We start from the raw sequence: 55,763 nt of genomic DNA, 5'->3' as shown, positions 1-55,763 counted from the left end.
CATAGCCGTCGAGCAAGGCCGACAGCACCACCAGCGCCCATGCATCGCTCTCGCCATCGAGGCTTTCGAGCTTGGGCGAGCGGAAAGCCAGCGACACGTACGACTGCTCGGCCGGCGCCTTGAACTCGATGCGGCGGATGCCGCGCTGCTCGGGCTCGGTGCGCGGCTTGCGCACCGGCACCGCGCGAGCCGGAATGCTGCCGTAATATTTCTCGGCCAGCTTGCGCACCTGCTGCACATCGACATCGCCGGCCACCACGAGCGCCGCATTGGCCGGCACATACCAGCGCTGATGGAAGTCGCGCACGTCCTGCGGCGTCATCGCATCGAGGTCGCTCATCCAGCCCACCACCGGCCGGTGATAGGGCGACGCGATGAACACGGCGGCGTTCTGCTGCTCGCCAAGCAAGGATCGCGGCTGGTCCTCGGTGCGCAGGCGGCGCTCTTCCTTGACTACCTCGATCTCTCGCTTGAACTCGTCGTCCCCCCATTGGTTGCGGGCGAAGCGGTCGGATTCCAGCTTCATCACATCTTCCAGCTTGCCCATCGGGATCTGCTGGTAGTAGCCGGTGTAATCACGCGTGGTGAATGCGTTTTCGCGCCCGCCCAGCGCGGCCACGCGACGCGAGAATTCACCGGGCTTGAGATCCTTCGTGCCCTTGAACATCATGTGTTCGAGCGCATGGGCCACGCCCGAGGTGCCGTCGACCTCGTCCATGGCGCCGACGCGCACCCACACCATCTGCACGGCGGTGGGCGCGCGACGGTCGGGCTTGACGATCAGCGTCATGCCATTGGCCAGCGTGAACTGCTGCGCTTGCGTGGACTGCGCGGCAGGGTTGGCGGAGGGTGGATTTTGCGCAGCAGCGGGTGCGGCCCAGAGCGCAACGAGCGCCGAGGCCAGCACCGCACCGAACGCAGCGCGGCGTGGCGAAGGGCGTTTCATAGAATGGGTCGATTGTAAAAACGCTGCGATGTTCAGTTTCTTCAAGAAAAAAAAATCCGAGGATGAGTCGCCCCAGGCGCCCGCTCCTTCTTTACCCCCTGCGTCGACGATAGCGCCGGGCACGGTGGAGCAGGAGGTGCCTGCGTTCCTGCGCGACCTGCCGCCTCCAGTCGATGTGGCTTTGCCTTCTCAGCTTGATCGCCCTGGTGGGGCGGGCTCATCAGTATCGACGCCTGCCCCGGCGCAGCCCGATGCAGCCATTGCACCCGCACCCCCAGCGCCCACGCCAGTACCAGCCGCAGCCCCCTTCCTGCCGCCGCGCTGGACCAAGCCGCCCCCTGCCGCGCCGCTCGCATTCAAGCCACCGCCGCCAGTGCCACCATCGGTCGCCGTGCCAACGGGCGCACCTGGCGAAGTCCCCGCGTTCCTGCGCGACCTTGCACCCGCACCGACCCCGATCGCAACACCCGCGGAGCAACGCAAGCCCTCGCCCTATCGCGCCGCGCCGCCGCCCCAGGCACCGACCGGACAAGAGCGCGCTGGCTGGCTCGCCAAGCTCAAGACGGGCCTCAAGAAGACCGGCACCGGTATCCAGGCCGTGTTCGTCAATGCGCAAATCGACGAAGACCTCTACGAGGAACTCGAAACCGCGCTGCTGATGGCCGACACCGGCGTGAAGGCCACCGAGTCACTGCTCGAGGAACTCCGCGGCCGCGTCAAGAGCACCATCGCCACCGATGCCGCCCAAGTGCGGGTTCTGCTGGCCGACGTGCTCACGGATCTGCTCAAGCCACTGGAGAAGCAACTCGTCATCGGCGAGCACACGCCCACCGTGATCATGGTGGCCGGCGTCAACGGCGCGGGCAAGACCACTTCCATCGGCAAGCTCACCAAGCACCTCGCAGACGAAGGCTGCGCCGTGCTTCTGGCCGCGGCCGACACCTTCCGCGCCGCAGCGCGCGAGCAATTGCTGGTCTGGGCCGACCGCAACACGGTCGAGATCGTGAGCAACGAAGGCGGCGACCCGTCATCCGTCAGCTTCGACGCGGTCAAGGCCGGCAAGGCGCGCGGCAAGGACGTGGTGCTGGTCGACACCGCCGGTCGCCTGCCAACGCAGATCCACCTGATGGACGAGCTGAAGAAGATCAAGCGCGTGGTGACCAAGGCCGACGCATCCGCGCCGCACGAGGTGTTGCTGGTCATCGACGGCAACACCGGCCAGAACGCAGTGGCACAGGTCAAGGCCTTCGACGATGCGCTGGGCCTGACCGGCCTGATCGTCACCAAGCTCGACGGCACGGCCCGTGGCGGCGTGCTGGCCGCGATTGCGCGCGAGCGGCCGATCCCAGTGTATTTCGTCGGCGTCGGCGAGAAACTGGAAGACCTGGAGACCTTCAGCGCGCGCGAGTTTGCGCAGGCGCTGCTCGGCTGAGTTCAGCGGCGCGACGCAGCCGGCTCGGATACCAACCCGTGAACCATGCGGCGCCGGCAAGGGCGCCGACAGTGATGGCAATGCCCACGGCCAGCGGCACTTGCGGCAGGCGCGCCATGATGAGATCCGCGCCGGTCATCAGTGCGAAGGCCAAGGCCCAGACTGCGGTCAGGACCTGGTTGACCGCCAGGAACTTCGGTGAGTCATGGAATTCCTTGGGCGCCTGCTCCCGCGCGTATTGCAATGTGAAGGGCTGGCGGATCAGCATCGTGAACAGCACGATCAGCAGCAGGCCGCCGTCCACCGCCAGCCGCACCTCCGGGATGCTCCAGGCGCCACCGGTCAGCAACACGTAGAGGCCGAGTCCGCCGAACAGCAGCACCGTGCCGATCTCAAGCAGCTTCGGCGCGCGGTGGCGGATGAGACGGTCGCGCAGCAGCAGCGCCAGGGCCACGGCGGCGGCCGAGAACAGCGAGACGGTGAGCGGCGCCGAACGGGACATCAGCGCGTAAAGGACGAAGGGCGCAAAGCTCAGAAGAATGCCCATGTTTGGTCTCCAGTGAGAGTTGTGATGCGCTCAGCGCACGAATTGTCCGGCCACCCAGTTGCCGTGGAAGCCTGCGGGCACCCGGTGCGGCAACTGCACCGTCGCGACCGGGCCGTCGGCGATGGCGCCAGCATTGAAGACGGCCAGCTCGCTGCGGTTCTGCCCGGCGCGCCACGCGACCGCGAGCAGCCAGCCGTCGCCTTCCGCCGCATCGTCGGCGCGAGGCACGAACACCGGTTCGGAGATGCGGTCGCCCGCGGGCAGCCAATAGAGATTCCGCTTTCCGCTCGCCAAGTCGTAATGCACCAACCCCTCGTAGCCCGCGCCGCGCACGGCCTCGCGTTGGCAGGCGGCCCAGCCATGGCGGTACTGAAGGCCCGAGTAGCGCTCGTCGAAGCGGGGGAATTCGGTAGCCAGATCGTCCATCGGCGTCTGCGTGAAGCGATCGCTTTCGCCGGCCAGGTCAAAGGTCCAGCGGCACAGGCGCGCCACGCTGCGCGAGGGGTCGGTCGGGCGGCCGTCGGGATGGGGGAACAGCGGCGGCTCGTCATAGCGCATCACATCGGCCACGATGCGCTCGCCCTCTTCCCAGGCGTTCATCACGTGGAAGACATAGCCGCTGTCGCCCTCGAACCATCGCATCTGCTCGACCGGCGCACCGCGCTTCAAGACGCCGACGCGGGCGCCGAGTTCAGGCTCCCAGGCATAGGGCGGCCGGCCTTGCTGCATGCGCGTCATGCTGCCCGTGAGGGGCAGGATCGGGAACAGCAGGTGTCGCCCGGTGACGGCAAAGTCATGGACCATGCTGGCATACGGCGCATCGAAGCGCTCAAAGCGGCTCACGCGGCCCGCCGTATCGATGCTGCCGTGGCTCATGCCGGCGGACAACGGGCCGGTGGCGTTGTAGCCGAAGAACAGGAGTTCGCCGGTGGCCGGGTCCATCTTTGGATGAGCGGTGAAGGGGCCGACCAGCGCGCCGCCGAAGTTCGTCTGGCCGCGCGACAACAGCGTGACAGGGTCGATCTCCACCGGCAGGTGCGCCTCTTCCAGTGCGAGCAGGCGGCCGGCGTACCAGACCACGTTGGTGTTGGCTGCGCCTTCGTCGGCCACGGATTCATTGCTGCTGCCATCGAGATTCCGACCATAGGCATCGAAGAGCCGATGGCCGGCCGCACGCTCCGCTTGCCAATGCGCGGTGCGCACCCATCGATTCCGGTAGCTCGCCTTGCCGCCGTCCAGCGTGAAGGCGTGCAGCATGCCGTCGCCGCCGAACAAATGGGCATTGGCGTCGGGGAATTGCGGATTCGGACCGTTGCGATAGAGCGTGCCGTCGAGACCCTCCGGCAACTCTCCCTGGACGGGCAGGAATGCAGCATCGCATTCGATGGCGAGGGCGCTGCCGTAGAGGGACGGCGCGGCGGTCGTTGGCGGCGTGTTCATCGAGGCTCCTCGAAGGTTATGTTTACGCTGTAAATATGCAGATTGAACCCGCCCTCGAAGTTCCCGTCAAGTAAAATTTACAACGTCAATATCAATCGAAATTCATGCCACCCCGCGCCGCTGCCACGCCTTATCACCACGGCGACCTCCGCGCCGCCATGCTCGAAGCCGCGCAGCACATCCTGGAGGCCGAGGGCATCGAAGGGCTGACCCTGCGTGCCGCCGCGCGCGCCGCCGGTGTGTCGCATGCCGCGCCCAAGAATCACTTCGGCGACCTGAGCGGATTGCTGAGCGAACTGGCGGCCGTGGGCTTCCGCCAGTTCACGAGCGACCTGAAGGCCGCAATGGACACGGTCACTTCCGGCTCCGCCGAGGAACGGCTCGACGAAATGGGCAGCGCCTACGTTGGCTTCGCAAAGGCGCATCCCGGCATGTTCGTGCTGATGTTCCGTAGCGAACGGCTCGACCTCCAGCGCCCCGCCCTGCGCCAGGCCATCGACGACGCGCAGGCCGCGCTCGCCGGGTCGATGGCCGCAAGGCTGGGTATTGGCGATGCCGCGGCCGCCCGCGCACCTATCACGCCCGAGCAGGGCGCGGCCATGGTTCGCGCCTGGTCGCTGGTGCACGGCTTTTCCATGCTGCTGATCGACCATCGCCTCGACCGGGTGCTGGCGAACATGCCGCCAGGCAGCGATTGGCGGACCCTGCTCGCACAGACCTTTTCCGTGGGTTCCCACCCTCGCTGAAGGCAGGCCGCGGTGGCATCATCGCCGCATTGCGCGACCATTGGAGACATTCATGAACACAGCCCACGCGCCCCTGTCGGGCACCGAGCGCAAGCTCGACCGACTGCTCGCCCACTATGGCGAAAGCCATCGCAACCCGCGCAACGAACTGATCCATTTCGTCGCGATCCCGGCCATCCTGCTGAGCATCGTCGGGCTGCTGTACGCGCTGCACCCGTGGGTGGCATACGCGTTCACGGCCGCAAGCCTGGTCTATTACGCGATGCTGCGCTCGACGGTGCTGTGGGTCACGATGGCCCTGGGGACGGTGGTCGTGCTGGCTGCGGTGCGCGGCCTCGGGGAGTCGGTCCTGCCGGTTTGCGCGGCGGTGTTCGTGGTCGCCTGGATCTTCCAGTTCATCGGCCACAAGATCGAAGGCCGGAAGCCATCGTTCTTCGAGGACATCCAGTACCTCTGGGTCGGCCCGCTGTTCGTGGTGACGCGGATTTATGACCGGCTGGGTGTGCGCTGGTAAGTTTGCGAGGCTTGGCCGCGGTCACTCGGCCAAGGTCAGTTCCCTGGGAAGCGTGTAGGAGCCCGGGCGGTTGAGGTAGCGCAGTTCGATATCCCCGATGCGCATCACGTCGCTTGCTGCACCTTGTGGCCGTTGACGAAAGTGCTGTTGCTGCTGGCGAGGTCAATCACCCAGGTGGTGGCCCCTTCGGTGCGCAACTCGGCATGATGGCGGCTGACGCGCTGACGATCGATCTGGAGATCGCTGGTCATGTCGCGCCCGATCAGGATGCGCTCCTAGGCCAGTTCGATTTGCTTGGGCGAACTGGTTTTCGACATCAACAACAGATGGGCCATCGCAGGGTTCTCGCGAGGGATACGCAGCGGCTTGGGGCCCGGCCGTAAAAATGTGCCTCAAGCGTTAGTTGACTTTAAGTAACATTTAGCATTGCGTCCTTTTTGATACGTAGACGCTACACAAATGCGTTTTTATGTATTCCTGCAGGAGTTCACGGCCATCGATAAAACTATCGGTTCGATAGCTATCAGGGGGAACCCTGTGCTTAGCACTCCCTCTAACCGAGTGCTAATATGTCCCGAATGAAAGGAGCTTCCTCAATGACAGCACTGTCTGGAGTCTCTGCCAAGTCGCTCGCGGTCGCGAACCCGTGGTCCGTCGTTCCGCCGCTTGGCAATCTCGACGCCTATATCTCGGTCGCCAACCGGCTGCCGCTGCTCACGCTCGACGAAGAGCAGGGCTACGCACGCAAGCTGCGCGACAACAATGACCTGGAGGCCGCGGGCGCGCTGGTGCTGTCGCACCTGCGCCTGGTCGTCTCCATCTCCCGCCAATACCTCGGCTACGGCCTGCCCCACGGCGACCTGATCCAGGAAGGCAACGTCGGACTGATGAAGGCCGTGAAGCGTTTCGACCCCGACCAGGGCGTGCGGCTGGTGAGCTACGCCATGCACTGGATCAAGGCCGAGATCCACGAGTACATCCTGAAGAACTGGCGCATGGTCAAGGTCGCGACGACCAAGGCCCAGCGCAAGCTGTTCTTCAACCTGCGGTCCATGAAGCAGGGTTTCAAGGCCGACTCCGCTGCGATCGATGCAGATACCCACCGCGACACGCTGAGCGCCGACGAAGTGGGCCAGGTGGCCGCCAAGCTGAACGTCAAGCGCGAGGAAGTGCTCGAGATGGAAACCCGCCTTTCGGGCGGCGACATCCTGCTCGATCCGAGCCCGTCCGATGACGGCGAAGCCTTCGGCCCCATCGCCTACCTGGCCGACGCGACGCAGGAGCCGACCGCGCAACTCGAAATGCGCGCACGCGACCGCCTGTCGAGCGATGGCATCACGACCGCACTGGAAGCGCTGGACGACCGCAGCCGCCGGATCGTGGAAGAGCGCTGGCTCAAGGTGAACGACGACGGCTCCGGCGGCATGACGCTGCATGAACTGGCCGCCGACTACGGCGTGAGCGCCGAGCGCATTCGCCAGATCGAAGTGGCGGCGATGAAGAAGATGAAGAAGTCGCTGGCGAGCTTTGCCTGAAAGAGCGGCATACCTTCGTCAACAAGCCCGGCCACGTGCCGGGCTTTTTTCGGCCGGAATCGTTGCGAGGAGGAATCCGCACTTTCGACCCTCTTGGATTCTGAAGCAGGTTCCGCGCACTTCGCGAGGGACGAACACCCGGGGCGTCGACCAGGCGATCGACCGCCTGAGCCTGTGCAAGCTCAGGACTTCAGCAAGGCCTTGATGTCCGCCACCATCGGCGCCACGCCTGCACCGTAGCGCGCATAGAGGCGCAAGCGACCTTGGGTGTCATAGACATAGCTCGCTGCCGAGTGGTCCATCGAATAGCTCGTCGGCGTCTTGCCTTCGACCTTCTTGAAGTAGACCTTGAAGTCCTTCGCGATGGCCGCGAGCTGTTCGGGTGTCGGGATCAGCGCGACGAAGCCGGGGTCGAAGGCGCCCATGTAGGCTTTCATCACCGCCGGCGTGTCGCGCGCCGGGTCGACCGTGATGAACACGACCTGCAGCTTGTCGCCATCCTTGCCGAGTTGCTGCTTGACCTGCGCCATCTCGGTCATGGTCGTCGGGCACACGTCCGGGCACTGCGCGTAGCCGAAGAACAGGACGACCACCCTACCCTTGAAGTCGGCCAAGCTCCGCTCCTTGCCGTCGGCATCGGTCAGCTTGAAGTCCTTGGCATAGTCGGCGCCCGTGAGGTCGACCGCATTGAAACTGGGCTTGCTCTCGCTGCAGGCCGTGAGGCCGAGGCCCAACGCGCTTGCCGCCGCTGTCCAGCCGGCGCCTGCGGCAATCCACTTGATGGCATTTCGCTTGTTCATGTGCTCGGACTCATTTCAGTTTTTCATCGCGCTGCAATCACACCAAAGCGCGCGAATCGAAGCCCCTTCGTAGGCGCCCGTGGAGCCGGCTTTGCCGGGCCACTGGGTGCTCCCCCTCGAGGGGGAGCGCCACAGGTGCATTCGGGGGTGGGTCATCCTATGTAGTGGTCGACCAGGAGCGCTGCAAACAGCACGCTCAGGTGGATCAGTGAAAAGCGGAAGGTCTTGCGCGCCAGCTGGTCCGAATAGTTGCGCCAGAGCGCAAACGCATAGCCGGTGAAGCCGATGCTCACGCCCACCGCCACGGCCAGGTACAACCAGCCGCTCATGCCGTAGATGAAGGGCATGAGGCAAGCAGCGAACAGGATGAAGGTATAGAGCAACACCTGCAGCCGGGTGAACTCGTTGCCGTGCGTGACCGGCAGCATCGGGAGGCCGGCCTTGCGATAGTCCTCGACCCGATAGAGTGCCAGCGCCCAGAAGTGCGGCGGGGTCCACAGGAAGATGATGAGGAACAGGATCAACGCTTCCGGGCCGACGTCGCCGCGCATTGCCGCCCAGCCGAGCACCGGCGGCATTGCGCCCGAAGCTCCGCCGATGACGATGTTCTGCGGTGTCAGCGGCTTCAGGATCACGGTGTAGATCACCGCATACCCCACGAAGGTGGCGAAGGTGAGCCACATGGTCAGCGGATTCACCGCGAACCAGAGCAGCGCGGAACCCGCAGCACACAGCATCGCCGAGAAGATGAGCGCCTGGCGGTCGCTCAGTTGGCCGCGTGCGGTCGGTCGCCAGGCGGTGCGCTTCATCTTGGCGTCGATGCCCTTTTCGACGAGGCAATTGAAAGCCGCAGCCGCGCCGGCCACGAGCCAGATGCCGGCGCACGCCAGCGCCCCGCGCTGCACCTCGAACCAGCCCGGCACGCCGGGCACTGCGAGCACCATGCCGATGAAGGCGCAGAAGACGATGAGTTGCACCACGCGTGGCTTGGTCAACACGTAGAACTGGCGCAGCACGCTGGCGGTGCTGGTGGCTTGATGAACGGGGACAGGGGTGCTCATTCGAATTTGGCGTCTCGCACAGCGGCGGCGGAAGCTTCTCTGAAGCAGGCTCGCACCGGCGCAAAGCCCCCCTCGCGCGGGACGGGCGTCTCCCCGCTGCCCCCCGCGGGGTTGCGAGCTTGCTTGGGGTGGCTAGGAGCTGCGCTCATATCGTCTCCATGGTGCCTGAACCGCGCAGCGGCCGGGGCGCTCCTTGTGACTGTGGCACCGTCGCACGCCGGCTTTCGCACAAGGTCCAGACCATCACCACGGCCAGCGCAGCCGCGCCACCCGTGTGGAGCAGGGCCGCCAGCAGCGGCCAGCCGAGCAGGACGTTGCCGAGACCGGTAGCGAGTTGCAGCAGCGCCAGGCCGGCCAGCCAGTTCGACTGCGCGCGCAGCGCAGGCAACGCGCGCAAGCGCCAGGCGAGCACGGCGATAGCGATAAAGACGGCGTAGGCCATCAGCCGATGCACATAGTGAATCGCCGTCAGCGCTGAAAAATCGACCGGATGGCCGGCGGAACTGACCCCCAGCGCGCGCCAGATCTCGAAGCCCTGCACGAAGTTCATCGGCGGCCACCAACTGCCCTGGCAAGTCGGGAACTGGGTGCAGGCGAGCACCGCATAGTTGGTGCTGACCCAGCCACCTAGCGCGATCTGGAGACCGAGCAGCAGGCTGCTCGCAACGAGCAGGTTGCGCAGCGCGGCAGGCAAGGCTGTCGGCAACCGATCGCTGGCAGCCTGCTGGTAGCGCACGGCCTGCATGCACAGCAGCGAGAGCAGCACGATGGCGCCTAGCAAATGCAGCGTCACAATCGCGGGATAGAGCTTCATCGTGACGGTGAGCGCGCCAAACGCGCCTTGCAGGCAGACCCACACCAGCGTCACGAACGGCCACGCCGGCCGAAGCGGCGCATGCTGCCGACCGGCGACCGGCTCGCGGCGCTGCTTTCGCCATGCCACGAAAGTTGCCACGGCCAACACGACGATCAGCACGCCGACGCCGGTGGCCAGGTAGCGGTGCACCATCTCGATCCAGGCCTTGCCGTGCGTCACCGGGCCCGTTGGCTGGAGCGATTGCGCCATCGCGATTTCATGGCGCGCACCCATCGGGCTGGCATTGCCGTAGCAGCCAGGCCAATCGGGGCAGCCGAGGCCGGAGTCCGTCAGCCGCGTGAAGGCGCCGAACAGCGTGAGATCGAAGGTGAGGAACAGCGTCAGGACGGTCAGCGCGTGCAGCCGCCTCGCGACGCCATGGCCAGCGCTGCGCCGCCACACCCACAGCAGCGGACCGAGCGCGATGAGCACGCCGGTACCCATGAGCCAGGCGATCGGCGTCAGGTCGTAGGGCGCGGTCGCGGGGGTCATCGGCCCGGCTCGTCCCAGGATGAAGACGCACGCAGCAGGCGCTCCAGGTCGCGCTTGGCGCGCGACGCTCCGGCGGCATCCATCCGGGCCGGGAAACGCATCATCCAGTTGCCCATCGGATCGACCACATAGAGGTGCTCGGCCAACGCGTGGCCCGACGCGGGTGCCAGCCATTGAGACAACTGCGCGGGCGGTACGCGCAGCACCGTGGCGCCGCGCAGGCCGTTGTCCAGGCGCGCGGGCGGGGAGCCAGCGTCGCTGATCAACCAGACGCGGTCCACGCGCTCCTTTTCGCGCCCGAGACTCTCGCGCAACTGGCGCTGCAGGTAGAGCTGCTGCTCGCACAAGGCATCGCAGGCCGCATCGGCCACGGCCACGATCAGCCACTGGCCCTTGAGGGAAGTCAGCGGCACCGATGCACCATCGCGCGTGACCGCCTTGATCGCCGGCACGCTGCGTTGAGGCTCGATCAGTTCGCCGTAGACGCTGCGCCCCTCCGGACGGACCACGTAATAGGTGAAGTAGGACGCAATGACGGGCGCAGCGCACATCAGCATCACCGCGATCATCTTCCAACGGCCTGAGACGGTGCGGCGGCCGGCCTCGACGCCCAGCGCCTGCGGCGATGGCATCGAGTGCACGGTCAAGCCGAGCGGCTCGTCAGCCGCGGCGGGCACGGCGGAACGGGGCAACAATTTGGAACCAGACATAAAGGATGAGGACGAGGGCCGCGAGGCCGAACCACTGGAATGCGTAGCCGTAGTGCTTTTCAATGCCGAACGCCGGCGCCGGCCACTCTCGATGCAATCCTTCGGAAGCGGCACCGGTTTGCTGCAGAGAGACGTCGGTGCGCAACGGCAGCTTGGATTCGGCCTTGAACGCCTCAAGGTCGAGATTTTGCCGGATCGGCGATGACCCTGGCGCTTCCCCCGCCGCTGCCGGCGGTGCAGGCGACTTGCCCAATTCCAGCAAGTGCGACGGTGGGGCTTCGATACGCGCGTCAAGTTCAACGAGGCCTGCGGGAGTCTGCACGGGCTGGAGCCTGGTACGGTCCTCGAAGTTGCGCTGGATCCAGCCGCGCTGCACCATCACCGTCTGCTGGCTGCCTTCGATGGCGAAGGGCGTGACGACGTAGAAGCCGGGCACGCCGCCCATCTGGCGGTTGTCGAGGTAGACCGTCTGCGGCGCCAGCCACAAGCCGCGCAAGTGCACCAGGCGATGCATGACCTCCGCTGGCTTGCCCATGGTCAGGAAATCCTGCTGGTCGAGCGGCGGCAGTGTCTTTTGCGATTCGATCCCGGCCTGTAGCGCTTGCTTTTGCGCCGCACGCGAGAGCTGCCATTCCCCCAACGACAGGGTGGCCGTGAACATGAGCACGGCGGCGACGGTGACCAGCCAGAAGCGACCGCGCCGCAGGGGAGACGCGGATTGCAGGGGGGTAGTGTTCAAGGGACGGGAAGGCGCGGTCGGCCGATAATGGGAACCATGAAATATGTCGTCGCCCTTGCCTTCGCGGGCATCCTGGCGAGTCTCGGATTCGCGCTGTACTACATGCTGAAGGACGGGCGCGACGGGCGCGCCAAGTCCGGTGGTATGGCCCGCGCGCTCACCGTTCGGATTGCCTTGTCGGTGATTTTGTTCCTGTGCATCCTGCTGGCCTGGAAACTTGGGTACATCCAGCCAGGGGGCCTTCCTCTCAGTCGATAAGTCCAAACGGGCCGCATTGCCGCCCAGCCATGAAAAAAGCGCCTCGCGGCGCTTTTGAAGGGTGCCGTCGAGTGCCATCAGAGCCAGTAGACCAGGATGTAGAGGCCCAGCCAGACCACGTCCACGAAGTGCCAGTACCAGGCAGCACCCTCGAAACCGAAATGGCGATCAGGCGTGAAGTTGCCGTTCATCAAGCGAATGGTGATGAACAACAGCATCAACATGCCGATGAATACATGGAAGCCGTGGAAGCCGGTGAGCATGAAGAAGGTCGACCCATAGGCGCCCGAATTCAGCTTGAGGTTCAGGTCCGTGTAGAGGTGGTAGTACTCGTACCCCTGCACGCCCAGGAACAACAGCCCCAGGATCACCGTCACGATCATGAAGCGGATGCACTGGGCGCGATGGTTGGCGCGCAGCGCGTGGTGGGCGATGGTCAGGGTGACGCCGGAGCTCAACAGCAGTGCCGTGTTGATCGTCGGCAGCCAGAACGGGCCGACGGTCTGGAAAGGCTCGACGATGCCGGCGGGCGAGCCGGTAAAGCCTGCCGCAACGCTCGGCCACACGGCCTTGAAACCCGGCCAGAGCAGCGCATTGTCAAGACTGCCAAGCGCGGGCAGCGAGTGCGTCCGGGTCCACCAGAGCGCGGTGAAGAACGCACCGAAGAACATCACCTCCGAGAAGATGAACCAGCTCATGCTCCAGCGGAAGGAAAGATCGACCTTGTGGCCGTACTGCCCGCCTTCGCTTTCGTGGATGGAAGTGCGGAACCAGACGAACAGCGTGCCGAGCCAGATGATCATGCCCGCCAGCAGCGACCAGGCACCCCAGCCGTGGCCGTTGATCCACTGGGCCGCGCCCAGGATCACGAAGAGCAGCCCCGTCGCGGCCATGACCGGATAGGCCGAGGGGCCGGGCACGAAGTAGTAGGGCGCGGTGCCGTGGGTGGGTGAACTCATATCAGGTCCTGGCTTTCTTCTCTCGATTCAAATCTTGTGGGGGTCAGGGCGCGACCACGAACTTGACCAGCACGATCAGGCCGATCACGAACATGGCAACGGCCACGAGGCCGACCGCGATGATGTGCAACGGCGTGAGCCTGGCGATGTCTTCCTGGTAGGCGCTGTTCTTGCGCACGCCGAAGAAGCCCCAGGCCACCGCCTTGACGGTGCGCAGCAGGGAGCCCTTTCGTACGACAGGTTCCACGGCGGTACTCACGATTTCGGCTCGACTTGCAATTGCGGTGCGGCGGCAGTCGGCGCCGCGGGGGTCTTGCCGCCCACCTCGAAGAAGGTGTACGACAAGGTGATGGTCTTCACGTCTTTCGAGATCTTCGGGTCGATCACGAAGGCCACGGGCCACTGCTTCTTCTCGCCCGCCTCGAGCGTGTACTGGTTGAAGCAGAAGCACTCCAGCTTGTTGAAGTACGGCGCGGCCTGCTGCGGCGCGTAGCTCGGGATGGCCTGTGCGGCCATGCGACGGTTCTGGACGTTCTGGAACTCGTACATCACCGTGTTCAACTCACCAGGGTGCACTTCCATCGAACCCCTGCCGGGCTTGAAGTCCCAGAGGGCGCCGCGCACGTTGGCGTCGAACTCGACCGTGATGGTGCGGCTCCTGTCGACCTGCGTATTGGCCGGCACCTTGACGTTCTTCCCGCCCGCGGCACCGCCGGGCACCTCGAGTTCGGAGAGCGCCAGGATATTGATGCCGGTCATTTCGCAGATCGCGCGATACAGGGGCACCAGCGCATAGCCAAACGCGAACATGCCCGCTGCCACGATGGCGAGCTTGCCCACCATCTGGACGTTGGCGCGACGAATGCGTTGGGCGATGCTCATGGAATGGCGTCGTGTGCCTCAGCGGCCCATGTAGACCATGCGGACGATGAAGCCGATGAAGAACAGCAGCGCGATGGAGGCCAGCGTCAGCCCCATGCGGCGGTTGTTCTTCTTCTGTTCGGGCGTCATGGCGTGGGCTTGCTTCAACCGATCACCTTGGTGGCGGTCGGGTCGAGGCGCGGAGGCGTCTCGAAGGTATGGAACGGCGCGGGCGACGGCACTTCCCATTCCAGGCCTTCAGCGGCTTCCCATGGCTTTTGCGATGCCTTTTCGCCCTTGCCGAGCATGGTCGGCAGCACGATGAAGAAGAAGAAATACACCTGTGCCAGGCCGAAGAACAGCGCACCGATCGAGGCCACCGCATTGAAGTCGGCGAACTGCATCGGGTAGTCGGCATAGCGACGCGGCATGCCGGCCAGGCCCAGGAAGTGCATCGGGAAGAAGGTGACGTTGAACGAGATCAGCGACCACCAGAAGTGGACCTTGCCGCGCGTTTCGTTGTACATCACGCCGGTCCACTTGGGGGACCAGTAGTAGTAGCCGGCGAACATCGCGTAGAGCGAGCCGGCCACCAGCACGTAGTGGAAGTGGGCCACGACGTAGTAGGTGTCCTGCAACTGCGTGTCGATCGGCGCCACGGCCAGGATCAGGCCGGTAAAGCCGCCCATGGTGAACACGAAGATGAAGCCCACGGCGAACAGCATCGGCGTCTCGAAGGTCATCGAGCCCTGCCACATCGTCGCGATCCAGTTGAACACCTTCACCGCCGTCGGCACCGCGATCAGCATCGTCGCGTACATGAAGAACAGCTGGCCGGTGAGCGGCATGCCGGTCGTGAACATGTGGTGCGCCCACACGATGAAGGACAGGATGGCGATCGACGAGGTGGCGTACACCATGGAGGCGTAGCCGAACAGCTTCTTGCGGGCGAAGGCCGGCACGATCTGGCTGACGATGCCGAAGGCCGGCAAGATCATGATGTAGACCTCGGGGTGACCGAAGAACCAGAAGATGTGCTGGTACATCACCGGGTCGCCGCCGCCTGCGGGGTTGAAGAAGCTGGTGCCGAAGTGGCGGTCGGTCAGCGTCATGGTGATGGCGCCGGCGAGCACGGGCATCACGGCGATCAGCAGGTAGGCCGTGATGAGCCAGGTCCAGCAGAACATCGGCATCTTCATCAGCGTCATGCCGGGGGCGCGCATGTTGAGGATGGTCACGATGATGTTGATGGAGCCCATGATGGACGAGGCGCCCATGATGTGCATCGCGAAGATGCCGGCGTCCATCGACGGGCCCATCTGCAGCGTCAGCGGTGCGTAGAGCGTCCAGCCGGCCGCGGGTGCGCCGCCGGGCATGAAGAAGGAACCGACCAGCATGATCGCGGCCGGGATCAACAGCCAGAAGCTGAAGTTGTTCATGCGCGCGAAGGCCATGTCGGAAGCGCCCACCTGCAGCGGGATCATCCAGTTCGCGAAGCCCACGAAGGCCGGCATGATCGCGCCGAACACCATGATCAGGCCGTGCATGGTGGTGAACTGGTTGAACAGCTCGGGATTCACGACTTGCAGGCCAGGCTGGAACAACTCGGCGCGGATCAACAGCGCCAAGAGGCCGCCCACCATCAGCATGGTGAACGAGAACAGCAGGTACAGCGTGCCGATGTCCTTGTGGTTGGTCGCGAACACCCAGCGGCGCCAGCCAGTCGGCGCGTGGTGATGATCGTCGTGGCCGTGGTCGTCGTGACCGTGTGCGTGACCGTGGGGGTCGAGGACTGCGCTCATGAATCTTCCTTGGAAATCGTGGGGCTCGGGGCGCTTACTTGGCGCGCTCGGCCTTGACCTGGGCAGGCTGGACCAATTGGCCCGTCTTGTTCGACCAGCTATTCTTCGTGTACGACACCACGGCTGCGATGTCGGTGTCGCTCAATTGCTTCCAGGCGGGCATGGCCCCGTTGTTCTGACCGTTCAGCACGATGTGGAGTTGCACTGCGGCGTCGGCATTGAGGACCGTCGGGCTGGCGTCGAGCGCCTTGATCGGGCCGGCGCCCTTGCCGTTGGCCTGGTGGCAAGCCGCGCAGTTGGATGCGTAGACCTTCTCGCCGCGCGCCATCAGGTCAGGCAGCGCCCAGACCTTGTTCGGGTCGTCGAGCTTGGCTGCGGCTTCCTTTTTCTTGCCGTCCACCCAGGTGGTGTAGTCGGCCGCGGAAACCACCTTCACGTGGATCGGCATGTAGGCGTGTTCCTTGCCGCAGAGTTCCTGGCATTGGCCGTAGTAGTCGCCGACCTTCTCGGCACGGAACCAGGTGTCGCGCACGAAGCCGGGGATCGCGTCCTGCTTGATGCCGAATTGCGGCACGGCGAACGCGTGGATCACGTCGTTGGCGGTGGTGATGATGCGGATCTTCTTGTCGACCGGCACGACCAGCGGGTTGTCGACCTTGAACAGGTAGTCCTTCGGCATCTCGCCATGGGCGCCGGCGTCGGACATGGCGCGCTGGCTGCTGTCGAGCGTGGAGATGAAACCGAGGCCCTCACCTTCGCCCTTGAGGTAGTCGTAGCCCCACTTCCACTGGTAGCCGGTCACCTTGACGGTGAGATCGGCGTTGGTGGTGTCCTTCTGTGCAACCAGGATCTTGGTGGCTGGCAGCGCCATCAGGATCACGATGATGAAGGGGACGATGGTCCAGATGACTTCGACCACCACCGATTCATGGAAGTTGGCCGCCTTGTGGCCCACCGACTGGCGGTGCTTCCAGATCGAATAGAACATCACCGAGAACACGGCAACGAAGATGACCGTGCACAGGACCATCATCGCGTTGTGCAGGAAATGCTGTTCCTGCGCGATCTTGGTGATGCCGACGGGGAGGTTCAACTGGCGCACCGAAGGGCCGCCCGGCAGGTTTTCGACTGCGTTCGCAGCACCACTGATCACCGCGCCGGCCGCCAGCAGCAGGGTTGCCGGCCAGGTCTTGTTGCGCCAAATGCTCTTCATCGTGTGTACTTCTTCAATTACCAGTTAACCCATTGGCCCGGTGCCCGCCCCGCGCGCGCCACTCAGGCCGCGCGCAGTGCCATGCGAATCTCGCGCGCCAGCGCGGCGCGCAACTCGGGTCGCACATAGCGCCCCACCCTGACCGAACGACCCTGCCCCGAGACTTCGATCAGCGAACGATCGCTGGCCTCCGGCTCGACCCGCACCTGGTGCGGCAAAAATTCCGTGCGCTCATAGTGACCGCCGTTTTCCAGCTCCACCACCAGGCGACCTTCCTGGAGCGCGATCTTTTCGCCATCGGTCGCATGCCGTGCATACAGCATGAAGGCGACACCGACGGCCGTGAGTTCAAGCCACGCGAACGGCAACACGAGCCGCGCGCCATGCCACCAGAACACCGTTCCGATGCCCAGCGACACGATGCACAGCGACGCGTAGAGCCAGCCCAGCTGGCTCGGCGTGACCGAGCAATTGCGCTTCAGGAACCAGTGGATGCTCTGGCCTGAGACGGTGGCAAAACGAAACACGGAATTCGACACGGGCGAGTTCGGCAAATCGATGCGTCGACAGCCATCAAACGGATGCTTGATGAACCGCGGTCGCGGGACCATCCCCACGAGTTCACGCAACGGCGGATTGTAGCGGGTGGTTTCGGGCCAACTTCATAGGCCGGGGCGTCCTCGCTGCAGCATGGAGCGCATCTCGCGCAGGGAAACTGCGCTTTCTGGCGCGAGCGCGACACGCGGCGCCGGTTTGAACGCGTGGCCGTAGATGATTTCGAAGCCCAGCGCGATGCGACCGTCGTCCGGGCCGCCGCGGTTGGCCGTGGCGGCGAGCGCGGCGTCGAGGTCCCCGCGCCACTTGCGGCCTCGCAGGGCGCCGAAGCGGGCCGGGTGCAGGTTGCGGCCGAGGGTGCGCAGTTCGGCCAGCGCGGCCTCGGGGGTCGCCCAGGTCAGGGTCACGCGTTCCATGTCCATCACCGGCTCGGCGAAACCGGCGTGCACCAGCATGTCGCCCCAGTCGTGCATGTCGGTGAACTCATGGCCGGCCGGCGGCCAGCCCAGGCGTGCGTAGAGCGCCCGCAGTTCGCGAACCGTGTCGGGGCCGAGACAGGAGAACATCAGGAAGCCGTCGGTCGCGACCGTGCGGTGCCAGCGCTTGATGAGCGCCTCCGGGTCGGCCGCCATGTGCAGCGCCATGTTGGCCCACAGCAGGTCGACGCCGTCCTCCGGCGGGGCTTCGAATCGCGGCTGCGCGCCCTGCCAGCGCCTGGCGCTCCACCACGGTGCGGTGAGCAGGCCGGTGGTGCGCTCGGCCAATGCAGCATCGGGCTCGATCACGTAGGGCGTGGCGCCGGCGTAGCGGCGCGCGACCAGTACGTGCGCCTCCAGGCCGCCGCGCAGGGGCGACCAGTCGGCCCAAGTCTTGGGCTTGGCGGTGATCCACTGGAGACGGTCTTCCATGCGGCGGCCGATTTCCTCGTGCAGCCAGGGGGAGTTTTGCGCGGGCGCGAGCCGGGACCAGCGGCTGGCCGCCGCGGAGTCGATGGTGGGCGGGCGCTGTGCGGGGTCGGTAGCCATGGGCGGCCAGTATATTGAGCCATGCTGACCCGCCGGGCCCTGCGCCCGTTCACCGCCCTGCTCGACGACTTGCCCAGCCAATGCGCGGTGTGCCGCAGCTGGCCGGCCCGGCCGATCTGCGACGCCTGCGTGGCCCGGCTGGCGCCGCCGGTCGCGCGCTGCCCCACCTGCGCCATACCTGTGCCAGAGGGGATCACGCGCTGCGCCGAATGCGTGGCGAACCCGCCACCGCTCGACGCCTGCATGGCGGCCTGCGCCTACGAATGGCCGTGGCCGGAATACATCGCGCAGTTCAAGTTCCACGGCGACGCGGGCTGGGCCGCGCCGCTGGCCACGCTGATGCGCAGCGCGCCCTGGGTGGAACCGGCGCTGGAGCAGTGCGACCTGGTGCTGCCGATGCCGTTGGCGCTGGAACGGCTGCGCGAACGGGGATTCAACCAGGCACTGGAGCTGGCGCGCCGGCTTGCGCCGGGCAAGGTCGACGCCACCTTGCTGCTGCGCACGCGCGAGACCACGGCCCAGAGCGGCCTGCTGCGTGCCGAGAGATTGCTCAACTTGCGCGGCGCCTTCGCGATCGAGCCACTGCGTGCGGACGAGGTGCGGGGACGGCGCGTCGTGCTGGTCGACGACGTGATGACCAGTGGCGCTTCGCTGTTCTCGGCGGCGCGAGTGCTGCGCGATGGCGGAGCGTCGCACGTCAGCGCGATCGTGCTGGCGCGCACAGGCGCTCCACAATAGCCGCCCTTTCCATCCGTCGCAGCGCAATGTTCCATATCGTCCTGGTCGAACCCGAGATCCCGCCCAACACCGGCAACGTCATCCGCTTGGCAGCGAATACCGGCTGCACGCTGCATCTGGTCGAGCCGTTGGGTTTCTCGATGGACGACAAGCTGTTGAAGCGCGCCGGGCTCGACTATCACGAGTACGCCGAAGTGCGGCGGCATGCGAACTGGCAGGCGCTGCTCGACGATGCCCGGCCAGCGGCCGACCGCATGTTCGCGCTGACGACGCGCGGCACGCGACTGGTACACGAGACTGTGTTCCAGGCTGGCGACTGGCTGGTGTTCGGCTCGGAAACCCGCGGCTTGGCGCCCGAGTTGCGCGAAAGCTTCGCGCCGGCGCAGCGGCTGCGCCTGCCGATGCGCGAAGGGCAGCGCAGCCTGAACCTGTCGAACGCCGTCGCGGTGACGGTGTTCGAGGCTTGGCGGCAGAACGGCTTCAACTGAGGAAGGTGCGGAGCCGCCTGTAGCGGACGCCGATTTCGCGCCCGCGCGGTTCGACCTCGCAGCGCACTCCGGACTTCGGAGGGATTTGAATCACGACGCGGCCCCGGAGCGTTTCCGGCGCGGGCGCACCGCTCCGACCAGCCCGCCTCCGGTGGAACCGGCGATCTCAGCGGAAGCGGCGCACCACCGACTCGGCCACGCAGGCCGGCTTGCTCGCGCCTTCAAGCTCGATGGTGACTTCCCAGACCATCTGCACGCTGCCCTTGTCGTCGATCGACTCGCTGGAAAGGAGCTTCATGTGGCCGCGCACGCGGCTGCCGACCGGCACCGGCGACATGAAGCGGACGCGGTTCAGGCCGTAGTTGACGCCCATGCGCGACTCGACCACCTCGACGCCCTCGGCGAAGATCTTGGGAATCAGCGCCAGCGTCAGGAAACCGTGCGCAATGGGTGCGCCGAAGGGGCCGGCCTTGGCGCGCTCGACATCGACATGAATCCACTGGTGGTCACCGGTCGCTTCGGCGAACTGGTTGACCTGTTCCTGCGTGATGGTGATCCAGTCGGTGGTTGCGACTTCCTGGCCGACGCATGCGGCCAGATCCTGAAGGGTCTGGAAAGTTTTCATGGCCCGCACTCTAGCCGCACGCCGAACCATCCCGGTGTAACTGCGGCGACAATTTTCTGCGGGAAACCACCTAGTGATTACTTGCTGGTTAACCGCTTATTACCGGCTGCCGACCCGCCAATTGCCGATTTACTACCTACTGCCTACTTGCTGATCCAGCCAGTGCACCAAGGGCTGCCACTGCTCCAGGTCCCGCTGGACGCGGCCCGGCGCGATGTCGAACAGGGTGAGGCCGCGCGCGGCGAGTTGCACGTAGTTCTGCGTGTCGCGCAGCTCGGCCACCATCGGCACGCCGAGCCGGGCCACGAACTCGCGCAGGCGATCACCCGACAAGGTGTGGGCGCCCACGCGCATGCCGACCAGCCCGATGCGCGACTTGTCGACGCGGCGCTGGCTCTCCAGTCGCAGCAGGAAATCGCGCGTGGCGTAGATGTCGAAGATGCTCGGTTGCAGCGGCACCAGGATCTGGTCGGCCAACGCCACCACTTCCTTGAAACGCCAGCCGTGCAGGCCGGCGGGCGTGTCGAGCACCGCGTGCGTGGTGCCGCGCGGCGGTCGGGCCACAGTGCCCTCCCCGGCTGCCTCCCAGGTGGCAATGGGTGCGGCCTTGGCCGGTCTGAGGTTCAGCCACAGGCCGGACGACTGCTGGCGATCGACGTCGCCCAGCATCACCGCATGGCCGCGGCTTGCGAAATAGCCCGCGATGTTGGTCGCGAGCGTCGACTTGCCGACACCGCCCTTGGGGTTGGCAATCAGGACCACCGGCATGGAGTCTCCTTGGGTTCGGTAGATGTCCGCATCCTATCCGCGGCCCACGGCCTTCGCACGATTGCGCTATGTTCGCTGCATGCCGGCCCCCACCACACCTTCACCATCCATCCCCTCCCGCGTCTACGTGCTCGCGGCCCATCCCCAGTGGCGTGACTCGCGCGTGAACCGCCAGTTGCTGCATGCGGCGCAGAGCCTGCCGGACGTGGACGTGAACGATCTCTACGGCAGCTACCCGGACTACGACATCGACATCGAGGCGGAACAGGAGCGACTGGCGCGCGCCGACCTGCTGGTGCTGCTCCATCCGATCCAGTGGTACTCGATGCCGCCGCTGCAGAAGCTGTGGTTCGACGAGGTGCTGGGCTGGGGCTGGGCCTACGGGCCGGAGGGCAACGCGTTGCGGGGCAAGGACTGCTGGCTGGTCGCGAGCACGGGCGGTCCGGAGTCGAGCTACCACCCGCAGGGATACAACCGCTATTTCTTCGACGCCTTCCTGCCGCCCTACGAGCAGACCGCGGCGCTGTGCGGGATGCGCTTCCTGCCGCCGCTGGTCTTTCATGGGGCGCGCAGCGCGACGCAGGAGGAGTTGGTGGCGCACGTCAACGTGTTCAAGGACCGGCTCGCGAGCTATCCGGACTGGCCCGAGATGGACGAGCTCGACGCCTGCCCGACCTGCGTGGTGCCCGAAACGGACCGGCCGGCCGAGCACGAGGACCCCGGCAATCTGGGCGCCCAGGCCCTGAAGGACGCGATGGCCCGCCTCGCGCCCAGCCAGGCCGGAGCGGTCTGATGGAGCACACACCGGCCTGGCTGGTCAACTCGCTAATCTACCTGGGCGCCGCGGTCATCGTGGTGCCGATTTCGAAGTGGCTCGGGCTCGGCTCGATCATCGGCTACCTGGTCGCCGGGATCGCGATCGGGCCGACCCTGTTCGGGCTCGTCACGAACGTGCAGGACATCCTGCATTTCGCCGAGTTCGGCGTGGTGCTGATGCTGTTCCTGGTCGGGCTCGAACTGGAACCCAAGCGCCTGTGGAACCTGCGGCGGCCGATCTTCGGCTGGGGCAGCGCGCAGGTGCTTTGTTGCGCAGCGGCGCTGTTCGCCTTGGGCTGGGCCCTGGGCGCGACGTGGCGCGTGGCGCTGGTGGGTGCGTTGGGGCTGGCGCTGTCGTCCACCGCGATTGCGCTGCAAGTGTTCGGCGAACGCAACCTGCTGAAGACGTCGAGCGGGCAGGCCGGCTTCTCGATCCTGCTGTTCCAAGACGTGGCCGCCATCCCGATCCTGGCGTTGCTGCCCCTGCTGGCCGGCGGTGCGGCGGGCGAAGCAGCGAGCGGCCTGGACCGCCTGCTGCAGGCGGTCAAGATCATCGGCGTGATCGGTGGCATCGTGCTGGGTGGGCGGCTCGCGCTGCGGCCGGTGTTGCGATGGATCGCGCGCAGCAACACGCCCGAGATCTTCACCGCCGCGTCCCTGTTGCTGGTGGTGGCGATCGCGGCCTTGATGCAGTTCGTCGGGTTGTCGATGGCGCTGGGCGCTTTCCTCGCCGGCGTGCTGCTCGCGGAAAGCGAATACCGGCGCGAACTGGAGACCGACATCGAGCCCTTCAAGGGTCTGCTGCTGGGTCTGTTCTTCATCGCCGTGGGCATGAGCATCGACTTCGGCGTGCTGATGCGGCAACCCGGGACGATGGCCTTGCTGGTGGTCGCCTTCATGGTGATCAAGCTGGCGGTGATCTACGCGCTGGCCAAGGCGATGGACATTCCGTACCAGCAGCGGCCGGTGTTCTCGCTGCTGCTGGCGCAGGGTGGCGAGTTCGCCTTCGTGGTGTTCCAGGCGGCCGGGCCGAATGTGCTGCCGCCGGAGACCGCGTCCTTGCTGGTCGCGGCAGTGGCGCTGTCGATGCTGGTGTCGCCGCTGCTGCTGGTGGCGATCGACAAGTTCATCCTGCCGCGCTACGACCTGATGGGCGGCAAGGCGATGGAGGAGATTTCGGAGCAGCAGGAGGGCAAGGTGCTGATCTGCGGCTTCGGGCGCTATGGGCAGATCATCGGGCGCCTGATGCTGGCCAACGGCATGCCGCCAACGGTGCTGGACCATGACGCCGACACGGTGGAGGGGCTGCGCGAGTTCGGCTTCCGGGTGTTCTACGGCGACGCGACGCGGCTGGACCTGCTGCGCATTGCCGGCGGCGGGAGCGCCAAGGCGATCGTGGTGGCGGTGGACGACATCGAGCAGTCGGTGGAGATCGTGGATCTGGTGCGCGCGCACTTTCCGCAGGCCGAGATCATCGCGCGTGCGCGCAATGTGGCGCATTACTACCAGTTGCGCGACCGGAACGTCGCGCACATCGAGCGCGAGGTGTTCGAGTCGTCCTTGCGCAGCGGGCGCTCGGTGCTGGAGGTGCTGGGCTGGCCGGCCCACGAGGCACGCCATGCGGCCATGCGTTTCCGGCGGCGGAACATCGGCATCACCGAGGCGGGCTACCCGCACTACAAGGACCGCGCCAAGCTCATCGCCGTCGCCAAGGAAGGGCGGCAGCAGTTCGAGGAGCAGATGGCGCGGGAGCGGGCGCAGCGGCGGGAGCGCTCGGGGCAGGGGTGGGAGCAAGGCGGGGAATGAAACCCACCCCATCTGCGCCAGCGGTACCACGGGTGACCGCCGGAGGCCGCTGCTCTTGCTGGCCATCGACATTGCGGCCCACCATCGCCCCCGCGGCACTCGGGCCGCTCTCTTGAGAAACAAATCCTTTGACGCCGTCCTTCAGGCGGTGGTGCCAGCGGGTGTGACGATAAAGCCGAGGGCAGTGGCGCGACGCCTCAGGGCGGCGACGCTGCGCTGACGCTGCTGTTGTTCATACTGCTGTTGGCCCTGGTCGACGAAGGCCTCGCCGCGGGTCAGCATGAAGTAGACCATCCGCGCGAGCTTGTGCGCCGTTGCGGTGTTGGCCCGCGGCTTGTCCATGCGAGCACACAGGCGCCGATAAAACGCCCCGAGCGCGGAGTCGCTGTGCGACAGGCTCATCGCGGCCACCTTCAGCGCCTGGCGCGCTCGGTTGACTGAGCGCTCGGTGCCCGAGGACAGCACCTTGCCACCGCTGATCTTGGTGGCCGGGCACAGGCCCAGCCAGGAGCAAAAGTGCTTGACGGTCTCGAATCGGCTCAGGTCTGGCCCGATCTCGGTGAGGATTTTCATCACCGTGGTAGCGGCCAATCCGTTGATACGCGTGAGGTCCGCGCCGGCCCAGTTGGCCAGGGTCTGGCGAACGTCGAACTCCGCGCGCAGCCTCTTGAGAAACAAAACTCGTTGAGTCCGTTTCTCTGCGAACGCCTGCCCCGGCCACGGGGTTGGAATGCTCTGGAGTCGATGCGGCTTCGCTATCTCGACTTATCAATCCCCGCGAGGGGCGGGTCGGGCATGGCCCTGTTTGAGGGCTCTGGGGTCGATGCGGCTTCGCCATGTCGACGCAATCCCCCCGCGGGGTGGCCTGGGCGCAGCCCAGCCCGGCCCTGGGGCTCTTCAATCAACGGCGCGTGAAGCCAACTGATTGGCCCGGCTGCATCGACGCTCCGCCGGAATCGGCGACGCCATTCATATTGCACGGCTGGGCATCAAGGGCTGAAGAGGTAAGCCCCGAAGGATGCGGCCGAGGACTGCGCCGCAGCCCCGCCGAAATCGGCCCCGCCGGCGAGGGCGGAACTGCGGCCTGAAGGCGCTTGCGCCAGCCGCAGTCCGCCCGTCAGCGGGTTGCTCAGGTCGACGAAGACGGGCCGATCGACCGCGTTGCCCATGGTTCCGGTCGCGGCATCGATGCGGACGGCATCGTCGGCGCGAATGTCGTCGCCCCAGCGCATCACCGTGCCCCCGGCCACGTTGAACAGCAGGTTCGGACCGACGACGTTGTCATGGACGAAGGCGCGGCCATCGACGTAGATCGCCGCCCCGTCAGCGCGCGTGGCGACGGCGATGTTGTTCGCCACGAGGTTGCCGCTCGTGCGGTTGTTTCCGGACGTGGCGCCCACCATGATCTCGGCCAGCGCGCCATGCGTGCGCATCGGGTCCAGTGCGTTGGCGATGGCCGTGTTGGCGTAGATGCGGTTGTCCTGCGACTCGTACACGTTGATGCCCGCGCCGTCATTGCCCCACACCAGGTTGAAGGCCACCGTGTTGTCATCGCACCAGCGATCGGTCTGGATTCCGTTGCCGTCGTGCGCGCCGGTGTCGGCGTTGGCATGGCTCGCGTTGTAGACGACGACGTTGTGGTCACCGCGGTCCTCTTCGGCAGTCTGGCTGAAGATGTGGATGCCGGAGGTGCCCGCCATCGCCAGCCCGCTGTGGCTGACGTCGTTGTGTTCGATGCGCCACCAGGAGCCACGGACCTCCATGCCGTGGTGGCCGCTGCGGCGCACGGTGTTGTGGGTGATCAGGTTCATGGCGTCGGCGGCGCCGTTGCCGTCCACGCCGATGCCATGCAGTTCCGTGTCCTCGATCAGGTTGTTGGCGATGACGAGATTCGTGCCCGCGCCATCCGTCACATTGATGCCGATGGGCGCGCGGCGGATGACGTTGTCGGTCACCGAGATGTGATGGCTGCCCTGCCGGATCACCACGCCGCCGTGGGTCGTGGTCCGCACCTCGAAGCCGCTGATCTCCAGATGGCTCGCGCCCCGAATGTCCAGGCTGGTGGTCACGACCGGCATCTGCGCGCGGTATGCGGCGTGGATGCGGATGGGCGCCTCCGCGGTTCCGTCGGCAGTGATGGCGATCGGACCGTCGTGGGTGCCGGGCGCCACGCGCACGACGCTGCCCGGAGGCAAGGTGCCCCAGCGCACGTCCTTGATCTGCCCGAAATGGGTGGCGCCGGCCGGAACGTCGATGCCGCTGCCGACGATCACGAGGACGCCTGCGCCCGTCGGTGTGGCATCCAGTTCTCCAACAGGCGGCAGATAGCCTGGCGGCGTTTGGGATGGCTTGGCGGCGTAGGCCGCCGCTGGCGCAATGCTGCCCGCGCCAACCCTGCCGCCTACCTTGCCAAGTCCCACCAATTCCACGATGCCGAGGGGCCGCGCGGTATCCAGCGAATCTGCGCCGGCCGGCTTCGACTCGGGCGAACCGGTGGAAGGGTTGCCGCTTGACGCCGCCGGGGTTCCAGTGATGGCAAATCCGCCAGAACCACCGCCGCCGCAACCTCCTAGAAGTAGGGCACCTGAAAGTATTGCCGCAGCAAGACAACAGGCGCTTTTGAGAACCTTCTTACACATAAAACGATACTCCATAATTGCATTGGCATATGGAGTATCGTTTTTTGCTCCTCAAAACTACCAGTCAAGTATGTAAAAGCAACTTTGTCCTACAAAATGCATGTCGAGCCTGCACGGCGGCAACGCCTCCGGGACTTCGGTGCATTGGCCCGGCGGTGCAGAACCGAATGTACGGGCGGTGACGGATGGCTGGCTGGTGTTCGATGTCGAGGGGCGTGTGCTGCACCTCGACACCGGGCGCAGCCTGACCATCGGCTTCGCGATGCCCCGACCTTCCGCAACCGCGTGCTACGGCAAGATCGACACGAATCTCGCAATGGCCGGGACGAGCAGCGGCGCCAACGGCAAGTCTGGCACCGCATACGTCTGCAGGTTCTGCGACCTGCCAGTCGGCGCTTCCTTCAGGATGTGGTTCATGCCTTCGATCAGCAACAACTCCGATCCGGGACGCGCCGCTGCCAATCGAAGTGCGTCGTCGACGTTGATCTGAAGGTCCGTCGTGCCTTGGACGATGAGCGTGGGGCGTTCGACCTTGGACAGTTCGACGGATGGATCGAGGGGGAACCAGGCCATCAGGTAGCTCTGCACGCTCGGCCTGTAGAGCGCGGCCAACTCCGGCGGAGCGGTCGCGACCGGGGTACCGCGCTCCAGACTGTCCGCAATGCTTCGAGACTGCGCTTGCAGTGCCGCTGGAAGGCCTGCCACGGCCAACTGCTGCGCGATGAGTCGCGCGGCTGGTTCGCTGGCTCCTGCGACCAGGATCAGCGCATCGACCTCCGCTTGTTGCGCCGCCATCGTGGCGACCAGCGCGCCTTCGCTGTGCCCAAGGAGGACGAGTCGCTCCACCCGCGACTGCACGCGCAAGAACTTGAGCCACGCAACAGCGTCGTCGACATAGGTCGCGAAGCGCAGGTCGTCCTCGCGCACGCCAGCCTGGCTCGCACCGATGCCGCGCTTGTCCACTCGAATCGATGCGATGCCTTGCTCGGCCAGGCCGTGCGCGAGCAGCCGGAGGCTGTTGTTCGGCATGCCCGGCAGGTTGCCGTTGCGATCGGCAGGGCCGGAGCCCGCCAGGATCAGGACTGCCGGCACCAAAGCGGTTTCGCCCGGCAAGGCCAGGGTGCCGTGCAGGTCTTGCACACAGACTTCCTGCTCCACCCAACGCGAGGACTCGGCGCTTGCCATGGCAGGGAGGATGGCCATGATCAACGCTGCGAGCGGGCGCTTCACGCGTGCTCGAAGCGAATCAAGCCTTCGCCTTGTCCAACCCCAGCAAGCGCACCGCATTCCCCTTCAGGATCCCCGGCATCACCTCGGGCTTGAAGCCCGCATCCTCGAAGTCCTTCAGCCACCGGTCCGGCGTGATCAGCGGATAGTCGCTCGCGAACAGCACGCGGTCCTTCAGCAGCGTGTTGGCGTACTGGACGAGTTGCTTCGGGAAGTACTTCGGGCTCCATCCGGACAGGTCGATCCACACGTTGGGCTTGTGCGTGGCCACGCTCAGCGCCTCGTCCTGCCACGGAAAGCTGGGGTGCGCCATGACGATCTGCATGTCGGGGAAGTCGATGGCCACGTCGTCGAGATGCATCGGGTTGCTGTACTCGAGCCGCAGGCCGCCGCCGCAGCGCATGCCGGAGCCGATCCCGCTGTGGCCGGTGTGGAACACGGCGGGCAGGCCGTATTCGGCGACCACTTCGTAGATCGGCCAGGCCATCTTGTCGTAGGGATGGAAGCCCTGCACCGTCGGATGGAACTTGAAGCCCTTCACGCCGTATTCCTCGACCAGCCGACGCGCCTCGCGCGCGCCCATCTTGCCCTTGTGCGGATCGATGCTGGCGAAGGCAATCATCATGTCGCTGTTCTTCTGCGCATGCTCGGCGATCTCCTCGTTGGGGATGCGCCGGCGGCCCATGAACGACTCGGCATCGACCATGAACATCACCAGGCCGATCTTGCGTTCGCGGTAGTAGTCGATGCTCTCCTGGATGGTCGGGCGTCGGCCGGCCTTGAAGTACTTGTCGGCGGCGCGGTCGTATTCCTCGCCGTAGTTGTCGAAGGGGTTCCAGCAGCTCACTTCGGCGTGGGTGTGGGTGTCGATCGCGATCAGGTTCTGGTAGTCCACAGGCTTTGTCTCCAGGTTCGGGTAAGTACTGAGTTCAAGCGCCCCATGCGGTCTTGAATTGGTTATTAACCATAACCATAATCGAAGCCACACCGGAACGCAATCATGAACCACCCCGACCTTCACATCGAGCTTCGCGACAACATCGCCATCATCCGCCTGACACGCGGCGCCAAACGCAATGCGCTGTCGGACGGGCTGATCCTCGCGCTGCGCGACGCCTTCGACAACCTGCCCGACACGGTGCGCGCCGCCGTGATCGATGGCGAGGGCCCGCACTTCTGCGCGGGGCTGGACCTGAGCGAATTGCAGGAGCGCGACGCGGGCCAGGGCATGCGCCATTCGCGCATGTGGCACGCAGCACTGGAACGGGTGCAATACGGGCCGGTGCCGGTGATCGCGGCGCTGCATGGCGCGGTGGTCGGCGGCGGGCTGGAACTGGCGAGTGCCTGTCACATCCGTGTGGCGGACGCCTCCACTTTCTACGCGCTGCCGGAAGGCTCGCGCGGCATCTTCGTGGGCGGTGGCGGCTCGGTGCGCATTCCCAAGCTGATCGGCGCGGCGCGCATGACCGACATGATGCTGACCGGCCGCGTCTACAACGCCGAGGATGGCGAACGCGCCGGCTTCGCGCAGTACCTGGTGCCGGAGGGCACGGCCTTCGACAAGGCGCTGGAACTCGCGCAACGCGTGGCGGAGAACGCGCCGCTCACCAACTACGCGCTGATGCATGCGCTGCCGCGCATCGCCGAGCAGCCGGCGGACCACGGCTTCTTCACCGAATCGCTGATTGCGGGGATTGCACAAGCCTCGCCGGAAGCGAAGACACGGCTGGCCGACTTCCTCGAAGGTCGTGCCGCCAAAGTCCAGAAGGCGTGAATCTTTCTACTGCGGCCGCCAATCTCGGGCCTGCGGTGCTCACCGCACGCGAGTTCGGTTCCGCTCCGCGACCCGGCCTTCCAGCAGACGCCCTCGCTACGAAATCTTCACGCCTTCTGACCCACTTCAACTGGTAACGCGCATGACGACCATGACAGAGACAAAACCCACTCCCGTTGTCCCGCGCTACCGGCCGCTGGCCTTCGGCATCACGCGTGGCGTGCTGACCGAAGGGGCACCCGGCGTGCGCTACCTGAAGGCCGAGACACCGCTCGCGCCCTACGTCGACCGCATGACGGATCGGCTCAAGCACTGGGCCACGGTCGCGCCGGACCGCACCTTCATTGCGCGTCGCGAACGCCTGCCCGACGGCAGCACGGGCAACTGGATTCGCCTCACTTATGCCGAGGCGCTGCACAAGGCCCGAAGCATCGCGCAGGCCGTGCTCGACCGTGGCCTGAGCGCCGAGCGGCCGGTCGCGATCCTCAGCGAGAACAGCATCGAGCATGCGCTGATCGCGCTGGGCTGCCTTTATGCCGGCGTGCCCTACTGCCCGGTGTCGCCGCCCTACTCCATCGTCAGCCAGGACTTCGAAAAGCTGCGCCATGTGCTGGGCACGCTGACGCCCGGCCTGGTGTTCGCTGCGGATGCGAAGCGCTTCGGCCGTGCCATCGATGCGGTCGTGCCGGCCGATGTCGAAGTGGTGCTGGGCGAAGGAACGCTCGATCGGCCCACCACCTCCTTCGACGCGCTGGCATCGACGCCAGAGACACCCGCCGTCGATGCCGCACTGGCCGCCACCGGCCCCGACACCATCACCAAGTTCCTGTTCACCTCGGGCTCGACCAAGCTGCCCAAGGCCGTCATCAACACGCAACGCATGTGGTGTGCCAACCAGCAGCAGATGCGCCAGTCGATGCCGGTGCTGGGCGAGGAGCCGCCGGTGCTGGTCGACTGGCTGCCGTGGAACCACACCTTCGGCGGCAACCACAACGTCGGCATCGTGCTGGACAACGGCGGCACGCTCTACATCGACGACGGCAAGCCGACCCCATCGGGCATGGCCGAGACGCTGCGCAACCTGCGCGAGATCGCGCCCACCGTGTACTTCAACGTGCCGACCGGCTTCGAGGCCATCGCCAACGCGATGGAAACCGACCCTGTGCTGCGCAAGAACCTGCTCTCGCGCGTGAAGATGTTCTTCTATGCTGGCGCTGCCCTTTCGCAGCCGGTATGGGACAGCCTGCACCGCTCTCAGGAGGCCGAGGTCGGCGAGCGCATCGTGATGGGCACGGGCTTGGGCATGACCGAGTCGGGGCCGTTCGCGCTCTACGTCACCGGGCCGGAGGTGACCTCGGGCGACCTTGGGCTGCCGGCCGCGGGCATCGAGATCAAGCTGGTCGACATCGACGGCAAGACGGAGGTGCGCTATCGCGGGCCGAACATCACGCCCGGTTACTGGCGCGCGCCGGAAGCCACGGCCGAGGCCTTCGATGAAGAGGGCTACTTCCTCACCGGCGATGCGGTGAAGTGGATCGACGACAACGACATCCACAAGGGCCTGCGCTTCGACGGCCGCATCGCGGAAGACTTCAAGCTCGCGACCGGCACCTTCGTCAGCGTGGGGCCGATGCGCGCGAAGATCACCCTGGCCGGTGCGCCCTACATCCAGGACGTGGTGCTGACCGGCATCAACCTGAAGGAAGTCGGCGCCCTGATCTTCCCGACGCAGGCGGTGCGCAAGCTCGCCGGCCTGCCCGCCGACGCGTCGCTGCGCGAGGTGCTCGACAGTGCGCCGGTGCGTGCGCAGTTCCAGGAAGTGCTCGACTCGCTGGCCGCCACCAGCACCGGCAGCGCCAACCGCATTGCCCGCGCCTACCTGATCGACGAGCCGCCCTCGATCGACAAGGGCGAGGTCACGGACAAGGGATCGATCAACCAGCGCTCCGTGCTCAAGCATCGCGCCGCACTGGTCGATGCGCTTCATGCGGACACGCTGCCCAACACGCTCAAGCCCCGATAGCCATGAAGAAAATTGACTCTGACGATGAACTGCAGGGGCTCCGTGCTCAGGCGCGGGGCTACATCTATAACGATTACAGGGGCGCGGTTCCAAATGGTGCAGAAGGCAACGTGTTGCATATCGCCGGATGCAGCTCTATCTCGAGGTCGAACACAAACTATGGCAAGTTTTTCTTTGAACGGTGCGACGACGCTACTGCATGGCTTGAACAGAATCGTGGCCGTGAGACCGTTGCATGGCGACGGTGTCACCGTTGCCTCGAAATCGAAGAGTGAACAAGGCCGGCCTACCAATTTGCTCCATCGGACCGCCTTCGGCGTCCGCTGAGCCATGTCGATAGACATTCCCAAGGAGACATACACATGAAGATCGAAGGACAAGCCGCACTCGTCACTGGCGGCGCATCGGGGCTGGGCGAAGCAACCGCCCGTGAACTCGCGAGGCTCGGCGCCAAGGTCGCGGTGCTGGACCGCAATGCCGAACTGGCCGAGAAGGTCGCAAAGGACATCGGCGGCATCGCCTGCGCCTGCGACATCACCCACACCGAGAGCGCCGTCGCCGCCCTCGAACGCGCCGCCGCTGCACACGGCCCGGCGCGCATCCTCATGAACGTCGCCGGCATCGGCAGCGCCAAGCGCATCGTCGGCAAGGACGGCAATCCCGCGCCGCTGGAAGACTTCGTGCGCGTGGTCAACGTCAACCTGATCGGTGGCTACAACATGGCGCGCCTGTTCGCCGCAGCCTGTGCCAAGTTGCCTGCGCTCGATGGCGGCGAGAAGGGCGTGATGCTCTTCACCGCATCGGTCGCGGCCTTCGACGGCCAGGTGGGCCAGCAGGCCTACAGCGCATCGAAGGGCGGCCTCGTCGGCATGACCCTGCCGATGGCGCGCGACCTGGCGCAGCACGGCATCCGCGTCTGCACGATCGCGCCGGGCCTCTTCGCGACGCCGTTGCTGATGGAACTGCCGGAACCGGTGCAGCAGTCGCTGGCCGCATCGATCCCGTTCCCGCCCCGACTGGGCAAGCCCTCGGAGTTCGCCGAGTTGGCCTGCCATGTCGTGACCAACGGCCACCTCAATGGCGAGGTGATCCGTCTCGATGGCGCCTTGCGCATGGCGCCGCGCTGACCTTCCACAACCACCGGAGACATGACATGAGCACCACTCGTCGCACCATCCTCTCTGCTGCCGGCGCCCTCACCGCGCTCGCGGCACTCCGCCCGCTGAGCGCCCTGGCGCAGGCACTGGACCAGGTCAAGATCTACTACGGCTTTCCGGCCGGGAGCGCCGGCGACAGCGTGGCGCGCCGGGTCGCAGAGAAGCTGGGCGGTACGCCCTACAGCAAGAACGCAGGGTTCGTCGAGAACAAGCCCGGCGCCGGCGGCCGCATTGCCGTCGAATCGCTCAAGGCCTCGCCGCCGGACGGCTCCGTGCTGACGCTGGCCCCGGTGTCCGCGCTCTCGGTCTATCCCTACATCTATCCGAAGCTCAGCTACAAGCAGGAAGACGTGGCGCCCGTGTCGATCGGCGCCATCATGTTCCACGGCCTGGCCGTCGGACCGGCCGTGCCGGAAGACGTGAAGACGCTGAAGGACTTCCTGGCCTGGGCCAAGGCCAACCCGGCCCAGGCCAGCTACGGCTCGCCGGGTGCCGGCTCCATGCCGCACCTGCTCGGCGCCCTGCTCGGCCTGCGCGCCGGCGTGGAACTGAAGCATGTGCCCTACCGCGGCACCGTGCCCAGCATCACCGATCTGGTCGGCGGCCAGATCGCCGCCGCGATGAACCCCAGCGGTGACTACCTGCAGTACATGAAGACCGGTCGCGTGCGCGTGCTGGCCACCTCGGGCAAGAAGCGCTCACCCTACCTGCCCGACGTGCCCACCTTCACCGAACTCGGCTACCCGGATTGCACGGTCGAGGAATGGTTCGGTTTCTACGCGCCGGCGAAGACCCCGGCGGCCACCATCGCCAGCGCCAGCGCCGCCATCAACGCCGCACTCGCCGACAAGTCGGTGATCGATGCGCTGGCCCTGGTCGGGCTGGTGGCCCACGGCAGTACGCCGCAGGCGATGGCGGCCGACCAGAAGGCGGAGTACGAACGCTGGGGTCCGCTGGTCAAGCAGATCGGCTTCACGGCGGAATCATGATGAGGACGCCCGGTCTTCGCACGTTGCGTGACGCTGCGTCGTTCCCCTTGCAGGGCGTGACACCAACGGCCCGGTTGCGCGGCGGCGCCGGCCTTGCGCTGGCCGTGGCGACGCTGATGGGCTGCGCGGGCATCGCACCGGGCACGCCGCCACCGCAGCTCAGCACGGCGCGACCGGGCGAACTCACGGCGTGCGGCGACCTGGCGAACCTCACCGGGCCCATCGGCACTGTCATCATCCAGGCTACGGCCGTGGCGGCCGGGCCGGTGGCGATCGGCAACGGCAGCCAGCCCGCACCGGCACACTGCCTGGTGCGCGGCAAGCTCAACGAACGGGTCAGCTCGGTCGACAACAACACCTACGCCATCGGCTTCGAGTTGCGCCTGCCGGTCGAATGGAACGGGCGCTTCTTCTATCAGGCCAATGGCGGGCTCGACGGCGTGGTGGTGCCCGCGCTGGGCGGCATCGGCGGCGGCGCACCGACCACCAACGCCTTGCAGATGGGCTTTGCCGTCGTCAGTTCCGACGCGGGGCATCCCGGCTCGATGGGCCCGCGCTTCGGCGTCGATCCGCAGGCACGGCTCGACTACGGCTACAACGCGGTGGCGCAACTCACACCCATGGCGAAGGAGCTGATCACGCGCGCTTATGGCCGCGGACCCGATCGCTCGTACTTCGGCGGCTGCTCCAACGGCGGGCGCCATGCGATGGTCGCGGCGGTGCGTTCAGCGGGCCAGTACGACGGCATCCTGGCGGGCAACCCGGGCTTCAACCTGCCGAAGGCGGCCGTGGCCCAGCTTTACGGCGCGCAGCAATATGCCAAGGTGGCCACCGTCAAGACAGAGGCCGGCGAGCCCGATCTGCAAAGCGCCTTCACCCCCGCCGAACTCAAGCTGGTGAGCGACAAGGTGCTTGCGCAATGCGACGCACTCGATGGCCTGGCCGATGGCATCGTGGCCGACCTCAAGGCCTGCCAGGCGAACTTCAAGCTCGACGCGGCAGTGCCGACCTGCGGGCCGGGCGTGCGCGACGGCAGTTGCCTGAGCGCGCCGCAAAAGACTGCCCTGTCGAACGTCTTCGCAGGCGCGCGCAACAGCGCAGGCAAGCCGATCTACGCCAGCTTTCCGTACGACAGCGGCATCAGCGGCAGCAACTGGCGCGAGTGGAAATTCGCGAGCCCGTCGACACGCGATTCCGGCGCAGTGCAATTCATCTTCGCAACCCCGCCGATGGTCGACCGCCCCGGCAGCATGGCCTTCACGCTGGGCTTCGACATGGACCGCGACCTGCCGCGCCTCGAGGCCACGGATCCGGTCTACCGCACATCGTCCCTGGCTTTCATGACGCCGCCCGACGCAGCCAACCTGTCGGCATTGCGCAACCGCGGCGGCAAGATGATGGTCTACCACGGCACCAGCGATGCGGTGTTCTCGTCGGACGACACGGCCGCCTGGTACGAGCGCGTGCAGGCCGCAAACGGCGGCAACGCGATGGCCTTTGCGCGCTACTTCCCGGTGCCCGGCATGAACCACTGCTCGGGCGGCCCGGCCACCGACCAGTTCGAGATGCTGTCGGCGTTGGTCGCCTGGGTCGAGCAAGGCCAGGCACCGGCTTCGATCACGGCCACCGCGCGTGGGCCCGGCGCCAATGTGGTCAACGCGGAGGTGCCGGCCAACTGGTCGCCCAAGCGCACTCGACCGCTGTGCCCCTATCCGCAAGTCGCGCGCTACAAGGGCGGCGACACCGAAAGCGCGAGCAGTTTTGCCTGCAGCGCGCCCTGAAGGCTCTTCACATGGACTACCAGCCTCGCCCCGAAGACCAGCGCTTCATCCTCGATGCGGTGCTCGGCGCCTCCTGCCGGCTCAACGGTCTCGCGCCCTTCGGCGAGTTCGACGCACCGCTGCAGGCGCAATTGCTCGAGGAGGCCGGCCGCTTCATCGGCGAAGTGATCGCGCCGCTGAACCGCGCGGGTGACGAGGCCGGCTGCCGCTTCGAGCAAGGCAGCGTCACGACGCCACCGGGCTTTCGCGAGGCCTATCGCGCGCTTTGGCAGGCAGGCTGGCCCGCGCTGTCCGCCGCGCCGGAAGACGGCGGGCAGGGCTTGCCCGCGCTGCTGTCGGCGATCGTGTCGGAATGGCTCAGCGGTGCCAACCAGGGCTTCAACATGGCGCCCGGCCTGTTGCACGGCGCCTATGAGTGCCTGAAGCATCACGGCAGCGATGAACTGAAGCAACGCTACCTGCCGAAGCTCGCCAGCGGCGAATGGTTGACGACGATGTGCCTGACCGAAGCCCATGCCGGCAGCGACCTCGGCCAGGTGCGCACGCGCGCCACGCCTCAGCCGGATGGCAGCCATCGCGTGAGCGGCAGCAAGATCTTCATCTCCGGCGGCGAGCACGACCTGAGCGACAACATCGTGCACCTCGTGCTCTGCCGCCTGCCCGATGCGCCAGCCGGCCCCAAGGGCCTGTCGCTGGTGCTTGCGCCCAAGTTGCTGCCCGATGGCACGCGGAACGCCATCTATTGCGAGCGCATCGAGGAAAAGATGGGCCTGCACGCCAGCCCCACCTGCCAGATGCGTTTCGACGAGGTCACCTGCTGGCTCATCGGCGAGCCGAACCGCGGGCTGCAGGCCATGTTCGTGATGATGAATTCGGCACGGCTGCTGGTCGCGCTGCAAGGCATCGGCCTGCTGGATGCGGCTTGGCAGAAGGCCGATGCCTACGCGCGCGAGCGTCGCCAGATGCGCGCGCCGCAAGTGCCGGCCAGCCGCGGCCCGAACGATGCGGCCGACCTGATCGCCGAGCATCCCGCGATGCGCCGCATCCTCGACACGCAACGCGCCTGGATCGATGGCGCCCGCGTGCTGGCTTACCGCACCGCCCTCATGCTCGACGTGGCGAAGCACGATGCGGACAAGGGCACGCGCGAGCGTGCGCAGCGTTGGTGCGCACTCATCACGCCGGTGCTCAAGGCGGCCTGCACGCAGCAGGGCTTCCAGGGTGCGAGCGAATGCCTGCAGGTCTTCGGCGGCCACGGCTACGTGCGTGAATGGGGTGTCGAGCAGATCGTGCGCGACGCGCGCGTGTCGATGATCTACGAGGGCACCAACGAGATCCAGGCGATCGACCTGCTGGTGCGCAAGGTGCTGCCCGATGGCGGCACCGGCATGGGCAAGCTGCTGGTCGAACTGCGCGATGAACTGGAAGCCTCGCGCGACACCGATGCGGACGCACAGCGCCGCCTGGCCCAACTGCGCTATCTCACGACCACGGTGGCGATGGCCTCGCAGGCCAACCCCGCGCTGCCCTACGAAGTGGCCGACGACTACCTGCGCGTGGTGATGCTCACGCTGATGGCCTGGGCCTGTGCGCGCATCGACGTGGCCGCGTCGGGTGAACCCGATACTTCACGTTGGTCGGTGCCGGTCGCGGCCTTCCGCCGCCACGTCCTGCCCGAGTTCGACATGCGGCTAGGCATGGTCAAGCGGGCCTGCGAGGCGGTGACGATGGCGCCGACGGCCTGACCAGGAGCCGGCACACGCGTTACGCTTGCGGGATGCCGACGACACGCACATCTCCTTCCGAACCCGCCCCCGCCACCGCCGCGCGTCCTGACCGACTGGACACGCGCGTCCTCGAATCCCTGGTCGGCTACAACACCCGCCGCGCGTGGAGCGTCATCAGTTCCGTGTTCGCCGAGCGCATGGCCGTGTACGGGCTCAAGCAGGTGGATTTCTCGGTGCTGTCCCTGCTCGCGCACAACCCCGGCGCCACCTCGCGCCAGCTCTGCGCCACCCTCGACATCCTGCCGCCCAACCTGGTGAGCCTGGTGGCCGCGATGGACAGCCGCGGCCTCATCGAGCGCCGACCGCATCCCACCGATGGCCGCGCCGTCGGCCTGCACCTGACCGCCCCCGGCAGGAAGCTCGTGCGTGAAGCCGAGCAGACCGTGACGCAACTGGAGCTGGATGCGAGTGCGAAGCTGACGGCGCGCGAGCGGGAGACGTTGATCAAGTTGTTGCAGAAGGTCTATCTCTGACCCTCCGCAGGCGCGTTCAAGCGTCGCGAACGTCCGCCACAGGCTTGCTGCCGAAGTCCGCCCGATCAAGGTAGCCCAGCACCTTCGCGGCAGCCGTCTCGGGCGAGTCCAGCAGGCCTTGCGCCTTCAATTGCACGAAGCGCTCGCGATCAGGGAACTCATCGGCGCCGGTGCTGCGCAGCGTGACCTGCATGTCGGTGTCGATCACGCCGGGCGCCAGCGACACGATACGTGCGCCGTTCGGTCGCATCGCCTCCTCCAGCGCCACGGCGCGCGAGAAGTGATCCATGCCGGCCTTGGCCGCGCAGTACGGTGCCTGGCTCGCCATCGCGTTGCGGCCCAGGCCCGAGGAGATGTTGAGCACTTCGCGCCGGCCCGGCCAGTCGCGCGTCCCGCCGAGGAAGGCGCTCGTCAGCATCACCGGCGCACCGAGGCCGACGCGCAGCGCCTGCGCGATTTCAGCAATGACGCTGTCGCCCAGTGGCCGGGGATGGCCGACGGTGCCGGCGTTGTTGATCAGCGTCGCGCGCGCGAAGCGCGACGGCTCGATCGCTTGCAACCAGGCCGCCAGCCGTTCAGCGGCAACGACCGAATTGGCCAGGTCCTGCTGCCACTGCTCCAGCACGACGCCCGCAGCCCGGGCCGCTTCGGCCAGCGCGGCATCGCCGTGGCGAGAAATGCAGACCAGCGTCGCGCCCGGTTGCAGCAGTTGTTGCGCCATCGCGCGCCCGAGCCCGCGCGAGGCGCCGGTGAGGATGGTGAGGCGGTTGGATGAAGTAGTCATGTCTGTATGCCGTGATGAAGCTGTGTTGCGAGGCGGGCAAGCCATGCCCGTTCGTGGGCACCCGCGGAACCGGCTTTGCCGGGCCGCTGGGTGCGCCCCCTCGAGGGGGAGCGCCGCAGGCGCATTCGGGGGTGGGCCCAGTCATGCAATGAAACCATCCCACACCAGCTTGATCCCGGTCAACAGCATGCCCAGGTACAGCATGCGATAGAACCAGGTCGCACTGATGCGACGCGCGATGCGGACCCCCATCCACACGCCGAAGGGCGCCAGCGGCAGCAGCACCACCGAGGTCGCCATGTTGCGCCAGTCGAGCAGGCCGAGCCAGGCGTAGGGCACCCATTTGCTCAGGTTCACGACGAAGAAAAAGTACGCCATCGTCGCCGCGAATTCCACGGGCTTGAGCCGCAGCGGAATCACATAGGCATTGACCGGCGGCCCGCCCGCATGCGCGATGAAGCTGGTGAAACCCGAGATCGTCGTCAACACGCCGCCCGCCAAGCGGGACGGCGGTGCCGAGTCGGCCTTGGGCGGGAACAGCAATCGCTGCGCCAGGAACAGCAGCGTGAACACCCCGACGATGCCCGCGACCGTGTGCGGCGTCAGCGTGCGAAACAGCATGGCGCCGATCACCGTGCCGACCAGCCCGAAGGGGATCAGGAAGCCGAGCAGGCGTCGATCGAAGTCGCGGCGGAACGCGGCAAGGCCGAGCAGGTCCATCAACAGCAGCACCGGCATCAGGATCGCGGCGGCTTCAGGCACGGTGACAGCCAGCGCCATCATCGGCACGGCCAGCGAGCCGAAGCCCGCCCCGAAGCCGCTCTTGCTGATGCCGAGCAACAACACGGCCGGCACGGCGGCGGCGTAGAAATGGGGGTCGGAGATGGGAGCGAACTGCAAGCGGACGATTTTCACATGCGCGTTGCAGCCTGCCGGCCCGACTCAGCTCATGTCGTCGAGACCTTCTCTGCCTTCACGACAAGTTGCGAACCCTCCAGTTCCAGCGCAAAGCGCACCGGCAGGAAGCGCTCGATCACCGAGCAGTTGGTGCGCGTGTGCTCGGTCAACTCGCTGCAGGTGAAGGCCGCGCCGTGCCCCGACTGCCACACCGCCAGCCCCATCAACAGCGCAAGCTGGTCAGCGAGATGCGCGCCCACCGCGGCACCGCTCGCCTGGTAGCCACGCGCCTCCACCACGAGCCGACGCGCTACCTCCTCCGCACTCACGCCGCGCTCGCCCAGCGAACAGAACACCTCGGTGACCTGCTCGTATTCGAGCGTCGCCATCAGCGCGTTGCCGGGGCCTTCGTTCTGGCGCTGCTCACACACGCGCAGTTGGTCGCCCGCCCAGCCCATGGCCGCGGCCATGACATCGAGTTCGCGGCGCGCGATGTTGCGCGCGAGCCCAGGCGACAGGCATTCGGCGAATGCCGCGACCGGTGCGCCGCGTGCCAGCAGGTCGAAAGGCTGCAGGCCGGCCGCAGCCGGATGGATCGACGCCTCGACCTCGCCGCCGCCCGCCGGATAGAAGCCGCAGCGACGCAGCGTGAGCTGCAGGTCCGCACCCATGCGACGCACCAGCGGCGCGTAGGCCCGCTGCAAAAAATGGAACGGCGGCGCCATCGGGTTGTGCGTGCCGCCGCTCAGGCGCAGGGTGCTGGGCGCATTGGCCAGCAGCAGCGCCGGCAGCACGGTCTGCAGCACCAGCAGGCAACTGCCGGCGCTGGCAATGGAGAAGCGGTAGTCGCCCGCGCGCACCGGGCCAGGCGTGAAGCACAGCGTCTCCGCGCCGAGTTCAGCGCCTTCCATTTGCGCACCGCTCACTTCAGCCGCCGCGAGCACGCAGGCCAGGTGCTGGCGCATCAGGCCGGGCTTGGGGCGCTTGGCACGAATGCGCGCGATGCGCAGCGGCTGGCCGGTGACCATGGAGAGCGCGAGTCCGGTGCGCAGGATCTGGCCGCCGCCCTCGCCTTGGGAGCCGTCGAGTTCGATCATTTGTTCTTCTGCTCTGCTTGTTCTTGTTTCTTGTTCAGCACACCGTCCGCGTCCAACTCGAACACATCGAAGTCGTTGGCGAGCCAGAGGCCTCCGCCGTATTGCGACCGCGCCTCCGCCTCCAGTTCGACCAGCCCCGCAGGGTTGTGATAGCGCGCGCTGAAGTGCGTGAGCACCAGGTTCGGCAACGCCGCGGCCCGCGCGAACGCAGCCACTTGTTTCGCCGAGCTGTGCATCGGGCCGGGGCCGACCTTGTCCAGCACGGCTTGCGTGTAGGTGGCCTCGTGCACCAGCACTTGCGCGCCATGGCACGCTTCGGCGAGCAGCGAAACGTCGGCGTTGTCACCACCGATGACCGCGCGCACCTGTTGTGTCTGGTGCGTCGCGACGTCGGCGCTGCGCAGCATGCGGCCCTCGAAGCTGACGTCCTGGCCTTCCTGCAGCGCCTTCCACATCGGGCCGGACGGCAGGCCCATCGCGCGCAACGCATCGGCATCGAGTTTGATGCGGCGCGTTTCCACCTGCACGCTCACGGCATGACTCGGCACGCGATGGCTCAGCGCGTGTGCGCCGATGCGCACCCCTGCGGATTCCCATAGCGGCGTTGCATCAGAGGCGATGTCGACGTGCGTCACTTCGAACGGCAGGTGCAGGTCCGTACAGGCGCGCGTCGCGTTCAGCCAGTCCCACACCGCTTGCGGCGCGATCAGCGTCAGCGCTTTCTTGCGCCCTGCCATGCCGGCGCTCGCGAGCAAGCCCGGCAGGCCGTAGCAATGGTCCCCGTGCACATGCGTGATGCAGATGACCGCAAGCTCGTGCAGCGACAACCGGGTCTGCTGCAGCTGATGCTGCGTGCCTTCACCGACGTCGACCAGGAACCAGTCGTGACCCGCCACCGTCTGCACGGCGAGGCTGGTCACGTTGCGTTGCCGCGTCGGTACGCCGGAAGAGGTTCCGAGGAAAGTCAGCGTCAGCATCGCGTGCTCAGCCCTTCACGCACACCACCTGCTTGAGCGTGTAGACCACCTCCACCAGGTCCTTCTGCGCTTCCATCACCGCATCAATGTCCTTGTAGGCCATCGGGATCTCGTCGATCACGTCGGCGTCCTTGCGGCATTCGACGCCTTCGGTCGCGGCGATCTGGTCGGCGGTGGTGAACATCTTCTTCGCCTTGGTGCGGCTCATCGTGCGGCCCGCGCCGTGGCTGCAGCTCATGAAGCTTTCCGGGTTGCCCTTGCCGCGCACGATGAAGCTGCGCGCGCCCATGCTGCCGGGGATGATCCCCAGTTCACCGGCCTTCGCGCTCACCGCGCCCTTGCGGGTGACGAGCACGTCCTCGCCGAAGTGCGTCTCGCGGCTCACGTAGTTGTGGTGGCAGTTCACCGCCTCCACATGCGCCTCGAAAGGCTTGGCAATGACCTTGCGCACGGCCGCGACCACACGCTGCATCATCACCTCGCGATTGGCGCGCGCGAACTTCTGCGCCCAGCCCACCGCACGCACATAGTCGCCGAAGTACTGCGAGCCTTCCTCGAAGTACGACAGGTCCTGATCGGGCAGGTTGCGCTGGTGCTGTTCGGCATCCTTCTTCGCCAGTTCGATGAAGTGCGTGCCGATGGCATTGCCCACGCCGCGTGAACCCGAGTGCAGCATGAACCACACCGCACCTGCTTCGTCCAGGCACACCTCGATGAAGTGGTTTCCTGTCCCCAGCGTTCCCAGGTGCTTGTGGTTGTTGGTGTTCTTCAGGCGCGGATAGTCCTCGCAGATCACATCGAACTCGTCGACGAGCTTCGCCCATGCCGCGTCCGTTTCATTGGGCGGCGTTTCCCACGAGCCCTTGTCGCGGCCCATGCGCTTGGGGTTGGAACCATGCGGCACGGCGCGCTCGATGGCCGAGCGCAGCGGGCCCAGGTTGTCCGGCAGGTCACGCGCGTTGAGCGTGGTCTTGCACGCCATCATCCCGCAGCCGATGTCCACGCCGACCGCGGCGGGGATGATGGCCTTGAAGGTCGGGATCACTGAGCCGACGGTGGCGCCGATGCCGTAGTGCACGTCGGGCATCGCCGCGATGTGCTTGAACACGATTGGGAGGCGGGCCGCGTTCTCGAGTTGCTTTTGTGCCTCCGCTTCCACGGGCACGCCGCGGGTCCACATCTTCACGGGGACGCCGTGCTTGACTTCATGCAGCTTGTAGTTCTTGATGGTTTCCATGTCTTATCCCTCGTCGGGCCGTTCGGGGAAGGCACCCCCTCGTGCGCCTTCCCCCGACTCACGCCACACGACGCTTGCCTTGGTATTGCGAAGAGTGTGCCAGCGGCGCCAACCCGTCTTCCGATTCTTGCAACCCATTGATTGGCAAGGACTTTTCGCCAAATCGACTGCCGCCATCGCGCTATCCGCATGAGCGATAACTAGAATAATCGCTAGTACTTTATCCATCAGAAGATGAAACCCATCGTCGTCATCGGCTTCCTCGGCACCCAACTCGATTCCGGCCAGGGCGCGGGCCGATGGTCCAAGTGGCGACCGACGGTAGCCCTGACGCAGCACGAAGACAAGGTCATTGCCCGGCTGGAACTGATCTGCACACGGGCGCACACCGCGCTCGCGGAACTGGTCCGGTCCGACATCGCGACCGTGTCGCCCGAGACGACCGTCAACATCGTCGTGCTCGACATGGCCGACCCATGGGACTTCGGCGAGGTCTACACGCGCTTGTACGACTGGGCGCGCGGCTATGCCTTCGACACGGAGCGCGAGGAGTACTGGGCGCACATCACCACGGGCACGCATGTCGCGCAGATCTGCATGTTCCTGCTGGCGGAGTCGCGCTTCATTCCCGGTGTGCTGGCGCAGACTGCCCCCGCGCGGCGGCAGCGCCAGGGCGATCCGGGCAGCATCGCGCTGATCGACCTCGACCTGTCGCGCTACGACGCGATTGCCAAGCGCTTCGACGCCGAGCAGCACGACGCCGTGGCGTTCCTCAAGAGCGGCATTGCCACGCGCAACGCACGCTTCAACGCGCTCATCGAGGAGATCGAGCATGTGGCCGTGCGCTCGCGCGCGCCGATCCTGCTGGTCGGGCCGACCGGCGCCGGAAAGTCATTCCTCGCGCGGCGCATGTTCGAGTTGAAGAAGGCACGGCGTCAGGTGACTTCGGGCAGCTTCGTGGAGGTCAATTGCGCGACCTTGCGTGGCGACGGTGCGGCATCGACGCTGTTCGGCCACCGGAAGGGTGCGTTCACCGGCGCCGCCGCCGAGCGCGCGGGGCTGCTGCGCACCGCGCATGAAGGCGTGCTGTTCCTCGACGAAATCGGTGAACTGGGCCTCGACGAGCAGGCGATGCTGTTGAAGGCGATCGAGGAGAAGCGCTTCTTCCCGATGGGCGCCGACCGCGAGGTGGCCAGTGATTTCCAGTTGATCGCCGGCAGCAACCGCGACCTGCGCCACGAGGTGGCCGAAGGGCGATTCCGCGACGACCTGTTCGCCCGCATCAACTTGTGGACCTATTCGCTCCCCGGCCTGGCGCAACGCCCCGAAGACATCGAGCCCAACATCGAGCACATGCTGATGCTCCACGCGAGTGAAGCCAATCGCGCCGTGCGGTTCAACGCCGAGGCGCGCGCGGCCTACCTGCGCTTTGCGCAAAGCGCGGACGCACCGTGGAGCGGCAACTTCCGCGACCTGAGCGCCAGCGTAACCCGGCTGGCGACGCTCGCCGATGGCGGCCGCATCACCGTCGCGCTCGTGGAAGCGGAGATTGCACGCCTGCGCTGGCTCTGGCAACGCAGCGCCGCATCGTCCCGCGGCGCGGACTATATCGACCTCGCCGCCCTGCTCAGCCCCGAGCGCAACGCGGCGCTGGACCTGTTCGACCGACTTCAGCTGGAAGCCGTGCTGCGCATCTGCCGACAAGCGCGCACGCTCTCCGACGCAGGCCGCCAGCTTTTCCACGCCTCGCGCACCCAGCGCAGTGTCATCAACGACGCAGACCGCCTGCGCAAGTACCTGGCAAAACACGGGCTGAGCTGGGACGCCATCTCCACCGCAGATCGCTGACTCCCGCACCACGCACGAAGTCGCAAGCCGAGATCGCGGGCGCGCAAGCCTACGGGTAATCCCCATCTTCAAGTAACTAACCAGTTAGTACACTCGCGGCAAAAGGCGACATCCCGCCTTCAAGAGGCCTGTGGTGAAGAAGTCATTTCAGAGAGCGCGACGCGCATGCAAAGCAAACTGAGAATCGCGGTGTTCGGCACCGGCCTCGCGTGGGCGCCGCACCGCGACAGCCTGGCCGACCTCGCCGACCGCGTCGATGTCGCATGGATCGTCGGCCGCAACCACGAGCGCGCCAGCGAACAGGCCGCGATGTTCGCCGGCGCCCGCGCCACCACGTCGATTGACGATGTGCTCGCAGACCCCGGCGTCGGCGCGGCGCTCGTTCTCACACCGCCGCACACGCACCTGGAGATCGTCGAGCGCCTGGCAGCGCGTGGCATCCATGTGCTGCTCGAAAAGCCGCTGGACATCGACACGCCCCGCGCCCGCGCCGTGGTCGACGTATGCCGCGCACACGGTGTCACGCTCGGCGTCGTCTTCCAGCACCGCATGCGGCCGGCCTTCCGCCAGCTCAAGCAACTGTTGCTCGACGGCGCACTGGGCACGCTGACCCACGCGCTCATCGACGTGCGCTGGTGGCGGCCGCAAAGCTACTACAACGTACCCGGCCGCGGCACGCTCGCACGAGACGGCGGCGGCGTGTTGTTGACGCAGGCGATCCACACCCTCGACCTGTTCCTCGACCTTGCCGGGCCCGTCGACGAAGTCGCTGCGCTGTGCACGACCAGCGCGGCGCATCGCATGGAATGCGAGGACCTGGTCTGCGGCACGCTGCGCATGCGCAACGGCATGTTGGCAAGCTTGGTGGCCACCACCGCCGCATTCCCCGGCTTTGCCGAGCGCATCGAACTGGGCGGCACGCTCGGCAGCGCCACGCTCGGTGGCGGCGAACTGCGCGTGCAATGGATGGACGGCCGCGAGGCGCGTTGCGGCGAAGCCTCTGCCACGGGTTCCGGCGCCGATCCCATGGCCTTCGGACACGCCCCGCACCGCGCCCTCATTGCCGACTTCGTGGACGCCATCCGCGAGCGCCGGGCGCCAGCGGCAGACGGCGCGGCCGGCCTCGCGGTGCACTGCCTGATCGAGGCCCTGATCGATTCCTCCGCGGCGCGCGCGTTCGTGCCGCTCCACCGCAGCGAGGCCCTCGCATGACGTCCGGCAATCCGCCCATCGCCGGCGACACGCGCCTGTTCGCGATCATTGGCGACCCGATCGCGCAGGCCAAGTCACCGGCGCTCTTCAACCGGCTGTTCACCGAACTCGGCGCCAACGCCGTGCTGGTTCCCTTGCAGGTTCCGGCGGCACAGCTATCCGTCGCCATCGCGGGCCTGAAGGCCCTTGCCAACCTCGACGGCATCGTCGTCACGGTTCCGCACAAGGTGGCCATCCTGGAACACCTCGACCTGCTGGGCGACCACGCGCAGGCGGTCGGCGCGGCCAATTGCATGCGCCGACTCCCGGACGGGCGCTGGCAGGGCGAGATGTACGACGGCGCCGGCTTCGTGGCCGGCCTGCAGGCGCAAGGCATTCAATGCGCGGACCAACGCGTGTTCCTCACGGGCTGCGGTGGCGCCGGCAAGGCCGTCGCGCACGCCCTGGCCGGCGCAGGCATTGCCGCCATCCAGCTGGTCGACTCGGATCCGCAGCGCCAGCATGAACTCGCCCAACAGTTGCGCGCGATCCACCCCCCACTGCAAGTCAGCGAAGGCGGCCCCGCCAACACCGATCACGACCTCGCCATCAACTGCACGCCCTGCGGCATGGCCGAAGGCGACCCACTCCCCTTCCCGATCTACGCACTGCGACCGGACGCCATCGTCGCCGACCTGATCATGAAGCCGGAGCGCACACCGCTGCTGCTCGCCGCCGAGGCGCGCGGACACCGAATCCACCTCGGCAGGCACCTGCTCGAGAACCAGGCCGCACTGGTCACCCGCTTCTTCGGCCTCCAGTCTTCCCACCTCGCCACTGTCACCACCCCTATCCCAGGAGAGAACACATGAGCCCCCGCATCCTCGACGCACTGCCCAAGTTCACCCGCCGCACGCTCTGCGCCACCGGCCTGCTCGCATTCGCCATCACCAGCCATGCCGCCGACTACCCCACACGCCCCATCGAACTCATCGTTCCGTGGGCGGTCGGTGGCGGCAGCGATGCCGTGGCCCGCGCCTTTGCCGATGTGGCCGGACGCAACCTGCCGCAGCCGATCATCGTGGTCAACCGCCCCGGCGCCTCCGGCTCCATAGGCCACACCGAAGGCGCCAACGCCAAGCCCGACGGCTACAAGCTCACCCTGGTCACCCCCGAGGTCTCGCTCGCCTACCTGCAGGGCATCGGCAAGACGCAATGGCAGGACTTCAACTACGTCGCCCGCATCAACGCCGATCCGATCGCGCTGGTCGTCAAGGCCGATGCGCCCTGGACCACGCTCGAACAATTCCTCGCCCATGTGAAGAGCCAGCCCGGCAAGACCACCGTCTCCAACTCCGGTGTCGGCGCCACCTATCACCTGGCCGCGATCGCGCTCGAGAAGAAGGCCAACATCGAGTTCAACAACGTCCCCTACATTGGCGCCGGCCCGGCTGTCATCGGCCTGTTGGGCGGCCAGGTGGACGCCACCTTCGCCACCACCGGCGAGGTCGGCGTGCATGTGCAAGGCGGCAAGCTCAAGATGCTGGCCGTGATGTCCGACAAGCGCCTGAAGGACTTCGACCAGGTGCCGACCTTCAAGGAACGCAACATCGACCTGCAACTGGGCACCTGGCGCGCACTGGCCGCCCCCAAGGGCACGCCGCCCGAGGTGATGGCCACCCTGCGCAAGGTCGTTGACAAGGCCGCGCAGGACCCGGGATACCGCGATTTCTTCAAGCGCCAGTACCTTGGCCTGGTCAACGAGGACGGCGACAAGTTCCGCGTGACGCTGGAACGCGAGAACGCGTTCTACGTCGACACCGTGGGCAAGCTGGCGCTCGGCAAGTAACTACGCCGCCCCGCTCACCTGCGCCACCATGCGGCTCAGGCGCTCCACGTCGCGCAGCACCATGGCCTTGCCGTCCTTCTCGACCAGGCCATCGCGTGTGAGCTGGGCCAGTTCCCGCGTGACCTGCTCGCGCTGGGTGCTGATGCGGCTGGCCAGCGCCTCGTGCAACGGCGCGGGGTCGAGCCGCGCGACGTTGTCGACGACCCCTTCCGCGCGCGCCATGCGCAACAGCTCGGCGTGCAGCCGGTTCTGCACGCCGAGGGTGCTCAACTCGATCACGCGTTGCGACAGTTGCCGGACCAGCCCCGCAAGGTGCCGCATCTCGCGCTCCGCCACGAGGGGCTCTTCGCGCAACAGCGCCATGAACTCCGCGCTGCCCAGGCTGGCAACCGTGCTGGCCTCCAGCGTGACGACATCGGCCGAGCGCGGCTCGCCGTCGATGGCGGCCATGTCGCCGAACCAGTCGCCCTTCACCGAATCCCTGAAGCTCACCTGCTTGCCGCCCGCCGAGTAGCTGGTCACGCGCAGCCGTCCAGAGAGCAGGAAGTAAACCTCGCACGCCGGATCCGCGCGCAACAGCAGGGGTTGGTGCGCCGGCAGGTGGTGCCACCGGCATTGCAGCGCCAGTTGCTCGAGCCGCGCGTCGGCCAGGCCCGCGAACAGTGGCAGCGAGCGCAGGGCCAGGCTGGAGCGAAGCGGTGGGTCCATGGGCATCGGTGGGCTTGCCATTCTGCGCGCCGAGCCTCGCGCAGCGCAAATGTGTGCGCCAGCGCACATCAGCGCCCGCCCCACCGGCTCCACACTGCCGCGTCGCGGATGCGATCCCGCAGTCCGCATGCTGCCATTGAAGGAAGCGCCACCATGAATGCCACGCAAATCGCACTTTCGGCCACGCTCGTGGCAGGCAGCACGGCTGCATCGGGCCAGACCGTGCCCGCGGAGCAATGGACCGGACCGGCTGTCTCGACCATTGGAGGCGCGGTGGTGCGGGCCGATGTCGTGGCCGCGCTGAACAACTTCCTGTCGCAGGGGCAAGCCGCGCCGGAGGCCTGGGCCAGCACCGCAGCTTCCGCAGATGTCCACGTCGGAGACACGCAGCGCGCGGAGGTGAAGGCCGACACCACCATGGCGATGCGCGCCGGCCTCACCGGCTACACGACGCGCAATGAGTACAACCCCGACAGCGCCGAAGCGCAGCGCCGCAACGCGCGCTACATCAGGCTGCGCTTTGGCCCTGAATACACGGACGAGGTGTCGCGGCTGCAGGGCGCGATGCGTCCGGTGGCCGTCACGGCGCCCGGCAGGAAAATGCACACCGTCGTTGATTGACCCGAATCGCCGCCTGCGCGGGCGGGCGCGGCGCGATGCGTTATCCGCATGCCGCCATGCGCAGATTGCACCTTCTTTCGTCATTCAAACGACGGATTGTCGAATGAACGTTTCCTGAACGCGCATGGGTACTCGTCAATTCGAGGGGCGTGTGCTAACTTCCGCGCGGGCGCCACCGGGGACCTCCGCGGCGCCTCATCCACAAAAACAGGGAGACACGAAAAATGGCAAACAGCCAGTACACGGCGCGCAAAAGCGTGGCCGACATCGTCGCGGGCGGGGAGGGGAGCCACACGCTGCCCAAATCACTCGGCGCTTTCAGCATCACAGCCATCGGGGTCGGCGCCATCATCGGCGCCGGCATCTTCGTCCTGACCGGCACCGCGGCCGCGCAGTACGCAGGGCCCGGCATCATGATGTCCTTCATCCTGGCCGGGTTCGCCTGCGCCTTCGTCGGACTTTGCTACGCCGAACTGGCGGCGCTGATCCCGGTCAGCGGAAGTTCATACACCTACACCTACGCCACCTTGGGTGAACTGGCCGCATGGATCATCGGCTGGGACCTTGTGCTCGAGTACGCGATGGGCGCCGCCACCGTGGCGGTGGGCTGGTCGGGCTACCTGGGCAGTCTGTTGAGCCAGTTCGGCATCAATCTGCCGGCGCACCTGATGCATTCGCCCGGCTCGGTCACCTTGAAGGATGGCTCGACCATCACGGCGCTGTTCAACCTGCCGGCCGCACTCATCATCATGGCGCTGACCGTCCTGCTGATCCGCGGCACCAAGGAATCGGCCAGCCTGAACAACGTGATGGTCGCGATCAAGCTGATCGTCGTGGTGGCCTTCATCGGCTTCGGCATTGCCTACGTCAACCAGGACAACTGGACACCGTTCATTCCCGCCAACACGGGTGAATTCGGCCACTTCGGCTGGAGCGGCGTGCTGCGCGGTTCCTCGGTGGTGTTCTTCGCGTTCATCGGCTTCGACGCCGTGTCGACCGCGGCGCAGGAGGCCAAGAACCCGCAGCGCGACATGCCCATCGGCATCCTGGGTTCGCTGATCATCTGTACCGCGCTGTACGTGGCCGTGGCCGCCGTGCTGACCGGCCTGGTGCCCTACACCAAGCTGAACGTGCCGGACCCGATCGCCCTGGGCGTGGACGTCATCGGCAAGCCCTGGCTGTCGCTGCTCATCAAGTTCGGCGCACTCGCCGGCCTGACCACCGTGATCCTGGTGCTGCTGTACGGCCAGAGCCGGATCTTCTACACGATCGCCAACGACGGCCTGCTGCCCAAGTTCTTCTCCCAGCTGCACCCCAAGCACGGCACGCCGCACAAGAGCCAGATCTTCATCGGCACCATCTGCGCGATCGTGGCTGGCCTGGTGCCGATCCACATCCTGGGCGAAATGGTGAGCATCGGCACGCTGTTCGCCTTCATCCTGGTGTGCGGCGCGGTGATCTACCTGCGCAAGAGCGAAAAGGAAACGTATCGTCCGTTCCGCGTTCCCGGCGTGCCGATCATCCCGGTGCTGGGCATCATCTTCTGCCTGGTGCTGATGAGCGCACTGCCGGGCGACACCTGGCTGCGTCTGATCGTGTGGCTCGCCATCGGCCTGGCCATCTACTTCGGCTACGGCCAGCACCACTCGGTGCAACGCCAGCGGCAACTGGCGAAGGGCGCGAAGCGCTGATCGCGCATTCGCCTGAGACAGCCCAAAGCGCCTTCGGGCGCTTTTTTTGCTTATGTCAGGGGACTTCTGGCGCGCGCAAGGCACGCTTATAGTCATCGCGGGAGGCCAACATCATCGAATGAGGATGACGATGCCGACTCCAAGTTCCGACGCGACGTTCGCACCGATCGACAACGAATTGCCCCTTCGTTGGCTGCGTCGGCTGCGGCTCGTTCCGCCCGACGGGCTGGGTACCGTGCGGCGTGCCGTGTTCTTCGCATTGCTGAGCTGGTTGCCCATCGTCATCTGGACGACCACCAGCCGCCGCCTCGGGAATATCGACCCCAGCGAATCGCTGCTGCAGCACTACGGCGTGCACGTGCGCTGCCTGCTGGCGATTCCCTTGCTGATCATTGCCGAAGGTCCGTTGCAGAAGATGATGCAGAAGCTGGTGCGCCAGTTCCATCTGAGCGGCATCGCATCCAGCGCACCGGACTCGCCCTTCGACCGCCTCATTGCCGAGCTGCGCCAGCTGCGCGACGCATCCATGCCGTGGATCATCGTGCTCGGCGCTTCGCTGGCCTGGTCGGCCACCGTCCATCCTTCGTTCAAGGACGATGCGCTGAACTGGGCGCTCGATGTCGATGGTTCGCTCGGATTTGGCGGCTGGTGGTTCGTGTGGGTGGTGCGGCCGATCTTCATCGCCCTCGTGGCGGCATGGGTGTGGCGGATCCTGCTGGTCAGCTGGTGCTTCTGGCGCATCGGCCGATTGAACCTGTCGCTGGTGCCATCGCACCCCGACCGCAGCGCCGGCATGGGCTTCGTGGCGAAGCTGCCGCGTGGGTTCGCCCTCGTGACCTTCGTGCTGTCGGCCACGATCTCGTCGCATTGGGCCCATGAAATCGTCGTGCATGGTGCCAAGCTCGACACGTTCCAGTTGCCCGCGCTGCTGTTCGTCGGACTGTGGATGCTGTTCCTGCTGTTGCCGCTGATCGCCTTGGCGCCCGCCCTGCACGCCGCGCGCGCGCATGCGCTGCCGGCCTATGCAGCGCTCGTGGGCGAGCAGGGTCGCCTGCTGCACCGGCGCTGGATCCTGCACGAGGCGGTGGAAGACGAGCCGATCGTGGAAGCGCCCGGCATCGGCGTCTCGGCCGACGCCGCGGGGCTCTACGAGGCCGTCTCGAAGATGCGGGTGGCGCCGATCACCATCAAGTCGCTGTGGGACATCCTCGCCCCGATCGCGCTGCCCTTCATCGTGGTGGCAAGCCTGCAGATTCCGCTGCTCGACCTGCTGCTCAAGCTGACGAAGGCCCTGGCCTGATCCGCATGACGTCGGGCCGCAGTGGATCGGCGGCCCCGCGGCATCACACGCGTTCGAGGATCACCGCGATGCCCTGGCCGACGCCGATGCACATCGTGCACAGCGCGTAGCGGCCGCCCTGCTTGTGCAGTTGATTGACCGCGGTGGTCGCGAGGCGCGCACCGCTGGCGCCGAGCGGGTGACCCAGCGCTATGGCGCCGCCGTTGATGTTGACGCGGGCATCGTCGTCCTTCAGGCCCAGCATGCGCAGCACGGCAAGGCCTTGCGCCGCGAAGGCTTCGTTGAGTTCGATGACGTCGATCTGGTCGAGCGTGAGGCCGGTCAGCGCCAGCACCTTCTGCGAAGCCGGCGCCGGGCCGATGCCCATCACGCGCGGCGCGACGCCGGCGGTGGCCATGCCGACCACGCGGGCGCGCGGCGTGAGGCCGTACTTGGCGGCGCTGGCTTCGTCGGCCAGCAGGATCGCGCAGGCGCCGTCGTTCACGCCGCTGGCATTGCCGGCGGTGACCGTGCCGTCGGGCCGCACCACGCCCTTGAGCTTGGCCAGCGCTTCCATCGTGGTGTCACGGGGATGCTCGTCCTTGCTGACGATGATCGGGTCGCCCTTCTTCTGGGCCACGCTGACGGGCGTGATCTCGGCATCGAAGAAGCCGGACTTCTGCGAAGCCACGGCCCGCTGCTGCGAGGCCAGCGCCATGCGGTCCTGCGCCTCTCGCTCGATCTTGTAGTCGGTAGCGACGTTCTCGGCCGTCTCGGGCATCGAGTCGACGCCGTAGGCTTCCTTCATCTTCTTGTTGACGAAGCGCCAGCCGATGGTGGTGTCGTACACCGCGTTGGCCCGGCCGAAAGCCGACTCGGCCTTGGGCATGACGAAGGGCGCGCGGCTCATGCTTTCCACGCCGCCGGCGATCATCAGGCCGGCCTCGCCGGACTTGATGGCGCGGGCCGCGGTGCCCAGCGTGTCGAGGCTGGAGCCGCACAGGCGGTTGATGGTGGTGCCGCCCACTTCCAGCGGCAGGCCTGCGAGCAGCGCCGACATGCGCGCCACGTTGCGGTTGTCTTCGCCAGCCTGGTTGGCGCAGCCGTAGATCACATCGCTGACGGCCTGCCAGTCGACGTTCGGGTTGCGCGCCATGAGCGCCTTGATCGGCACCGCGCCGAGGTCGTCGGCACGCACGCTGGAGAGCGCGCCGCCATAGCGGCCGAAGGGGGTGCGGATGGCGTCACAGATGAAGGCTTGGGTGGTCATTTGTTGTCTCTTCTAAGGTGAAATGAAATGCGGGTACCGGGCGCAGAGGACGCGAAGGTTTCGCGAAGGACGCAAAGGAAAACCCGGAAAGAAATCTGGAGCTCTTTCGCGTCCTTTGCGGAACCTTCGCGGCCGGATGCCCGTGTTGGCTGCTCGGCTGTTTTTCGCGGCCGTGGCTATTGTGCGATCGGCAGGCCGACCAGCTTCTCAAGTTCTGCGTGTTCCAGGCCATCGACCTTGTCGACCAGCTTCAGTCCTTCGGGCGTGCACTCGAGCGTGGCCAGGTCGGAATACACGCGCTTGACGCAGCCGATGCCGGTCAGCGGATAGGTGCATTGCTTGACCAGCTTGCTTGCGCCCTGCTTGGTCAGCAGGTCCATCATGACCCAGGTCTGCTTGGCGCCGATGGCCAGGTCCATCGCACCGCCGACGGCGGGGATCGCGTCCTTCTCGCCGGTGTGCCAGTTGGCCAGGTCGCCGGTGGCCGAGACCTGAAAGGCGCCGAGCACGCAGATGTCGAGATGGCCGCCGCGCATCATCGCGAAGCTGTCGGCATGGTGGAAGAACGAGCCGCCCGGCAGCAGCGTGACGGGCTGCTTGCCGGCGTTGATCAGGTCGTAATCTTCCTCGCCGGCCTTGGGCGCGGGGCCCATGCCGAGGATGCCGTTCTCGCTCTGCAGGATGACCTCGCGGCCTTCCGGCAGATGGTTGGCGACCAGCGTGGGCTGGCCGATGCCGAGGTTGACGACGGCGCCGTCGAAGATGTCCTGCGCGACGCGGGCGGCGAGTTGGTCCTTGGTGCGACGGGTGTAGCTCATGATCATGCTGCCTTCTTGAAACCGCCGGCTTGCGTCGCCACGCGTTCGATTTGAACCACCTGGTGGACGAAGATGCCGGGCGTCACGATGGTTTCGGGGTCGAGCGTGCCAAGCTCGGCGATCTCATGCACGGTGGCGATGGTCTTCTTCGCCGCCATGGCCATCACCGGGCCGAAGTTGCGCGCCGCCTTGCGGTAGACCAGGTTGCCCCAGCGGTCGCCGCGCTCGGCCTTGATGAGCGCCACGTCGCCATGGATCGGGTATTCGAGGACGTAGTGGACGCCGCCGATGACGCGCGTCTCGCGGTCACCCGAGAGTTGTGTGCCGTAGCCGGTCGGGCAGAAGAACCCGCCGATGCCGGCCCCGGCCGCGCGGATGCGCTCGGCCAAATTGCCTTGCGGCACCAGTTCCAGTTCCAGCTTGCCGGCGCGGTAGAGGCCGTCGAACACCTGGCTGTCGGCCTGCCGCGGGAAGCTGCAGATGATCTTGCGCACGCGGCCGGCCTTCAGCAGTGCGGCCAGGCCCACCTCGGCGTTGCCGGCGTTGTTGTTGACGACGGTCAGGTCCCTGGCGCCCTGCTCGATGAGGCCATCGATCAGTTCGTTGGGAATGCCGGCGGTGCCGAAGCCGCCGATGAGGACGGTGGAGCCGTCCTTGATGTCGGCCATCGCGTCGGCAACCGAGCGCGCGATCTTGTTGATCATGTGAGCTTGTCTCCAGTTGGGGGATTCGGGGAAATCACTGAACAGATCGTTGCGATGGTTGCCTTCAACTTGATCGCTACTTTGTTCGTCATGTTGTTCGCATATCGAACGTTTGTTCTTATAATGAATTCTAGGAGGATTAATCCAGCATGGCAACCACCCCGATACAAATCCATACATCTGACGAGGCCCCACCCAAGCCGGGCGACACCTACGTGCAGTCCTTTGCGCGCGGGCTGGAGGTGATCCGCTCCTTCAGCGCCCGTGCGCCGCGGCAGACGCTCAGCGAGGTCGCGGCGGCGAGCGGCCTCACGCGTGCGGGCGCGCGGCGCATCCTGCTCACCTTGCAGACCTTGGGCTATGTCGAGTCGGACGGCAAGCACTTCGCGCTGACGCCGCGCATCCTCGACCTCGGCTTTGCCTACCTCTCGTCGATGCCGATCTGGAACCGCGCCGAGCCTGTGATGGAGGCGCTGGTGCAGGAGGTGCAGGAGTCGTGCTCGGCGGCGGTGCTGGACGCGACGGACATCATCTACGTGATGCGCGTGCCCACCCACAAGATCATGAGCATCAGCCTGGGCGTGGGCTCGCGCCTGCCGGCCTACTGCACGTCGATGGGCCGCCTGTTGCTGGCTGAACTGGGCGACGATGAATTGCGCGCGCGGCTCGAAGCGTCGGCGCCGCAGCCGCTCACCAAGCACACGGTGACCGACATCGACGCCCTGCTCGCCAAGGTCGCGCAGGCGCGGCGCCAGCGCTGGTGCCTGGTGAACCAGGAACTGGAAGAGGGGCTGGTCTCGATCGCCGCGCCCATCGTCAACCGTGCGGGCCGCGCCGTTGCCGCGCTCAACATCAGCGGACAGGCGAACCGCACCAGCGCCAAGGTGATGCAGGACACGATGCTGCCGGCGCTGCTGGAGGCGGCGCGGAAGATTTCGCGGATGCTTTGAGAGGACACGGGCGCGGCGCGCATGCCGTGCTGCGCCGTGCCGTGCCGTGCCGTGCCGTGCCGTGCCGTGCCCTGCCCTGCCCTGCGGTACCGTGCTGGGCGTCGGCGCGTCCATCGGCCGCCATTGACCTGCAAGGGCCACGCCCCTTGTAGAGCATCCACTCCAACTATCGACCGGTTCTAGCTTTTGCCGACTACGCCTTCAGCGGGAAGATACGTCCATACCAACTGAAACCCAAAGGAAACAAGCCATGACGAACC

The 55,763-nt window shown here is 66.4% G+C and carries 56 protein-coding genes and 1 pseudogene (1 of these 57 running past the window's edge); 25 read left to right on the top strand and 32 right to left on the bottom strand.

Annotated elements, in window-relative coordinates:
* Positions 1-946: the 5' portion of a M16 family metallopeptidase gene (locus WKW82_RS19780; protein ID WP_340344045.1), read on the bottom strand. 485 nt of this gene lie to the left of the window's left edge; 946 of the gene's 1,431 nt are visible here — the first part of the coding sequence; it begins with the start codon at positions 944-946; its stop codon lies beyond the left edge, outside the window.
* 181 nt (positions 947-1,127) lie between these two features.
* Here WKW82_RS19780 and ftsY point away from each other — a divergent pair, with 181 nt between their 5' ends.
* Positions 1,128-2,378, top strand: coding sequence for a signal recognition particle-docking protein FtsY (ftsY, locus tag WKW82_RS19775; RefSeq protein ID WP_422823538.1), 1,251 nt, complete (start codon positions 1,128-1,130; stop codon positions 2,376-2,378).
* Here the strand turns inward: ftsY and WKW82_RS19770 are convergent.
* Both WKW82_RS19770 and WKW82_RS19765 read right to left on the bottom strand, forming a co-directional pair.
* Entirely contained in the window at positions 2,341-2,925 is a 585-nt protein-coding gene (locus WKW82_RS19770) for a hypothetical protein (protein WP_340344043.1), read from the bottom strand. The genes ftsY and WKW82_RS19770 overlap by 38 nt on opposite strands.
* Before the next feature lie 30 nt (positions 2,926-2,955).
* Positions 2,956-4,365, bottom strand: coding sequence for a carotenoid oxygenase family protein (locus WKW82_RS19765; protein ID WP_340344042.1), 1,410 nt, complete (start codon positions 4,363-4,365; stop codon positions 2,956-2,958).
* 104 nt (positions 4,366-4,469) lie between these two features.
* On the opposite strand from WKW82_RS19765, the gene WKW82_RS19760 reads away from it, so the two are divergent.
* Both WKW82_RS19760 and WKW82_RS19755 read left to right on the top strand, forming a co-directional pair.
* A complete protein-coding gene (locus WKW82_RS19760) occupies positions 4,470-5,111 on the top strand; it encodes a TetR/AcrR family transcriptional regulator (RefSeq protein ID WP_340344041.1) in 642 nt (213 codons plus the stop codon).
* Positions 5,112-5,163: 52 nt separating this feature from the next.
* Entirely contained in the window at positions 5,164-5,625 is a 462-nt protein-coding gene (locus WKW82_RS19755; RefSeq protein WP_340344040.1) for an Mpo1 family 2-hydroxy fatty acid dioxygenase, read from the top strand.
* Positions 5,626-5,729: 104 nt separating this feature from the next.
* On the opposite strand, the gene WKW82_RS19750 is transcribed toward WKW82_RS19755, so the two are convergent.
* Positions 5,730-5,888 (bottom strand): FHA domain-containing protein, encoded by a 159-nt coding sequence (locus WKW82_RS19750; protein WP_340344335.1) that lies wholly within the window; start codon positions 5,886-5,888, stop codon positions 5,730-5,732.
* A 333-nt stretch (positions 5,889-6,221) separates the two neighbouring features.
* Between WKW82_RS19750 and rpoH the strand changes: the two genes are divergently transcribed.
* Positions 6,222-7,160 carry an RNA polymerase sigma factor RpoH gene (rpoH, locus tag WKW82_RS19745; protein ID WP_340344039.1) on the top strand — a complete coding sequence of 313 codons (939 nt, stop codon included), beginning with the start codon at positions 6,222-6,224 and terminating at the stop codon, positions 7,158-7,160.
* A gap of 182 nt (positions 7,161-7,342) precedes the next feature.
* Here the strand turns inward: rpoH and WKW82_RS19740 are convergent, their stop codons facing one another.
* The 5 genes from WKW82_RS19740 to WKW82_RS19720 form a co-directional block, all read right to left on the bottom strand.
* On the bottom strand, positions 7,343-7,960 hold the full coding sequence (locus WKW82_RS19740) for an SCO family protein (RefSeq protein ID WP_340344038.1): 618 nt from the start codon (positions 7,958-7,960) through the stop codon (positions 7,343-7,345).
* Between the two features lie 152 nt (positions 7,961-8,112).
* Entirely contained in the window at positions 8,113-9,021 is a 909-nt protein-coding gene (gene cyoE, locus WKW82_RS19735) for a heme o synthase (RefSeq protein ID WP_340344037.1), read from the bottom strand.
* A gap of 145 nt (positions 9,022-9,166) precedes the next feature.
* Positions 9,167-10,369: a COX15/CtaA family protein gene (locus WKW82_RS19730; protein ID WP_340344036.1), complete on the bottom strand. Its 1,203-nt coding sequence runs from the start codon at positions 10,367-10,369 to the stop codon at positions 9,167-9,169.
* A complete protein-coding gene (locus WKW82_RS19725) occupies positions 10,366-11,079 on the bottom strand; it encodes a hypothetical protein (RefSeq protein ID WP_340344035.1) in 714 nt (237 codons plus the stop codon). Before WKW82_RS19725 ends, WKW82_RS19730 begins: the two co-directional genes overlap by 4 nt.
* A complete protein-coding gene (locus tag WKW82_RS19720; protein WP_340344334.1) occupies positions 11,030-11,740 on the bottom strand; it encodes an SURF1 family protein in 711 nt (236 codons plus the stop codon). Before WKW82_RS19720 ends, WKW82_RS19725 begins: the two co-directional genes overlap by 50 nt.
* 105 nt (positions 11,741-11,845) lie before the next feature.
* Here WKW82_RS19720 and WKW82_RS19715 point away from each other — a divergent pair, with 105 nt between their 5' ends.
* Positions 11,846-12,076, top strand: a complete 231-nt coding sequence (locus tag WKW82_RS19715) for a twin transmembrane helix small protein (protein ID WP_340344034.1) — start codon at positions 11,846-11,848, stop codon at positions 12,074-12,076.
* A gap of 77 nt (positions 12,077-12,153) precedes the next feature.
* Here the strand turns inward: WKW82_RS19715 and WKW82_RS19710 are convergent, their stop codons facing one another.
* The 8 genes from WKW82_RS19710 to WKW82_RS19675 all read right to left on the bottom strand — a co-directional run bounded on the left by WKW82_RS19710 (position 12,154) and on the right by WKW82_RS19675 (position 18,491).
* Entirely contained in the window at positions 12,154-13,035 is an 882-nt protein-coding gene (locus tag WKW82_RS19710) for a cytochrome c oxidase subunit 3 (protein ID WP_340344033.1), read from the bottom strand.
* A gap of 43 nt (positions 13,036-13,078) precedes the next feature.
* Positions 13,079-13,294: a DUF2970 domain-containing protein gene (locus WKW82_RS19705; protein ID WP_340344032.1), complete on the bottom strand. Its 216-nt coding sequence runs from the start codon at positions 13,292-13,294 to the stop codon at positions 13,079-13,081.
* Positions 13,291-13,917, bottom strand: coding sequence for a cytochrome c oxidase assembly protein (locus tag WKW82_RS19700; RefSeq protein ID WP_340344031.1), 627 nt, complete (start codon positions 13,915-13,917; stop codon positions 13,291-13,293). Before WKW82_RS19700 ends, WKW82_RS19705 begins: the two co-directional genes overlap by 4 nt.
* A gap of 18 nt (positions 13,918-13,935) precedes the next feature.
* Complete coding sequence (locus tag WKW82_RS19695; protein WP_340344333.1) at positions 13,936-14,046, bottom strand: cytochrome oxidase small assembly protein; 111 nt, start codon at positions 14,044-14,046, stop codon at positions 13,936-13,938.
* Positions 14,047-14,060: 14 nt separating this feature from the next.
* Positions 14,061-15,698 (bottom strand): cytochrome c oxidase subunit I, encoded by a 1,638-nt coding sequence (gene ctaD / locus WKW82_RS19690; protein WP_340344030.1) that lies wholly within the window; start codon positions 15,696-15,698, stop codon positions 14,061-14,063.
* Between the two features lie 34 nt (positions 15,699-15,732).
* Complete coding sequence (gene coxB, locus WKW82_RS19685; protein ID WP_340344029.1) at positions 15,733-16,911, bottom strand: cytochrome c oxidase subunit II; 1,179 nt, start codon at positions 16,909-16,911, stop codon at positions 15,733-15,735.
* Positions 16,912-16,973: 62 nt separating this feature from the next.
* Entirely contained in the window at positions 16,974-17,450 is a 477-nt protein-coding gene (locus WKW82_RS19680) for a DUF2244 domain-containing protein (protein WP_340344028.1), read from the bottom strand.
* 123 nt (positions 17,451-17,573) lie between these two features.
* Positions 17,574-18,491, bottom strand: coding sequence for a methyltransferase domain-containing protein (locus tag WKW82_RS19675; protein ID WP_340344027.1), 918 nt, complete (start codon positions 18,489-18,491; stop codon positions 17,574-17,576).
* Positions 18,492-18,512: 21 nt separating this feature from the next.
* On the opposite strand from WKW82_RS19675, the gene WKW82_RS19670 reads away from it, so the two are divergent.
* Both WKW82_RS19670 and WKW82_RS19665 read left to right on the top strand, forming a co-directional pair.
* Complete coding sequence (locus tag WKW82_RS19670) at positions 18,513-19,229, top strand: ComF family protein (RefSeq protein ID WP_340344026.1); 717 nt, start codon at positions 18,513-18,515, stop codon at positions 19,227-19,229.
* Positions 19,230-19,255: 26 nt separating this feature from the next.
* Complete coding sequence (locus tag WKW82_RS19665; RefSeq protein WP_340344025.1) at positions 19,256-19,717, top strand: tRNA (cytidine(34)-2'-O)-methyltransferase; 462 nt, start codon at positions 19,256-19,258, stop codon at positions 19,715-19,717.
* 166 nt (positions 19,718-19,883) lie between these two features.
* On the opposite strand, the gene WKW82_RS19660 is transcribed toward WKW82_RS19665, so the two are convergent.
* Both WKW82_RS19660 and WKW82_RS19655 read right to left on the bottom strand, forming a co-directional pair.
* Positions 19,884-20,342 (bottom strand): MaoC family dehydratase, encoded by a 459-nt coding sequence (locus WKW82_RS19660; RefSeq protein WP_340344024.1) that lies wholly within the window; start codon positions 20,340-20,342, stop codon positions 19,884-19,886.
* A gap of 132 nt (positions 20,343-20,474) precedes the next feature.
* Complete coding sequence (locus WKW82_RS19655; protein ID WP_340344023.1) at positions 20,475-21,110, bottom strand: nucleotide-binding protein; 636 nt, start codon at positions 21,108-21,110, stop codon at positions 20,475-20,477.
* 79 nt (positions 21,111-21,189) lie between these two features.
* Between WKW82_RS19655 and kefF the strand changes: the two genes are divergently transcribed.
* Positions 21,190-21,903 (top strand): glutathione-regulated potassium-efflux system oxidoreductase KefF, encoded by a 714-nt coding sequence (gene kefF / locus WKW82_RS19650; RefSeq protein WP_340344022.1) that lies wholly within the window; start codon positions 21,190-21,192, stop codon positions 21,901-21,903.
* On the top strand, positions 21,903-23,732 hold the full coding sequence (gene kefC / locus WKW82_RS19645) for a glutathione-regulated potassium-efflux system protein KefC (protein ID WP_340344021.1): 1,830 nt from the start codon (positions 21,903-21,905) through the stop codon (positions 23,730-23,732). Before kefF ends, kefC begins: the two co-directional genes overlap by 1 nt.
* A 141-nt stretch (positions 23,733-23,873) precedes the next feature.
* Here kefC and WKW82_RS19640 read toward each other — a convergent pair.
* The 4 genes and pseudogenes from WKW82_RS19640 to WKW82_RS19625 all read right to left on the bottom strand — a co-directional run.
* Positions 23,874-24,398: pseudogene (locus tag WKW82_RS19640) on the bottom strand (transposase); the annotation flags it as partial.
* Between the two features lie 323 nt (positions 24,399-24,721).
* Positions 24,722-26,161 carry a right-handed parallel beta-helix repeat-containing protein gene (locus WKW82_RS19635; RefSeq protein WP_340344020.1) on the bottom strand — a complete coding sequence of 480 codons (1,440 nt, stop codon included), beginning with the start codon at positions 26,159-26,161 and terminating at the stop codon, positions 24,722-24,724.
* A gap of 498 nt (positions 26,162-26,659) precedes the next feature.
* Positions 26,660-27,601 carry an alpha/beta hydrolase gene (locus WKW82_RS19630; protein WP_340344019.1) on the bottom strand — a complete coding sequence of 314 codons (942 nt, stop codon included), beginning with the start codon at positions 27,599-27,601 and terminating at the stop codon, positions 26,660-26,662.
* A gap of 16 nt (positions 27,602-27,617) precedes the next feature.
* Entirely contained in the window at positions 27,618-28,493 is an 876-nt protein-coding gene (locus tag WKW82_RS19625; protein ID WP_340344018.1) for an amidohydrolase family protein, read from the bottom strand.
* Between the two features lie 105 nt (positions 28,494-28,598).
* Here WKW82_RS19625 and WKW82_RS19620 point away from each other — a divergent pair, with 105 nt between their 5' ends.
* The 8 genes from WKW82_RS19620 to WKW82_RS19585 all read left to right on the top strand — a co-directional run bounded on the left by WKW82_RS19620 (position 28,599) and on the right by WKW82_RS19585 (position 37,582).
* Positions 28,599-29,372 (top strand): crotonase/enoyl-CoA hydratase family protein, encoded by a 774-nt coding sequence (locus tag WKW82_RS19620; RefSeq protein ID WP_340344017.1) that lies wholly within the window; start codon positions 28,599-28,601, stop codon positions 29,370-29,372.
* 142 nt (positions 29,373-29,514) lie between these two features.
* Positions 29,515-31,395, top strand: a complete 1,881-nt coding sequence (locus WKW82_RS19615) for a feruloyl-CoA synthase (RefSeq protein ID WP_340344016.1) — start codon at positions 29,515-29,517, stop codon at positions 31,393-31,395.
* A 2-nt stretch (positions 31,396-31,397) separates the two neighbouring features.
* Positions 31,398-31,670, top strand: coding sequence for a hypothetical protein (locus tag WKW82_RS19610; RefSeq protein ID WP_340344015.1), 273 nt, complete (start codon positions 31,398-31,400; stop codon positions 31,668-31,670).
* Between the two features lie 87 nt (positions 31,671-31,757).
* Positions 31,758-32,522 carry an SDR family NAD(P)-dependent oxidoreductase gene (locus WKW82_RS19605; RefSeq protein ID WP_340344014.1) on the top strand — a complete coding sequence of 255 codons (765 nt, stop codon included), beginning with the start codon at positions 31,758-31,760 and terminating at the stop codon, positions 32,520-32,522.
* A gap of 26 nt (positions 32,523-32,548) precedes the next feature.
* Positions 32,549-33,541: a tripartite tricarboxylate transporter substrate-binding protein gene (locus tag WKW82_RS19600; RefSeq protein WP_340344013.1), complete on the top strand. Its 993-nt coding sequence runs from the start codon at positions 32,549-32,551 to the stop codon at positions 33,539-33,541.
* Positions 33,542-33,657: 116 nt separating this feature from the next.
* On the top strand, positions 33,658-35,322 hold the full coding sequence (locus tag WKW82_RS19595; protein ID WP_340344332.1) for a tannase/feruloyl esterase family alpha/beta hydrolase: 1,665 nt from the start codon (positions 33,658-33,660) through the stop codon (positions 35,320-35,322).
* Between the two features lie 11 nt (positions 35,323-35,333).
* Positions 35,334-37,067 carry an acyl-CoA dehydrogenase family protein gene (locus tag WKW82_RS19590; RefSeq protein ID WP_340344012.1) on the top strand — a complete coding sequence of 578 codons (1,734 nt, stop codon included), beginning with the start codon at positions 35,334-35,336 and terminating at the stop codon, positions 37,065-37,067.
* 32 nt (positions 37,068-37,099) lie between these two features.
* Positions 37,100-37,582 carry a MarR family winged helix-turn-helix transcriptional regulator gene (locus WKW82_RS19585; protein WP_340344011.1) on the top strand — a complete coding sequence of 161 codons (483 nt, stop codon included), beginning with the start codon at positions 37,100-37,102 and terminating at the stop codon, positions 37,580-37,582.
* 16 nt (positions 37,583-37,598) lie between these two features.
* Here the strand turns inward: WKW82_RS19585 and WKW82_RS19580 are convergent, their stop codons facing one another.
* The 5 genes from WKW82_RS19580 to WKW82_RS19560 form a co-directional block, all read right to left on the bottom strand.
* Positions 37,599-38,366 carry an SDR family NAD(P)-dependent oxidoreductase gene (locus tag WKW82_RS19580; RefSeq protein ID WP_340344010.1) on the bottom strand — a complete coding sequence of 256 codons (768 nt, stop codon included), beginning with the start codon at positions 38,364-38,366 and terminating at the stop codon, positions 37,599-37,601.
* 141 nt (positions 38,367-38,507) lie between these two features.
* Entirely contained in the window at positions 38,508-39,266 is a 759-nt protein-coding gene (locus tag WKW82_RS19575) for a sulfite exporter TauE/SafE family protein (RefSeq protein WP_340344009.1), read from the bottom strand.
* A gap of 47 nt (positions 39,267-39,313) precedes the next feature.
* Positions 39,314-40,360: an RNA 3'-terminal phosphate cyclase gene (rtcA, locus tag WKW82_RS19570; RefSeq protein ID WP_340344008.1), complete on the bottom strand. Its 1,047-nt coding sequence runs from the start codon at positions 40,358-40,360 to the stop codon at positions 39,314-39,316.
* Complete coding sequence (locus WKW82_RS19565; RefSeq protein WP_340344007.1) at positions 40,357-41,337, bottom strand: ribonuclease Z; 981 nt, start codon at positions 41,335-41,337, stop codon at positions 40,357-40,359. The genes rtcA and WKW82_RS19565 overlap by 4 nt, the downstream gene beginning before the upstream one ends.
* Before the next feature lie 7 nt (positions 41,338-41,344).
* Positions 41,345-42,574 (bottom strand): RtcB family protein, encoded by a 1,230-nt coding sequence (locus WKW82_RS19560; RefSeq protein WP_340344006.1) that lies wholly within the window; start codon positions 42,572-42,574, stop codon positions 41,345-41,347.
* A 234-nt stretch (positions 42,575-42,808) separates the two neighbouring features.
* Between WKW82_RS19560 and rtcR the strand changes: the two genes are divergently transcribed.
* The 4 genes from rtcR to WKW82_RS19540 all read left to right on the top strand — a co-directional run bounded on the left by rtcR (position 42,809) and on the right by WKW82_RS19540 (position 47,462).
* A complete protein-coding gene (gene rtcR, locus WKW82_RS19555; protein WP_340344005.1) occupies positions 42,809-44,422 on the top strand; it encodes an RNA repair transcriptional activator RtcR in 1,614 nt (537 codons plus the stop codon).
* 165 nt (positions 44,423-44,587) lie between these two features.
* Entirely contained in the window at positions 44,588-45,634 is a 1,047-nt protein-coding gene (locus WKW82_RS19550) for a Gfo/Idh/MocA family protein (RefSeq protein ID WP_340344004.1), read from the top strand.
* Positions 45,631-46,485: a shikimate dehydrogenase family protein gene (locus WKW82_RS19545; protein WP_340344003.1), complete on the top strand. Its 855-nt coding sequence runs from the start codon at positions 45,631-45,633 to the stop codon at positions 46,483-46,485. The genes WKW82_RS19550 and WKW82_RS19545 overlap by 4 nt, the downstream gene beginning before the upstream one ends.
* Positions 46,482-47,462, top strand: a complete 981-nt coding sequence (locus WKW82_RS19540) for a tripartite tricarboxylate transporter substrate binding protein (RefSeq protein WP_340344002.1) — start codon at positions 46,482-46,484, stop codon at positions 47,460-47,462. The genes WKW82_RS19545 and WKW82_RS19540 overlap by 4 nt, the downstream gene beginning before the upstream one ends.
* Here the strand turns inward: WKW82_RS19540 and WKW82_RS19535 are convergent, their stop codons facing one another.
* Positions 47,463-48,191 carry a Crp/Fnr family transcriptional regulator gene (locus WKW82_RS19535; protein ID WP_422823528.1) on the bottom strand — a complete coding sequence of 243 codons (729 nt, stop codon included), beginning with the start codon at positions 48,189-48,191 and terminating at the stop codon, positions 47,463-47,465.
* A 132-nt stretch (positions 48,192-48,323) separates the two neighbouring features.
* On the opposite strand from WKW82_RS19535, the gene WKW82_RS19530 reads away from it, so the two are divergent.
* The 3 genes from WKW82_RS19530 to WKW82_RS19520 all read left to right on the top strand — a co-directional run bounded on the left by WKW82_RS19530 (position 48,324) and on the right by WKW82_RS19520 (position 51,782).
* The gene (locus tag WKW82_RS19530; protein ID WP_340344000.1) at positions 48,324-48,791 is read left to right on the top strand and encodes a hypothetical protein; all 468 of its coding nucleotides are present in this window, start codon (positions 48,324-48,326) and stop codon (positions 48,789-48,791) included.
* Between the two features lie 224 nt (positions 48,792-49,015).
* On the top strand, positions 49,016-50,482 hold the full coding sequence (locus WKW82_RS19525; RefSeq protein WP_340343999.1) for an amino acid permease: 1,467 nt from the start codon (positions 49,016-49,018) through the stop codon (positions 50,480-50,482).
* A gap of 130 nt (positions 50,483-50,612) precedes the next feature.
* The gene (locus WKW82_RS19520) at positions 50,613-51,782 is read left to right on the top strand and encodes a hypothetical protein (RefSeq protein ID WP_340343998.1); all 1,170 of its coding nucleotides are present in this window, start codon (positions 50,613-50,615) and stop codon (positions 51,780-51,782) included.
* Between the two features lie 43 nt (positions 51,783-51,825).
* Here the strand turns inward: WKW82_RS19520 and pcaF are convergent, their stop codons facing one another.
* From pcaF to WKW82_RS19505, 3 genes are all read right to left on the bottom strand, one after another.
* Positions 51,826-53,031, bottom strand: coding sequence for a 3-oxoadipyl-CoA thiolase (gene pcaF / locus WKW82_RS19515; RefSeq protein WP_340343997.1), 1,206 nt, complete (start codon positions 53,029-53,031; stop codon positions 51,826-51,828).
* A gap of 176 nt (positions 53,032-53,207) precedes the next feature.
* Entirely contained in the window at positions 53,208-53,849 is a 642-nt protein-coding gene (locus WKW82_RS19510; protein ID WP_340343996.1) for a 3-oxoacid CoA-transferase subunit B, read from the bottom strand.
* A gap of 2 nt (positions 53,850-53,851) precedes the next feature.
* Positions 53,852-54,553, bottom strand: coding sequence for a 3-oxoacid CoA-transferase subunit A (locus tag WKW82_RS19505; RefSeq protein WP_340343995.1), 702 nt, complete (start codon positions 54,551-54,553; stop codon positions 53,852-53,854).
* A gap of 149 nt (positions 54,554-54,702) precedes the next feature.
* Between WKW82_RS19505 and WKW82_RS19500 the strand changes: the two genes are divergently transcribed.
* Positions 54,703-55,503 carry an IclR family transcriptional regulator gene (locus WKW82_RS19500; RefSeq protein ID WP_340343993.1) on the top strand — a complete coding sequence of 267 codons (801 nt, stop codon included), beginning with the start codon at positions 54,703-54,705 and terminating at the stop codon, positions 55,501-55,503.
* The last annotated feature ends 260 nt before the right edge of the window (positions 55,504-55,763 follow it).

This window comes from Variovorax rhizosphaerae (genome assembly GCF_037889975.1).
Classification (GTDB): Bacteria; Pseudomonadota; Gammaproteobacteria; order Burkholderiales; family Burkholderiaceae_C; genus Variovorax; species Variovorax rhizosphaerae.
The sequence above is the reverse complement of the archived record's forward strand: the minus strand, read 5'-3'. Positions and strand labels throughout refer to the sequence as shown.

Coding starts and splice junctions, on each gene's coding strand:
- kefC (WP_340344021.1), top strand. CDS start 21,903: ATGGAGCACACACCGGCCTGGCTGGTCAACTCGCTAATCTACCTGGGC.
- WKW82_RS19500 (WP_340343993.1), top strand. CDS start 54,703: ATGGCAACCACCCCGATACAAATCCATACATCTGACGAGGCCCCACCC.
- pcaF (WP_340343997.1), bottom strand. CDS start 53,031: ATGACCACCCAAGCCTTCATCTGTGACGCCATCCGCACCCCCTTCGGC.
- WKW82_RS19610 (WP_340344015.1), top strand. CDS start 31,398: ATGAAGAAAATTGACTCTGACGATGAACTGCAGGGGCTCCGTGCTCAG.
- WKW82_RS19720 (WP_340344334.1), bottom strand. CDS start 11,740: ATGTTCACGGCCACCCTGTCGTTGGGGGAATGGCAGCTCTCGCGTGCG.
- WKW82_RS19525 (WP_340343999.1), top strand. CDS start 49,016: ATGGCAAACAGCCAGTACACGGCGCGCAAAAGCGTGGCCGACATCGTC.
- rtcR (WP_340344005.1), top strand. CDS start 42,809: ATGAAACCCATCGTCGTCATCGGCTTCCTCGGCACCCAACTCGATTCC.
- WKW82_RS19730 (WP_340344036.1), bottom strand. CDS start 10,369: ATGACCCCCGCGACCGCGCCCTACGACCTGACGCCGATCGCCTGGCTC.
- WKW82_RS19545 (WP_340344003.1), top strand. CDS start 45,631: ATGACGTCCGGCAATCCGCCCATCGCCGGCGACACGCGCCTGTTCGCG.
- WKW82_RS19505 (WP_340343995.1), bottom strand. CDS start 54,553: ATGATCAACAAGATCGCGCGCTCGGTTGCCGACGCGATGGCCGACATC.
- cyoE (WP_340344037.1), bottom strand. CDS start 9,021: ATGAGCACCCCTGTCCCCGTTCATCAAGCCACCAGCACCGCCAGCGTG.
- WKW82_RS19520 (WP_340343998.1), top strand. CDS start 50,613: ATGCCGACTCCAAGTTCCGACGCGACGTTCGCACCGATCGACAACGAA.
- WKW82_RS19550 (WP_340344004.1), top strand. CDS start 44,588: ATGCAAAGCAAACTGAGAATCGCGGTGTTCGGCACCGGCCTCGCGTGG.
- rpoH (WP_340344039.1), top strand. CDS start 6,222: ATGACAGCACTGTCTGGAGTCTCTGCCAAGTCGCTCGCGGTCGCGAAC.
- WKW82_RS19695 (WP_340344333.1), bottom strand. CDS start 14,046: ATGACGCCCGAACAGAAGAAGAACAACCGCCGCATGGGGCTGACGCTG.
- WKW82_RS19760 (WP_340344041.1), top strand. CDS start 4,470: ATGCCACCCCGCGCCGCTGCCACGCCTTATCACCACGGCGACCTCCGC.
- WKW82_RS19740 (WP_340344038.1), bottom strand. CDS start 7,960: ATGAACAAGCGAAATGCCATCAAGTGGATTGCCGCAGGCGCCGGCTGG.
- WKW82_RS19580 (WP_340344010.1), bottom strand. CDS start 38,366: ATGACTACTTCATCCAACCGCCTCACCATCCTCACCGGCGCCTCGCGC.
- WKW82_RS19530 (WP_340344000.1), top strand. CDS start 48,324: ATGAATGCCACGCAAATCGCACTTTCGGCCACGCTCGTGGCAGGCAGC.
- WKW82_RS19595 (WP_340344332.1), top strand. CDS start 33,658: ATGGGCTGCGCGGGCATCGCACCGGGCACGCCGCCACCGCAGCTCAGC.
- WKW82_RS19710 (WP_340344033.1), bottom strand. CDS start 13,035: ATGAGTTCACCCACCCACGGCACCGCGCCCTACTACTTCGTGCCCGGC.
- WKW82_RS19660 (WP_340344024.1), bottom strand. CDS start 20,342: ATGAAAACTTTCCAGACCCTTCAGGATCTGGCCGCATGCGTCGGCCAG.
- WKW82_RS19565 (WP_340344007.1), bottom strand. CDS start 41,337: ATGCTGACGCTGACTTTCCTCGGAACCTCTTCCGGCGTACCGACGCGG.
- WKW82_RS19670 (WP_340344026.1), top strand. CDS start 18,513: ATGCTGACCCGCCGGGCCCTGCGCCCGTTCACCGCCCTGCTCGACGAC.
- WKW82_RS19620 (WP_340344017.1), top strand. CDS start 28,599: ATGAACCACCCCGACCTTCACATCGAGCTTCGCGACAACATCGCCATC.
- rtcA (WP_340344008.1), bottom strand. CDS start 40,360: ATGATCGAACTCGACGGCTCCCAAGGCGAGGGCGGCGGCCAGATCCTG.
- WKW82_RS19585 (WP_340344011.1), top strand. CDS start 37,100: ATGCCGACGACACGCACATCTCCTTCCGAACCCGCCCCCGCCACCGCC.
- WKW82_RS19560 (WP_340344006.1), bottom strand. CDS start 42,574: ATGGAAACCATCAAGAACTACAAGCTGCATGAAGTCAAGCACGGCGTC.
- WKW82_RS19725 (WP_340344035.1), bottom strand. CDS start 11,079: ATGTCTGGTTCCAAATTGTTGCCCCGTTCCGCCGTGCCCGCCGCGGCT.
- ctaD (WP_340344030.1), bottom strand. CDS start 15,698: ATGAGCGCAGTCCTCGACCCCCACGGTCACGCACACGGTCACGACGAC.
- kefF (WP_340344022.1), top strand. CDS start 21,190: ATGCCGGCCCCCACCACACCTTCACCATCCATCCCCTCCCGCGTCTAC.
- WKW82_RS19510 (WP_340343996.1), bottom strand. CDS start 53,849: ATGAGCTACACCCGTCGCACCAAGGACCAACTCGCCGCCCGCGTCGCG.
- WKW82_RS19675 (WP_340344027.1), bottom strand. CDS start 18,491: ATGGCTACCGACCCCGCACAGCGCCCGCCCACCATCGACTCCGCGGCG.
- WKW82_RS19655 (WP_340344023.1), bottom strand. CDS start 21,110: ATGCCGGTGGTCCTGATTGCCAACCCCAAGGGCGGTGTCGGCAAGTCG.
- WKW82_RS19770 (WP_340344043.1), bottom strand. CDS start 2,925: ATGGGCATTCTTCTGAGCTTTGCGCCCTTCGTCCTTTACGCGCTGATG.
- WKW82_RS19605 (WP_340344014.1), top strand. CDS start 31,758: ATGAAGATCGAAGGACAAGCCGCACTCGTCACTGGCGGCGCATCGGGG.
- WKW82_RS19600 (WP_340344013.1), top strand. CDS start 32,549: ATGAGCACCACTCGTCGCACCATCCTCTCTGCTGCCGGCGCCCTCACC.
- WKW82_RS19765 (WP_340344042.1), bottom strand. CDS start 4,365: ATGAACACGCCGCCAACGACCGCCGCGCCGTCCCTCTACGGCAGCGCC.
- WKW82_RS19540 (WP_340344002.1), top strand. CDS start 46,482: ATGAGCCCCCGCATCCTCGACGCACTGCCCAAGTTCACCCGCCGCACG.
- WKW82_RS19615 (WP_340344016.1), top strand. CDS start 29,515: ATGACGACCATGACAGAGACAAAACCCACTCCCGTTGTCCCGCGCTAC.
- WKW82_RS19700 (WP_340344031.1), bottom strand. CDS start 13,917: ATGAGCATCGCCCAACGCATTCGTCGCGCCAACGTCCAGATGGTGGGC.
- WKW82_RS19665 (WP_340344025.1), top strand. CDS start 19,256: ATGTTCCATATCGTCCTGGTCGAACCCGAGATCCCGCCCAACACCGGC.
- WKW82_RS19755 (WP_340344040.1), top strand. CDS start 5,164: ATGAACACAGCCCACGCGCCCCTGTCGGGCACCGAGCGCAAGCTCGAC.
- coxB (WP_340344029.1), bottom strand. CDS start 16,911: ATGAAGAGCATTTGGCGCAACAAGACCTGGCCGGCAACCCTGCTGCTG.
- WKW82_RS19535 (WP_422823528.1), bottom strand. CDS start 48,191: ATGGCAAGCCCACCGATGCCCATGGACCCACCGCTTCGCTCCAGCCTG.
- WKW82_RS19715 (WP_340344034.1), top strand. CDS start 11,846: ATGGGAACCATGAAATATGTCGTCGCCCTTGCCTTCGCGGGCATCCTG.
- WKW82_RS19590 (WP_340344012.1), top strand. CDS start 35,334: ATGGACTACCAGCCTCGCCCCGAAGACCAGCGCTTCATCCTCGATGCG.